The sequence below is a fragment of the Sphingobacterium allocomposti genome (genome assembly GCF_008124885.1).
GTDB classification, from domain to species: Bacteria; Bacteroidota; Bacteroidia; order Sphingobacteriales; family Sphingobacteriaceae; genus Sphingobacterium; species Sphingobacterium allocomposti.
Genome location: NZ_VNHX01000014.1, coordinates 1 through 57,671 on the forward strand (window position 1 = coordinate 1; position 57,671 = coordinate 57,671).

The window sequence follows — 57,671 nt, forward strand, 5'->3', positions numbered from 1 at the left end:
AATTACTATCTTTTCTGTTTTCCCCGATTCCGTTCGGGACTGCAAAGGTAAAAGGTTTTTCCGTTTCCGCAAAATTTATTTTAAAATAATTTCCTGCTTCCCCTTCCTGCCGGCGAAACCCCTTACGGTATCCCCCTTCCGGCCCCCTTTTTCTGCCTTTCAGTGCTGTCCCTCCCTCGCGGAGTGGTGCAAAGATAGAACTTTATACACCGCCGTGCAAGTCCTGCGCCCCTTTTTCCGGACGAAAAACCGCAAACCCCTGTAAACCTGAACGATATTTTTAAACCGGCAGATGTCTGATGGCGGATGGCAGATAGCAGATGGCTGATGGCAGATAGCAGATGGCTGATGGCAGATGGCTAATGGCTAATGGCTAATGGCTGATGGCAGATAGCAGATGGCTAATGGCAGATAGCGGATGGCTAATGGCTAATGGCTGATGGCAGATGGCTAATGGCAGATAGCAGATGGCGGATGGCTGATGGCAGATGGCTAATGGCAGATAGCGGATGGCTAATGGCTAATGGCTAATGGCTAATGGCATAAATCATATAAGCTATGAGCCATGCTATAGCTTCGCACATACGACGCCCCTGCGGCGCCTTTCCTGCTGTCGTGCGACAGTCTTCCTTAAGGGAAAACAGAGGGTATATAGAGTTTTACCTCTATAAACCCTCTATCAACCCTCTGTCAACCCTCATTTAAACCTCTATTATTCTTACCGCTGACTGGCTTCTGCCCCGCACGTGGGCCGGCCATGTACCGAAGGCTGATCTCCACCGGTCACGGATTAATTTACTGTGCACGAGCCGGACTCTACAAAATGACAATAAACAAACCTTGCGATAATTTATTGGAACGCTATTTGCTCTTTTTTAGAGTATTTAAAAGAAAGGTAACTATGACAAAAAACGAAAAAATGAAAACAACAAAACTTGAAAAGAACCCTTTTATGTACTACGTGACAAACTGGGGATTTGTCGAACAAGGTTCACAGAAAATCAATAACCACACGAAAAACCAAAAACGAAGTTAAAACTTCATCCGATGCAAAAAAAGAGGTGCTTTATGACAAATAAAGCATTTTGTTTTTTTGCCCTACCCCTGCCCCTCATCATCTCTTTCCTCATCATCAAACAAGATACGCACTGATGGCGTATACGTATCTTCATGCTGCCCGGTTTTATTCGCCCAAAAAAAAGCCGCCAAAAAAATCAACGCAATAAAAACACTGCAGCCTATAAGAAAAAAAATAATATTCATATCGAAATAGTTATTCATCCGTATCCGTCTTCAAAGGCATTTATGAGGCATCCGTCCGGTTCGGCAACCAAGACATTCATAAATTACATGTTGTGCCCCAGGGCCGCAGTCCGCTCCAGCAGCCCTCTCTTCCGTGCAAACCAACGTGTTGCCAAACTTGTAAACGATATAATCGTGACCGTGCTGATCGGCATAAGGATCGCCGCGAAAAGCGGCGACATTGTTCCCTGAAGTGCAAAATACAACCCTATGCAATTATATGTAAGGGAGATTAAAAAGCTCATTCGTATCACATGAACAGCGTCTTTGGCGAACAGAAAAAATTTAGGTATTTTTCTAAACGATGTCCCCTCTAAAATCGCGTCGCACCCCGGAACAAAGTTGTTGATATCGTCAGAAATCGCCACGCCCAGATCGGCCTTTCGCAACGCTCCTGCGTCGTTTAAGCCATCTCCCAACATACCAACCCGCCTACCGTCTCTCTGCCAATCTTCGATTTGCATTAATTTATCAGTGGGATTCTGGTGAAACAAAATACTGGACGAGACCGGAAAGATCGCCCTAAGGGCTTCCATATGGCGGTCGCCATCTCCGGATAGCAGATGCAGGTCATAACCTTGCTGAAGTTCCTGCACAACGTCTTCCAAGCCTTCCCGCCACGATTGCTCGTAGTGGAACGCTCCACGCAGCTCTTTATCGATAGCTACAAAGACCCGCCCGTCACCGCGCCTGTTCCTGCCAAAGACAAAGGGCATGGAGCCGATTTCTACCGTCTTACCGTTCACATCGGCTTTCATTCCTTTCCCAACTATTTCCTCAAAATGTGCCACGTCCAGCGTGGTGATATCCCCTGCCCATCTGAGGATTTCCCTACTTAGGGGATGATTCGAATTCCGACAAACGGAGGCCAGCAGCCCCTTTTCCCGCGCGTTGAGATGGCCATCAAAGAATATGCGAGTCGATTTAGGCGAGGTGATCGTCCCCGTCTTGTCAAATACTATACAATCTATCTTAGCCATCTTTTCCACCACAGCCGTATTCTTAATATACATCTTATTCCGGTCAAAGATGCTCAACGCTGCGGAAAGCGTAAAAGGTGAGCTAAGCGCCAACGCGCATGGACACGCGATGATTAGCACCGCTGTAAACGCGTTCCATGCTTTGGCAGCATCTCCGCCAAACAGCCAATAGGCTGCGCCAAAGATCGCAACAGAAAGGAGGCCTATTGTAAAATACTTACTCACAACGCCGGCAAAAGTCTCGTATGTCTTCTCCCGGTCTTTAAAGTTCTCGTTGTTCCACAGCCTTGTGAGGTGGCTCTGCGATACAGCTTTGACCACTTCTACTTCGATCGCCTCTCCCACCTGTCTGCCACCGGCATAGATAAGCTCCCCCGGCGTTTTCTCCACAAGATCGGACTCGCCTGTCACGAAACTAAAATCGACCGCAGCCGCTCCTTTCAGCAGTAGTGCGTCGGCCGGAATAATTTCGTTGTTTCGGACCAAGATACGATCGCCAACGTGTAGGTCGGCGAGCGGGATTGGACGCTCCCTATCACCTTCAATGCGGGTAACAGCTACAGGAAAATACGATCTATAATCGCGCTCGAAGGACAGATGATGGTAGGTCCGTTGCTGAACCCATCGACCAATTAAAATAAAAAACACCAAGCTACATAGCGTGTCCGCGAATCCGGCGCCGCTCCCCGTCAGGATTTCCAACGCGGTACGCACAAATATCACCAGAATGCCTAACGCCAGCGGCACATCTAAATTTAGGTTCCTATGCTTCAAGCTCTGCCATGCCGACCGGAAATAATCTGAAGCACAATACAGCAACACGGGAACAGAAAACCCTAAATTCATGTAGCCAAAAAAGTTAGCGTACTGCTTTTCAAAAGCGTCCATTCCGAAATATTCCGGAAAACTTAGCATCATAGAGTTCCCAAAGCAAAAACCTGCCACGGCAATTTTCGCCACCAACGTATGCCCCCCACGCGAGCTTTCTTTTCCTTCTTTAACAATATCCTGCAGCGTAATCTTCGGCTCGTAACCGATGCCGACAAGCAACTCCACCAACATCCGAAGCGAGAATGAACCGTTCTTAAATCTTACCGTAACCTGCTTTTTCATGAAATCGACCTGTGAACTGACGATTGCGGCTTCGAGCTTGTATAGATTCTCCAACAGCCAGATGCAGGAACTGCAATGAATAGCCGGAATATAAAACGTGATAATCGACATGCGTTCGTCCATATAATCTACCAGCTTGGCCCGTATATCCGGTTGATCGAGGTAAGCTAAATCTATTGGCTCACGCCGTTTAAACCTTCCGGGATGCGCATTATACTGATAGTATCGCTGCAGGTCATTTTGCTGGAGGATCTCGTATACCGTCTGACATCCTAAACAACAAAACAAACGGTTGTCACATTCATAATGTTGCCCGACAACTTTATCCCCGCAATGAAAACATATGGGTTCGTCTAGTGTAGGCACGGCTTCTCTTGTGTTGGCTGATCGTTCCATATGCGCGTTGTTTCCACGGTCTTCGTTAAATGGCCCGGCTAAATAGGTTGTCTTTCTGTCTGGCGTTGTGCAGCCGTTGATCGAATACCATACAGATGTTACGAAGAAAAGATCTTCCCTCAGGCGTAGCCCGTATATTGCTGCCGTTGATCTCCACAAGGCCGTCCTCCTGCAATGCCTCCATTCGTTGAATAAAAGTTCCGTTGGCGTAAAAACCGTTTTCAAGGCGCACCTCGCCCCGACACATCATGTCTACTATATAGCGGCGTATGGTCATGTCTTCCTTGTTGAGCACATGTCCCTTTAATATCGGGAATTTTCCTTCGTCGATCAGACGGTAATACTCTTCGACGCTTTTTACATTCTGGGAAAAACAGCTCCAGGAATCGCCGATGGAGGAAACTCCTAGCCCGATCAATGCGGGTGTATAGCGATCTGTATAACCCATAAAATTCCGGTGAAGGCCACCGGTGGCGGAGGCCCTAAACAGGGGATCCGTATCTTTTGCGAAATGATCCATTCCCACATCGCGGTACCCTCCAGCCTCAATGAGCCTCTTTCCCAGCATGTACAGCTCCAGTTTGTCGCTTCCTGTAGGAAGATCGCTGTCCGTGAACCTCCGCTGGCCGGGCTTCAGCCACGGGATATGGGCATAACTATAAAAGGAAATACGCTCGGGCGACATGGTTAAAGCGGCGTCGACGGTCCCGGCAACCGTGTCTTTCGTCTGAAGCGGCAGCCCGTAAATCAGATCAAAGTTTACCGAAGTATAACCGATGGCTTTCGCATCTTTCATAACGGTCTCGACTTCCTGCCGAGTTTGCCGTCTGTTTATCAAAAACTGCACACGTACGTCGAAGTCCTGAATGCCGAGGCTAAGCCGGCGGAACCCCAGGCCGTACAATACTTGTAAATGTTCCTTTGTCGTGTTGGCAGGATGCGCCTCGAACGAAAAAGCGGCATTGCTATGCACCTGTGCGTGCGCCAACACACCTTCCACCAGCTGCCGCAGATTTCCGGGATCAAAGAATGTCGGCGTACCACCTCCCAGATGCAACTCGCTTATCATAATGTCTTCTCCGAGCAACCTCCTATACATCGTCCATTCCTTTAGTACACGCTGCAAATAAGGCTTCTCCACGCCATGGTTTTTCGTTATGCGCGTGTTGCAACCACAGTACGTACATAAGCTTTCACAGAATGGCAGGTGGATATACAAGCTGACCCCGTGTTCCTTGGAAGTGCTGTATGTAGCGCTCAGGCGGGAAAGCCACTCCTGCACGCGAAACCTATCCCCTTCCCAAAAGGGTACTGTGGGATAACTGGTGTAACGGGGCGCCGCCACGTTGTACTTTGAAATCAAATCAGCGTTTATGTTCATGGTCCTCCGCATTTTTAATGGTACAATCGGAAACGCAGCAACATGCCAGGCCCACACATTTACCCCGCTCCCACAGGTTTAGATTTCGGATAGTCTGCTCAGCAATACCCCGTGACGTCCGATCGGCGTAAGGTGTATTGGCCACCTGTATCCCCAGATTTCCCGCATGGCAGAGGTCTATGTGATCGGTCAGCAATGAACGGGTTACGATTTTCTGTATCCCCACACGTTTGAGCTCATCTAACAAGGCCGCTTCAAGCAGGTCGTCTTCCGCGATGATAACCACCTCCTTTCCACGAGCGTAGTGGATAGTATCCCAACTTAATGCATTAGCTATGAGGGTGAGGTCATGAACTTTCCCGTTAGCTCTAGCTAACAGTTCTTTCTCAAACTCCTTTATACTGTAGGCAACCGCTTTCATGTATTCATTTTCTCCAACTATTGCGCAAATATAGCGGGCACATGGTGCCCTTGGGATGTATCCTATCAGGTAAGAAAGTGATTTTGGTCACATATGCTGTAGCCAAAAAATAAAGGCGCGGGATTCTTCCCGCGCCTTTATTACGCTCCGTCTGTCGACCGCGCTTAGAACTTGATGGCCTTCAGCCGCGCTATCGAGTATACGCGGATAGCATTCCCTTCTTTTGTTATAAGTCGTTCTTCCTTAAAATCTGCCAACATCCGGCTGATTGTTTCATTGGCAGTTCCCGCTAGCGCAGCCAGATCGTCACGTGAAATCCGGATTACAACTTCGTCCTCGTCCGCGCGTGAAACCGTCTTCTCGGCGACGTTCACCAATGCGTTTGCCACACGTTTTCTTACGGTGTCATACGCAAACCCCAACATCTGCTCTTCTTTCTCACGGATATTTCCTGACAACAGCTTAATAAACTTTCCTGCAATAACGGGCCTGTTATAAAGGAGCTCAAAGAAACGCTCCTTGGGAATCAGAGCCACTTCGCTGTCTTCCAATGCCGCCGCGTTATCACTATACTTCTCGTTGAGAAGCAGCGCCTCATAGCCGAAGAAGGCGTCATGGGCGTGAATATCTGTCGATAATTCCCTACCATCCTGATAAAACAGGAAGCTACGGACCTTCCCCTTCTTGAGGTAGTACATAAATAAAGGTGTGTCGCCAGCCTCGTAAATAAGTTGCTTCTTTTTATATACCTTAGTGCGGGCATCTTTCACCAGCCCCTGTAATAAATAGTGCTGCTCCTCTTCGCTCAGATGTAACGTCCCCCTCTGCAATCCGGTACCGTTTAGTTTTTCGCGCTTCCGCAGCCTACTTTCTATAGCGTTCAACAGCTCTATATCGTCAAAAGGCTTCGTCAGATAGTCGTCCGCACCCATTTCCATCGCCTTTCTCAGATCTGCCCTTTCTGATTTCGCCGTCAGAAAAATAAAGGGGATGTTTGCCGTAGCCTCGTTCTTACTTAACATATACAGCACCCCGTAGCCGTCGAGCTCCGGCATCATGATATCGCAGAGGATCAGGTCGGGATGCGTTTGCGTGGCTAGTTCTACACCGATTTTTCCGTCGGGAGCCGTTAATATATCATAATCTCCGGTAAGCCCCAAGATTTCTGCTGTCCCCTCGCGGATCTCAAAATTGTCCTCGATAATCAATATAGTTTTAGCCATACGTATGCGCTTTTATTGCTCAAATGTCAGTTTGAAAAGAGCCCCCTCATTAATCGCCGATCGATAGTCCAGCGTCCCCCCCATGAGCTTCACATACCGTTTCACGATATTAAGCCCAAGGCCGGTACCGGGAATATTGCCGGTATTATGTGCACGAAAAAAAGGTTCGAACAGGTTTTTTTGATCTTCCAATGGAATACCGATGCCATTATCTTTGACACAGATCGTGCACACATCGTCCTTAATTTCAGTAGAAAACTCGATAAAAGTGTCTTCGCCGGAATATTTTATCGCGTTCGATATGAGATTGGTAATGCTGCTTTTAATCAGATGGCTGTCTAAGTAAAACGTGCCTACAGCTCCCGTATGCTGATAAACGATATGTTGGTTCTTCTTACAGATCATCTGCATCTCTTCGGTTATTTCTTCAGCCAGCTGCACAAGATCGATATCCGCCTTTTTGACAATAACTTTTCCGGCCTCCAGTTTTTCCAAGGAAAGAAAGTCGTTCAGTATGTTGTTCAACAGCTGTACAGCACCCCGTATCCGGTTTGTGTGTTTTAAGACGTTCTGCAGGTCGGGACGCTCCGCGTACTTTTCGATCAGTGAAGCCGACAGCTGGACAGCACTCAGGGGCGTACGGAACTCATGGGAAGCCATAGAGACAAACCGCGACTTCATCTGGTTCAGTTCTTTTTCCTTCTCTAGCGATAGACTGACGTCTGACTTCGCCTTTTCCAGCTCTCCGACGAGTTTAATCAGATCTTTTGTCCGTTCCCTGACCTTCTCCTCCAACTCAATGGCGTGTTTACGCAGCTCATCCTCGGCGGCTCTTTCTTTTGTCAGGTCATGAATGAATCCGGTAAAGATGTTCTTATCTCTATAGTGCACTTCGCTCACCGCCAAGCGGAAAGGAAATGTACTGCCGTCCTTTTTACGGCCTTTCACTTCCCGTCCGATGCCTATAATCTTTTTTACACCCGTTTTCTGGTAACTGTATATATAGTTGTCATGGTTACTCCGATCCGGCTCCGGCATGAGCATTGATACGTTATTTCCGATGACTTCTTCAGGCGCATAGCCAAAAAGCGCAGAAGCAGCAGGATTGATACGCTCGACAATTCCTCTGCTGTCGATAGTGATGATACCGTCTATCGCATTCTCGATTATGGCTTCAAGCAGCTTAACAGATTCGATCATTCTATTTTGTCAGCTTTTTATACTTAATGCGCTTCGGTGCCACATCGCCCAGCCGCTTTTTACGGTTTTCTTCGTATTCCGTATAGTTTCCTTCAAAGAAGTAAACCTGAGAGTCCCCTTCAAACGCTAAGATATGGGTACAGATACGATCGAGGAACCAGCGGTCGTGCGAAATCACCACTGCACAGCCGCCGAAGTTTTCCAGTCCTTCTTCCAGAGCCCGCAACGTGTTGACGTCAATATCGTTGGTTGGCTCATCGAGCAAGAGCACATTAGAAGCTTTCTTCAGCGTGATAGCAAGGTGCACGCGGTTTCTTTCGCCCCCCGAAAGCACGCCTACTTTTTTCTGTTGGTCCGCACCGTTGAAATTGAACTTGGACACATAGGCACGGGAGTTTACCGGCTTATTTCCTAACAGAATATTGTCACTGCCGTCCGTAATGTTTTCCCAAACCGTTTTATTGGGGTCCAGGTCGTCGTGATTCTGATCAACGTAGCCCAGAACGACGGTTTCGCCAACCTTGAATGTTCCCGTGTCGGGCTGTTCTTGTCCGGTTATCAGGCGAAATAATGTCGTTTTTCCGGCTCCGTTGGGACCGATAATTCCCACAATTCCTGCCGGAGGCAGTGAAAAACTTAAATTTTCAAAAAGGAGCTTGTCGCCATACGCTTTGGAGATCGAATCGGCTTCGATCACCACATTTCCCAGACGAGGTCCCGGTGGAATAAATAGCTCCAGTTTTTCTTCGCGCTCTTTTGTTTCTTCGGAGGCCAGCTTTTCATAATTATGAAGACGGGCTTTCGACTTCGCGTGCCTGGCTTTCGGAGCCATGCGGACCCACTCCAACTCGCGTTCCAATGTTTTTTGACGTTTGCTTTCCTGCTTCTCTTCCTGCGCTAGACGTTTGGCTTTCTGATCCAACCACGACGAATAATTACCCTTCCAGGGAATTCCTTCTCCGCGATCCAGCTCCAATATCCAGCCAGCTACGTTGTCCAGAAAATACCGGTCGTGGGTCACGGCAATCACCGTACCTTTATATTGTTGGAGATGTTGCTCCAGCCAGTCAATAGATTCAGCGTCCAGGTGGTTGGTCGGCTCATCCAGCAGCAGGACGTCCGGTTCCTGAAGTAAAAGGCGACAAAGTGCGACTCTCCGGCGCTCCCCACCTGACAAATTGGCAACTTTGGCATCTGGGTCCGGGCAACGGAGTGCATCCATGGCACGCTCCAGCTTGCTATCCAATTCCCAAGCGTTTGTGGCGTCTATTTTATCCTGCAGTTCGCCTTGGCGGACAAGCAGTTTATCCATCGCGTCTGCATCTTCGTACACCTCAGGCAGACCAAATTTTTCATTAATTTCCTCGTATTCTTTGAGAATAGCCGTGATTTCGGCCACTCCTTCTTCGACCACCTCCCTGACCGTCTTTTCGGGGTCGAGCTCCGGTTCCTGCGCGAGATAGCCCACGGAGTAGCCCGGCGAAAACACCACCTCCCCCTGATAGGAGGTATCCAGACCGGCAATAATCTTCAATAGTGAAGATTTTCCAGAACCGTTTAAACCAATTACACCTATTTTCGCTCCATAGAAGAAAGATAGATAGATATTTTTGAGAACTTGTTTTTGCGGCGGATAAATCTTGTTTACGCCCGCCATAGAAAAAATAATTTTTTCGTCAGACATATGCTATGGTAAATACTTCTTTTTGTACAAATATAGTCATTTTTCAGTCGGGGATAACTGACATTTTGATCGTTCACCTGTACTGGCGTAATTGTTGATAAAATCTATGAAACAATCAGTGTAGGATTTATATTTTATTTTTACATTTATACATCCTATCATAGTAATAAAAGGAAAGGTTAATACATGGAAGCTAAATTTTCACCACGCGTAAAGGATGTTATCTCCTATAGCCGAGAAGAAGCATTACGACTTCGACATGATTATATCGGCACTGAACATCTTTTGCTCGGGCTGATTCGTGAAGGCGATGGGGTAGCTATAAAGATTTTAAAGAATATTGGGATAGATACGGGCGCTATCCGTCAATCGGTAGAAGATGCCGTAAAGGGATCGTCGATGTCCCGGGCCCCCATCGGTAATATGCCGTTGACAAAACAAGCGGAGAAAGTACTAAAGATTACATATTTAGAAGCGAAGATTTTCAAAAGCGACATTATCGGCACTGAACACCTGTTGTTAGCTATTTTGCGGGATGAGGAGAATATTGCATCGCAGGTTCTCCAGCAATATAGCATCACCTACGATTTATTTAAAAACGAGGTTGAGCAAAACAAGACAAGCGTCACAGACGAGGCGTCAAGCTCTTCAACGGGCGACGATGACTTTGCAGATGACGACCAACAATTTACGGCTCCTAAAAAGGTTTCGGATATTAAATCGAAGACTCCAGTGCTGGATAACTTTGGCCGTGACCTGACAAAGGCAGCGGAAGAGGGACGGTTGGACCCAATTGTCGGCCGGGAGAAAGAAATCGAACGTGTTTCGCAGATTCTTTCCCGCCGTAAGAAGAACAACCCTATCCTGATCGGTGAGCCAGGTGTGGGTAAGTCGGCCATAGCTGAAGGCCTCGCACTTCGGATCGTACAGCGTAAGGTCTCCCGCGTGTTATTCAATAAACGGGTAGTAACGCTTGATCTGGCGTCATTGGTCGCGGGAACTAAATACCGGGGACAGTTTGAAGAACGTATGAAGGCGGTCATGAACGAGCTTGAAAAGTCGCCCGACGTCATCTTATTCATTGATGAGATACATACCATTGTTGGGGCGGGCGGTGCGTCCGGCTCACTTGATGCGTCGAATATGTTTAAGCCTGCGTTGGCACGTGGAGAAATCCAGTGTATCGGTGCAACAACATTAGATGAATATCGCCAGTACATCGAGAAAGACGGTGCGTTAGACCGCCGTTTTCAGAAGGTCGTTGTAGAACCGGCGTCGCACGATGAGACTGTAGAGATCCTCAACCGGATAAAAGACAAGTACGAAGAGCACCATAATGTAACGTATACGCCTGAGGCAATTGAAGCATGTGTATCGCTCACAACGCGCTATATCACGGACCGCTTTTTACCAGATAAAGCCATTGATGCGTTGGACGAAGCTGGTTCCCGCGTGCACTTAAATAATATCCACGTTCCTCAGTCTATTATTGACATCGAAGAAAAGATTGAAGAAGTTAAAGTAGAGAAAAATAAAGTCGTACGCAGTCAGAAATACGAAGAAGCGGCAAAACTCCGCGATACGGAGAAAAAGCTGCTAGACCAACTCGAAAAAGAGAAAGCTGCGTGGGAAGCGGAGACCAAGTCTAAACGGTATACAGTGTCGGAAGACAGCGTGGCCGAGGTCGTGGCCATGATGACCGGTATACCTGTGCAACGCGTTAGCCAAACCGACAGCCAGAAGCTGTTGAACATGGGCGAGTCCGTAAAGGGAAGAATCATCGGACAGGACGATGCTGTGCAGAAGCTGGTTAAGGCTATCCAGCGTACGCGGGCGGGTTTAAAAGACCCGAAAAAACCGATCGGCTCGTTTGTATTCTTGGGCCCAACTGGTGTCGGAAAGACGGAGCTGGCCAAAGAACTGGCTCGTTTTATGTTCGATTCCGAGGACGCGTTGATCCAAATTGACATGAGCGAATATATGGAGAAATTTGCCGTTTCCCGCTTGGTGGGGGCGCCTCCAGGATACGTGGGATACGAAGAAGGCGGGCAGTTGACGGAAAAGGTACGCCGTAAGCCGTACGCAGTTGTCCTTCTGGATGAAATTGAAAAAGCGCACCCTGATGTTTTCAACCTGTTGCTGCAGGTGTTGGACGAAGGTCAGTTGACGGACAGCCTTGGTAGAAGGGTTGATTTCAGAAACACGATTATTATTATGACGTCCAATATCGGCGCGCGGCAGCTGAAGGAGTTCGGTCAAGGCGTAGGCTTCTCGACATCTGCCCGTGCAAACCAGGCGGATGCACATTCCCGCGGCGTAATCGAGACGGCGTTGAAACGTGCCTTTGCACCGGAATTCCTTAATCGTATCGACGATGTCATCGTGTTTAACTCGCTGACAAAGGAAAACATCTTCAAGATCATCGATATAGAGCTAAAATCGCTGTTCAACAGGATTGAAAGCTTGGGCTACCATATTACGCTCACCGACAAAGCAAAAGATTTTATTGCGGAAAAAGGGTATGACAGCAATTTCGGTGCGAGACCGCTCAAACGGGCTATTCAGAAATATCTGGAAGATCCTATTGCCGAAGAAATCTTAAAAGGTGAAGTTAAAAACGGTTCCCAACTACATATCGACTATAGTGATGAGCGAAAAGAGATTGAGGTGAAAGCTTTAAATCCCGACTCGTCCGGTAACTCCATTGAATCCGACATCACGGAGTCCGATGATAAAAACAAGGAATAGTTAATACATAACGTAAAAAAAGCGTTGGCCCTGTCGGTCAACGCTTTTTTTTTATCTATTAAGCTATAGTTGATTAAGACTACACCGATGTTCCAAACAGCCTGAGCCATGTCACAGGACCGGCATAAGGCCTATCGAAGGTCGTCACGCTGATTTGACAACCCAGGGAGCACACGAAAAAGCACCCCTCTGTTTTGCGTTAGCCAGACCAAGTTTTTTATGGCTTGTTTTTTGCTATTTTTTTTAAACTATTAACACTTTTTAACGTCTCTATACAAAAGAGAAGTCTATTTTTAACGCTTAAACACGATACACATGAAAAAAATTCTATTAGCCTTGTTAATCGGTACGGCGACCCTAACGGTGGGTACTAGCTGTACGAAAGAATATTATGATGTAGTTCCTAGCATCACGATGGTCTATGAGCGCACAGCCGACCAGTGGGAAGGAACAGACAATCAGGCATTTTTAACCTTGCCTGTACCCGAGTTGACTGAATATTACGTAAAACAAGGGGTTGTAAGCGTAGCCTATAGCGACGACGGAGAACGAACATATAAATCTATAGGAACCAAAGCAGGAGCAGCGTACAGTTTTGATTACCGAGTCGGATCTGTAACTATACGAGCAGAGGATCCCATTTTAGGTGATTTTTTTGTCGAAGTACCAGACAGGATCTTTATTAAAGTTACCCTTACAGAAGCAGACTTTGTTGAATAGCAGCGTTCTCGATAAAAGAATATAAAAAAAGGATCTGATCAGATCCTTTTTTAGCTTTCGAGCAGCTCCTTGGCATGTTGCATCGCGGACTCTCCCGGATTGGCTCCGCTTAGCATTTGGGCAACCTCCATAACACGCTTATCCTTATCTAAAAGTACGATATTGGTTTTGGTTTTATCGCCCTCGTCTTGCTTATAAACCTTGAAATGAGCATTCCCTTTTGAGGCGATCTGCGGCAGATGCGTAATAGCTAGAACCTGCATATTTTCCGCAAGCCGTTCCATAATCTCCCCCACGCGCAAAGCTACTTCGCCGGAAATACCTGTATCAATCTCATCAAAAATGATTGTCGGAAGCGCGGATGTTTGCGCGATTAGAGATTTCACAGCAAGCATGACACGGGATAACTCCCCGCCCGAAGCCACCTTGTGTATAGGCTGAAAAGGCTGTCCCTTATTAGCTGAAAACAAAAATTGGACATCACTTGCACCGCTCGGTTTAAATCGGTCGGCTTCCAGAAACCTAACGTCGATCTGCAAGCGGGCATTGGGCATGCCCACCTCCGCGAGTAACTCCTGCACATGCTTTTCCACTTTATCGACCACCGCTGCTCGCGAGCCGTGCAAAACCTCTGCGACGTGTTGTAGCGCAACGCGGTCACGTTCAACCTGTGTTTCCATTTCTGAAAGATGCCCTTCCTGATCGGCAACAGCCTGTATCTTGGTTTCAAGCTGTTGCTGCAGCACAATAAGATCGGCTACCGTTTCTAACCGGTGCTTCTTCTGCAGCCCGTAGAGCACACTAAGCCGGTCGTTAACAACGTTCAACCGGCCTTCGTCCATATAAACCGACTGCTCCAACGTAGCAACCTCGTCAGCGATATCCTTTATTTCAATCAGCGCACTTTCAAGCCGCCCGCTCAATTCTCCTACCGAAGCAAGGTAACGTTCTACACCTTGTAGCTGCTGTAAAGCTCCTTTGAGCTCTTCAACGGCGGACTGCTCACTATCAGAAAGTAAATAGTTGGCAGACGCAAGACCTCGCTTTATCTCTTCCGCGTTTTCCAGTTGACTCAGTTCTTCCTCCAGCTGCTGTTGCTCTCCATCCTGCAAACGGGCTTCATACAATTCATCAAACTGAAATTGATTAAAGTCCAACTCCGCATTATTGGCAGCAATGGTTTCCCTAAGGTGGCGCAACATGTCGGAACTTTCGCGGTAGCGGGCCAACAGCCGTTTATATTCTGATACTATATTCTGGTTTCCCGCAACGCTGTCTAAAATAAGGAGCTGGAAATGTTCAGTATTCAGCTGTAGCGTGGCGTGCTGCGAATGGATATCCATCAGTAGCTCTCCCAGTGCCTTTAATACGTTGAGCGTGACAGGCGAGTCGTTAACAAAAGCTCTGGATTTGCCATCAACTGCTATTTCTCTACGGACAATTGTTTCAGGTTCATATTCCAGATCATTCTCGGCAAAAAAAGACTGCAGCTCATAGGGCGCTATGCGAAAATAGCCTTCAATAACGCATTTCCGATCGTTTCTGAAAAAATGTTTACCTTCAACCCGGTTTCCCAGAATCAGTCCCAAAGCGCCAAGGATAATTGACTTTCCGGCTCCCGTCTCTCCGGTTATGATGTTAAGACCTGCATCAAACTGAATATCCAGGTTTTCAATCAGCGCATAGTTTGTGATATAAAGTCTACTCAGCATATAGTTATGATTACCTCAACGGTTCTTCTTGATGTCGGCCACCGTGGGCCGTCCGATGTTTCCCTTTTCCCTCCAGAGCGACAAGTACAATGTTCAACCGGAACAAGTTAAACCACCTGGGTCTGAAGGGACTTGTTTATGCTACCAAAGATAGCTAATTAAAGCTCTTTGGAAAATCCACTTTTTACAGAATTTCAAATAAAAATAATAAGTTTGCAGTAATGGTTGATTTTTCTGAACAACTTAGTAAATATATGCCTGCGCCCGCAGCCCCGATCGTTTCCGCCTGGATCCGTGACACCGGCTGTCTATTTCGCATTTCGCGCAGTCGAAAGAGCAAGTTGGGCGACTATATGCCACCCTATCGTGGCGCTCCCCATCGAATCTCTGTCAACCACGACCTCAATCCGTACGCTTTTCTCATAACAACCATCCACGAGTTCGCCCATTTAAAGACCTATCAGGAATTTGGCAACAGGGTGCGGCCTCACGGCGTCGAGTGGAAACGCAATTACAAAAAGCTGATGGCTCACTTCCTGCAGCTGCAGATCTTTCCAGCAGATATCTTACAGGCAGTCGAGCAATACATGGAGAACCCTGCTGCCTCAAGTTGCTCTGATCTACACTTATTCCGTGCATTAAGCATGTACGATACCAACCGGCGGACGGGCCCAACAGTGGAATCGATACCTCAAGGCGGAATTTTCGCGATCAGAGGCGGGCGGATCTTTCAAAAAATAGAGAAATTGAGAAAAAGATATAAATGTGTCGAGCTGGAGACAAGTCATATGTACACCTTCCATCCTACCGTAGAAGTTGTACCCATCGACCATAAAGACGTTTCCCGTTTATACATTCAAACTAACGATCAACAATAGGCATGAAAAAAATTACACTTTTCAGTTTTGCGCTGCTGGGATTTTCCGTAGCCTGCCAACAGGGGCAACAGCAGTATCAACCTGACCAGCTGGACACCGCAGCACTTTCCGCTATTCAGGAAGAAAGCTATCGAGCGTATGTAGAAACCCTCTCGTCGGATGCTTTCCTCGGAAGGAAACCATTTACTAAAGGCGACTCCCTCGCCGTAGATTATATCCAAGAGCAGTTTAAAAGTCTGGGACTAGAACCGGGGAATAACGGTTCCTATTTTCAGGAGGTACCGATGGTCGAAACCCACTCCATCCCGCAGGAGAAAAAGCTAACATTTCGAGGAAAAGGGGGAACGTTATCTGCCGACTATCTGACAGACTATGTTATAGGAAGCCGCCGGTTAGAGGAGCAAATTGACATTAAAGATTCCGAACTTGTGTTCGTCGGTTTTGGCATTGTGGCGCCGGAGTTCGGGTGGAACGATTACGAAGGTATAGATGTGAAGGGCAAAACCGTAGTAGCTTTGGTAAACGATCCGGGAAAGTATGACCGCTCTTTATTTAAGGCTGACACGATGACCTATTATGGCAGGTGGACCTATAAATATGAGGAAGCGGCGCGGCAGGGAGCGGCGGGCGTGCTTCTCATCCATGACACGGACGCCGCCAGCTACGGATGGAACGTGGTGCGTGCGGGCTGGAGCGGACCACAGCTGAATCTGCTGGACAATACCGGAGACGACAAAACGACAGCTTTTGAGGGATGGATCAGCGGCCCAACGGCGAGCAAGCTATTCCAATTGGCGGGCCAGCCGCAAGACTTACAGGACAAGGCTAAGAGGCGAGGTTTTCGGGCGGTTCCATTGTCGGTCACTACGGCGGTAAGCTTGCGGAATACCGTTCGAAAGTCCGCTTCCAACAACGTAATAGCACGCTTAAAAGGCAGCAAACGCCCCGACGAAGTCATTATTTATACCGCACACTGGGACCACCTCGGCGTAGGCGAGCCAGTGGACGGCGATTCGATCTACAACGGTGCCATCGACAATGCATCGGGCGTAGCGGCATTGTTCGAAATAGCTAAAGCATTCCGGGCAGCGAAAGTGCAGCCTGAACGCTCCATCGTCTTTCTGGCCGTTACCGCAGAGGAGCAGGGTCTTCTGGGATCAGCATACTATGCGCAAAACCCGTTGTATCCGTTAAACAAGACGGTCGCAAATCTCAATATGGATGCATTCAGCGCCTTAGGCGCTACAAAAGATGTCTCTATCGTCGGGTGGGGACAAACAGAGATCGAAGACTATGTCGTAAGATCGGCGGAGAAGTTCGGACGGGTTGTAAAGCCGGAAGCGAATCCGTCTTCAGGAGGGTTCTACCGGTCTGATCATTTTAACTTCGTCAAAGTTGGCGTCCCCGGTCTATTTATGGGCAGCGGAAAAGAGTTGCTGTCGACGGACACGCTCAACATCGCTACACGTCGCAGGGCGCTCGAGGGAAGATATCATACCGTCGCGGACGAGGTAGACGGCAATTGGGACTTCGGCGGCATACTCGCCGATATCCGCCTTTTTTTCGATGTCGGCTATACCTTGAGTATGGAAAAAACCTTTCCAAACTTCAAGCCCAAATCAGAATTTAAACAAATTAGTGACAAGAGACTTACAAAATAGTACCTTTGTTGATACGAACGCCAAGCGCGGGTTAAAGCGCTTGGGGACTTCGAAGAGATAATGCTAAAACAATAAATTTATGTTAACCGGAATGAAACACTTACACTCGACGATCGCTATCGTTCTACTACTTGCCTTGGTTATATCCATCGTGATCACCATCGTCAATCTTCTAGGAAAGAAACCTTACAACCGAAAGATAGCCCTCATCGGCTTTATTTCAGCACACATACAGTTTCTGATAGGTTTAATACTGTATTTTATTTCACCGTTGGGTGTACAGTCTTTTTCAGCGGAGAATATGAAAAATAGCCTCTCCCGTCTCTATTTTCTGGAGCACCCCTTGATGATGCTCATCGCTATAGTGCTGATCACGATCGGCTATTCGAAAGCAAAGAAAGCTACAGACGCACAAAAAGCGAACAGGACAGTTGCTGTATTCTACATTATCGGTCTACTGCTGATCCTTTCCAGGATACCATGGACCACATGGTCGATCCTTTCGTAATTTAAGACCACCTAGCCGTCGTTACTGGTTTTCGAGCTTATTGAGAAAGAAGCGATAACCACACGGCTGAATGGGATAAAAAAAACGCTGAGTGATCTCAGCGTTTTTTTTATCCCAAAGAAAAGGATTAGTTTTTATTTTTCCCGAAACCTAAGATTTCAAATACCACTTTGAATGAGATGACAGAAGCAACGATCATTAAAATATTAGCTATAAGCGAAAACAAAAATGTCATCTGGTCTAACGCAGGAATCACATCTGGGACAAATCGAATGAAAACCCCTACCAAACCAATAGCGATAGCCACCGTCAGTGTTACATAATATTCCGTACGATTCGCGTTATTATCAGTCTTTTTTGCTGGTCTTTGAGACACTGTATTTTCCATATCAGTTTAATCTGTTTTACTAGGCCAAATGTACGGAAGAAAAAGACAAAAGTCAAACGGAAAAACAAAAGTACTGGATTGCCTGCCTGAAGAAAAGTGCGCTGTTATGTACCCGGCCACCCCCGTATGATAAATTTTAACTAATATTGTGCTAAATTAAATTAGGATAAGTGAAAAACAGGCTTCCACTATTTTTTGTTTGTTTTATCATTTTTACAATGATAGCACCCGCTGCCGCGCAGAAGCAACGGATCCAAAACTTCTTGGTCAAAGAGAATCTCACGCAAAACGGGAAGTTGGCCATTATTGCGGTTGACAGTGCGGAACGTCCGTTGGAGACGGTAAATGGCACCTTTATTTTCAGTATAAACGGTTTTCAACAGGACCTAGACTTTCATGATGGGATCGCTGTGGTGAAACATCCGCTGGAGACGTCGACGTTTGTTTTTTTTAAGCACAAAAACCAGGCGACAACCGTGGGCAAGCTGTATTACATACACAAGAAAAATAATGAGCTAAAACCGTTCAAAATTCATGGACTCTTGCTGCTCATTATCCCCGCAGGGTTGTTGCTCGTCGGTTATCTATTCAAACGGTTCCTCACGGTTTTGGTAATTTTAGCACTGGTCTTTGGCTATTTCTATTATGCTAAGGGTCTGGATATCTCCAAGATTCTGGAAAGTGCCTTTCTGACCATCAAAGAATTATTCTAAAACGGCAGACCGACACTAAAATTATACTGAATGAAGCTGTATCGGTCGGGATAATGTGTTTCATAGAATGCACGCTTAAACGCTCTTGCATTGAAGAGTTCTTTGATGACCCATTGATTTCCTTCTGCGAATTGAGGATCTTTTAATTTAAGGCCGGCATCGAGCCGGATAATAAAGTAGTCCATATCCATGCGCAGGCCAAAACCGGTGCCTAATGCGATCTGCGATAAAAATTTATCGGCCTTAAACGTTCCGGATCCGTCGTTTGTAAATTCATTGTTCTTGAGCAACCAGATGTTTCCCGCGTCAAGAAATGTTGCGCCGTTCAGTTTGGCTCCGAGGAAGTTGTTCAACAGCCGAAAACGGTATTCGGCGTTTGTCTCCAGTTTCAGTTCGCCCAGCTGGTCGAGATTCCGCAAATTTAGGCGGAGGTTGTCGGGAACAGTTGCCCGGCTATAGTTGCCCGGCCCCAGCGTCCTTGCTTGCCAGGCCCGTATACCATTCATACCGCCTCCATAAAAACTTTTCTCGAAAATCAATAGCTGCGAATTATTTCCGTACGGAATGGCTATCCCTCCGTTAAAACGGAGCACAAACTGTTTATTCCCTCCCAAATACTTATACCATCTGTAATCGACTTCCGTTTTCGCATATTGCAGGTATGGTACCCCGAATAGCAGTCGCTCTTTATCGTCTGAGCGTTCGAATCTAAAGAGCGTACTGGCCAGCCCTAAAAGGTTACCGCTGCTTTCCACGCCTACACGGAAATAACTAAAGTCTTCTAAACGCAACAGTTTCTTGGCGTTGTAGGTGAACGCATACTGAGCGCCCAAACCGAAGTATGCCCTATCGTTGCTGCGGATATATAGAAAATAGCCTTCTTCCTCCAGCCGGCGGCGAAAGTTTCTATCGAGGCGTCCCCGCCGGTATTCGAGGGAGACCGGCGTGAGGCTGTGCTGTGCGTTATAGCCGCTGTACCAGCTATAATTAAGCACGTTCGTGAAATACTGATTCGAATAGGTCGCATCCTGTTGGAACAGCTGAACCGTACTCGAAAATGTCGTCCTCGGCAACCCATACGTACCGGTGCTCGAATTGCTGAACGGAGTTAACAAACGCGGGAAAATCAGATTAACACCAACCTGAAAGTCATTATTAAAGATCTTGTTGGCCAGCCCTCCCTCCAGTCGAGGGTCAAACAGTACGCCATAACGGAGCTTAACCTCCAGCTGCTCTGCTCCGCCGAAAACATTGCGGTGTGAAAACGTGTTTCCCACGTTGAAGCCGCTCATTCCGGAGCTGAACGTAAATTCTCCTTCCACCTGGTTGGCCATAACGGGGCGAGGTATTAATTCGTAGTATACGTGGAGCCTATTGGAATCTATACGTTGATAGTTTATTTTTACATTTCTGAAGCCGTTCATTTCGTAAAGCCGATCGTACGATTGAGTTTCCATTTTCAGATTATAAGGTTGGCCGGAGCGGACATACATATAATTCGACAAAGGCTTTAGCCGGAAGCGGCCTGTTTGATCTTCATATGTTATTTTTAACGTTGTATCCACAAGAGAGATGCGCGGCCGTAGCCGCTCCTCCTGCCCATCAGGAAGTACCGTTTTAACAAAAACGCTATCGATGGTATAAATAACATGTTTTCCGCTATCAGATGGGTTTTGAACATCAATGTGTAGCGCAGCCTGTTTTAGGAGGGCAGTCGTGTCGATGCCTACGCGCATGTATTGCCGCAGATAGTCATAGTAGCCGTGTTCCTTCATTTTCAGGTATAGGCGTTCACGTTCATCCAGCAGGTCGGAGCTATCAAAAGGCGACCCTTTTTTTAAACTGGAAAAAGGCCTGACATGATTTTCATAAATTTTTACGACGGCGGGGTCTGCTATACTGTAGCTGATATCCCCCACCAAAAAAAGGGGCCCCGGTGCGACGTCAAACTGAACGCGTGCCTTTTTTCTTTTAACTTCGACCTTCGGAGATACGTCGGCGTTAAAATAACCCTTGGTCTGGAGGTACCTGCCTATTTGTGTAGACGACAATACCACCAAAGAAGAATCCAATATATGGGGTGGCTGGCCGATATTCCTTATCCCCTCCTTCTTATAGCGCCCGTCGCGCGTATTAAAAAAGTTATATAGCGTTAAGTTCAGCCGGGAGTTCGGCTGAATTTCGTTTGAAACGTAAGCAGCGGCACTTTCCTTTAGCGTGGATGGAACGCCGACGATATCCACATCTGTAACTAAAGCCTCGCCATCCTCTAAATACTTCGCCGACCGGCACGATGCAAAAATTAGCAACAAAAGCGTTATACTTGCATAAGCAAAAAAAGGATATCTATCAATCATTAAGCAATGTTATCAAAAGCGCAAATCAGTTTAATAACGTCCTTGCAGCATAAAAAATTTCGCAAACAACATGGTCTTTTTATTGTCGAAGGCCTAAAATCAGTCCTCGAATTTCTCTCGTCGGATTATCGGATACACAGCCTTTTTGCCACGACAGATGCTCGGACAAAAATGGGTAATTTACCGGAAAATATAAAATGCATTGAAGTAAGCACGAACGAATTTGAAAAAATATCTAACCTAACTAATCCTCAGGGTGTCTTAGCTTTAGTTTATCTACCCCCGACGGACGGATTTTCCTGGCCGGAAATAAGGCAGCAGCATAGTATCCTGCTCGACGATGTGCAGGATCCTGGCAATCTGGGCACGATCATCCGGACGGCCGAATGGTTTGGCATTGAGCACATCGTCTGCTCCAACGGAACAGTCGACGCATTTAACCCAAAAGTTGTCCAGGCAACAATGGGATCGCTGGCCAGAGTGAAGATCCACTACACGTCGCTGCCGGACTTTGTCGACCATGCGCAAATGCCGGTATATGGCGCGTTGTTAAGCGGTCAGTCGATTTATGACACTGATTTCAGAAAAGCCGGCCTGATCGTAATGGGAAATGAAGGAAACGGCATCAGCGAGGTTCTGCAGAAAAAAATCGACCATGCGATTACGATTCCGAGAGTAGGACAGGCGGAGTCTTTAAATGTTGCTGTAGCGACGACTGTCTTCTGCTCAGAGATCGCGCGCCAAAAATTCAAAGACTAACCGCCGGTGGAAAAACGCGAGTCAATCTATACACTTCCTTTTGCGCTATTGTGCCTGAGCTCATTGCTGTTCTCGGCCAGCTTCAACATGATTATTCCGGAGCTGCCAAACCATCTGAGTAAGATGGGCGGAGGTGAACACAAGGGGCTGATCATCGCGCTGTTTACGTTGACCGCGGGGATATCCAGGCCCTTCAGCGGAAAGCTAACGGATCGGTGGGGCCGCGTGCCCGTTATGGCAGTCGGGTCGGTCGTTTGTCTCGTATGCGGTTTTCTATATCCGGTTATCAGTTCGGTTAGCGGCTTTTTCCTGCTCCGCCTCATACATGGCTTTTCTACGGGTTTTAAGCCTACCGCGACGTCGGCCTATGTGGCGGATATCATTCCCCAAAACCGATGGGGGGAGGCGCTCGGCATGCACGGCCTTTGTTTCAGCATCGGCGGGGCTGTTGGCCCTGCCATAGGGAGCTATATCGCCCTGCAATACGGTATAAATACAATGTTCTACAGCTCCTCTCTTTTCGCACTGTTGTCGATAGTGATCGTTATGAAGATGCGGGAGACATTAGCCAGCCGCCAACGTTTTGCCGTTGGGATGCTCAAAATTAATAAACAGGAAATTATCGAATGGCGTGTGCTACCGGCTGCTGTCGTGACACTTCTCTCCTATACAGCGTACGGCGTCATTCTAACGCTGATTCCCGATTGGAGTGAACATCTAGGCATTGGCAACAAGGGGCTTTTTTTTACGGCTTACACGCTTTCCTCCATCGCTATCCGTTTTTTCTCTGGCAAAGTTGCAGACCGGTATGGCAGAATACGCGTCATGTTTGTGGGGCTGACGATCGTCTCGCTGGCTGTACTGGTGCTGGGACTGGGCGACTCTATCAATGACCTGATTATCGGTGCCATCATCTATGGTATCGGAACAGGGATTTTATCACCGGCCGTTAATGCATGGACGATAGACCTCAGTCTGCCCCAACATCGCGGCAAGGCAATGGCTACCATGTATATTGCACTGGAAGCCGGCATTGGCGGCGGCGCCATGCTGGCGGGCTATACTTATCAAGACCATATACCACGAATACCAACGATATTCATTGTTAACAGCTTTATCATTATGTGTGCATTTTTTTACGTACTATACTGGAATACAAAAAACAAAGAAACCCGTTGATTGTTGTTCATTAAAGAAACAACCTATATGCAATGTGGAAAGAACCTGTGCCTGCTGCCGCTGTGGCTATAGGACATCGGGAAGCCATTGTGCCATAATTAATTGACAAAAACAGAACAGACTGCCGCGGGCGAGCACTCCGGAAGAAAGAAAGAGTCCGCGGCGATTCAGAGAATAGACGAGTAAATAGACAACGGCCTGCGGGCTCACCAAGCAATAATCTTAGATATGAGCGATAATTCCAATAAGTACCCTTACTCCCTGAGCTTAGCTTCCAGCCTTTTCGCCGCCGCGCTTATCCTGGCGTTCATGGTAGCCACACAGGGCGTTCTAATTCCTTTGTTATTTTCCATTTTGATTTCTATTTCGCTGTATCCGTTAGCGCGGTTCTTCGAACGGCTTAAACTGGGCAAAGCCTTTGCATCTATCCTGTCGGTCATCATAGCACTGACCATTCTCTGGCTGATTGGGTGGTTCATTGTCCACCAAAGCATCATCATCGGGAAGGACGCCTCCGCCATTACGGCTAAGGTCGTGTCGGTATTGGAGCGCGCCCAACTGTGGGTCGAGGAAACATTCGGCATACAACGCACGGCGATGATGGATCAGCTCCGCGATCAGGGCAATAAGCTGTTGTCTAATGCCGGAGCCATGGCTTCCGCAACATTCGGTTCCATAGGAAACATTCTCGCGGGCGCCGTGCTTGTGCCGCTTTTTAGCTTCTTCTTACTGTATTATAGAGATTTCTTCCGTGAATTTTTCTTTAAAGCTTTCCAGGGCGTACCGCAGTCGAAAGTTCATGAAACGCTAAACAAGATATATTACGTCGTGCAAAGCTACTTGCTAGGACTGGTCACCGTGATGGGCATCGTAGCGGTGTTAAATACGATAGGCTTAATGATCATGGGAATCGAATATGCGTGGTTCTTCGGGACGCTGGCATCACTGCTGATGCTTCTTCCCTATATCGGTATTGCTATCGGATCCATTTTGCCTGCGCTCTTTGCGCTGGCGGTTAAAGATAACGCTTGGTATGCCGTAGGTGTCGTCGCCTGGTTTCAGGTCGTCCAGTTTCTGGAAGGAAATATTATTACGCCCAACATCGTCGGCAGCAAGGTAAGCATCAACCCACTGATGGCTATCATCGCAATCCTGCTCGGCGGTATGCTATTCGGATTATCGGGCTTAATTCTCGCCTTGCCATTAACCGCTACCATTAAAGTAATTTTCGATTCCATACCAACTATGCAGGCTTTTGGCTTTCTTATTGGCGAACCCGAGAAGGAGCACCTAAAGAGCACATCTACCCAGGATCTCCTCATGAAATGGGGAATCGTGCGCAAGCCAAAAATGGAGAAAAAAATTAAGGTTGATATCCAGGTCGACCCCGATCCGGCGACGCCGCAAACGAAAATGCAATATAAAGAAATACATGAGTCTGAAGACATCCCGTACGAGGACACATCGGGCGGAGATCAAAAGGCCGACGACAAGGACATCAAACCTTAAGAAGAAAGGGGCTCCGCAGCAACCGCGCAGGCCGTTAGTTTAATATATGGAAGACAAGTTCGCGCAGGATATCTCTACTGTCCGTAAATGGCCCTATGTCCAGACCTTTCGTCTTCAGGTCGTACACGCTTAGCTGGTGGATGATGTCAAACGTCTTCTTTCTGTTAAAATTCCGCGCAGCCGCTTCATATTCCTTTAAGAAAAAGGTGTGGACGCCCAGCTGCTTTGCCGCAACTTGCGGCGACTTGTCCGGCAAATAATGGTATTTGAGAACTTTAATAAAGTAGGTGCTTAGGTTGCCGACAACCATGGGTAACGGGTTTGATTTTGGATTGGCAGCAAAATAGTCTACGATCTGCACAGCTTTCACCGCGTTACGCTTGGCGAGCGCCGACTGCAGCTCAAAAACGTTGAAATCTTTGCTGATTCCAATATTCTGCTCGATGTGGGCCGGCAGTATTTCTTGTCCAGCCGGAACATTTAAAATCAATTTGTCCACTTCGTTGGCGATCTTCGACAGATCGGTTCCTAAATACTCGGCCATCATCAGGGCCGCCTGAGGGTGAATGGAGCGATTTGCCTGTCGGAATTGATCGATAATCCACTCGCCTACCTTGTTCTCGTAAAGTTTGGCAGACTCAATCACCGTCCCGGCCTTTTCAAAGATCTTATAGATTTTTTTCCGCTTGTCGAACTTAGCGTATTTATGAGCAAACACTAAAATCGTTGTTGGTGTCAGATGTTCTAAATATCTGAGAAGGATATCTTCCTCCGTTTTCCATTTGAGGTCCTGTGCCTCCTTGATGATGATCAATTGGTGTGTACTCATCATAGGATACCGTTTGGCGGCGTTTACGATGCTTACGATGGTTGTATCTTTTCCATAAAGGACCGTCTGATCGAACCCTTTTTGTGTGTCGTCTAACACCGTTTTCTCGAGCGCGTCGCTAATGAGGTCAATGTAATATGGCTCATCCCCATGCAGCAAGTATACCGGGCTAAACTTTCTGTTCTTGATATCGGCAAGGATCGCATTCACATTCATGTGAGCGAAAATACGGATTTTTAACCGGCTTTCTAACGCGGCGTTAATTTTGACACGATCAGGAAATTTTCTATTTTTGTATATGTTTGAGCCGGTTCCATTAAACTTGCCCCCCTTTCCTTCAAAGATTACGCAAAAATTCGATAAGCTTTTCATTTTCGACGAACTGCGCAAAAAGGATCTCGTGCTCACGCCGGAAGAGTGGGTGCGCCAGCATTGGATTAATTTTCTGCACGTGCACAAGGATTATCCAAAATCGCTTATGCAGATTGAAGGAGGCCTTAAGCTCAACACGCTGCAAAAAAGAAGCGATCTTCTGGTGTTTAATAATCAGGGAAAAAAAATACTTTTGGCAGAGTTTAAAGCACCTACTGTCAAAATTACCGAAAAGGCATTTCATCAGATTGCAAATTATAATAGTATCCACAAAATACCGCTGCTCCTAATAAGCAACGGCATGGAGCACTATTATTGCAGGATAGACTTTGTGACAAATCAATCAGAATTTCTTCAGGAACTGCCAAATTATAATTCGGCAACTAATTTGTAGTTCAGTCTAAAAATATAATTATATTAGTCTTCTAAAAAAGGATAACAATGAATATAGATAAAAACGAATTTAGAAAATACGCAATACAGCATCACCGTATAGGCAGCCAGCATGTAGACAGCTTTATCTCCCGGGTACAGAAGAATCTGCCAACCAACCTGACCCCTTACATCATTGAGGAGCGTCAGCTCAACGTTGCGCAAATGGACGTGTTTTCCCGTCTTATGATGGATCGCATTATCTTTTTAGGCGACGCGATTAATGATCAGGTGGCAAATATTGTTCAGGCACAGCTGCTTTTTCTTCAATCTACCGACGCACAGCGTGACATCCAGATTTATATAAACTCTCCTGGCGGGAGCGTTTACGCGGGGCTAGGTATTTACGACACGATGCAATACATCTCCCCTGACGTGGCGACCATCTGTACAGGAATGGCAGCCTCCATGGGCGCGGTCTTGTTGGTGGCCGGAGCAAAAGGCAAGCGGGCTGCGTTGAAACATTCAAGGGTGATGATCCATCAGCCTTCCGGAGGAGCGCAGGGTGTTGCCGCTGACATGGAAATCAACTTACGCGAAATGCTTAAGTTAAAAGAAGAATTATATACAATTATATCGGAACATTCCGGCCAGTCGTACGAATGGGTAGAGAAATCATCGGACCGCGACTATTGGATGAAAGCAGTAGAAGCGAAAGAGTTTGGTATGATTGATGAGGTACTGTTACCGAAAAAAGAAGTTAAATAAAATTAATCAATGAGTAAGATTAATAACAGAGATATCCGTTGTTCATTTTGTGGCATCAGCAAGAACGATGCGCAAATGCTAATTGCGGGCGACGGAGCTCACATTTGCGACCGCTGTGTCACGCAGGCCGGAGAGATTCTTGCTGAAGAATTGAAGCAACGCAAAAGCAAATCGCTACAGACGACACTTAAATTGGTGCGTCCGATAGAGATCAAGCAGCATTTGGACCAGTATGTTATCGGACAGGATGATGCGAAGAAGGTTATATCGGTTGCCGTATACAACCACTACAAACGTTTAAATCAAAAAGTCGACAAAGATGAGATCGAGATTGAAAAATCAAATCTTATCATCGTTGGTGAAACAGGAACCGGTAAAACACTATTGGCAAAGACTGTGGCCAAAATATTAAATGTTCCTTTTTGTATTGTAGACGCGACAGTTTTAACAGAAGCTGGCTATGTGGGAGAAGACGTGGAGAGTATCTTAACACGTTTACTGCAAGCTGCCGATTACGACGTCGCCGCAGCCGAGCGCGGAATCATTTATATTGACGAGATCGACAAGATCGCCAGAAAAAGCGACAACCCGTCTATAACGAGAGACGTTTCGGGAGAAGGGGTACAACAGGCACTCCTGAAAATATTAGAAGGAACAAATGTTAACGTTCCCCCGCAGGGCGGACGTAAGCATCCGGATCAAAAAATGATCTCGGTCAACACCAGCAACATCCTTTTCATTTGTGGAGGGGCGTTCGACGGAATCCAGAAAAAGATTGCGAATAGGCTTAGGACGCAAACTGTGGGCTATAAGATGAAAGAGGACGAGGGCGAAATCGACCTGAATAACCTCTATAAGTATATTACGCCGCAGGATCTGAAGAACTTCGGTCTAATTCCTGAGCTTATCGGCCGTCTTCCGGTGCTGACGTACCTCAACCCGTTGGATAAGGAAACACTGCTGAATATTCTGACAGAGCCGAAGAACGCTTTGATCAAGCAATACGTTAAATTGTTCCAGTACGAAGGCGTCGAACTTCTCTTTGACAAAGAAGTATACGATTTTATCGTTGATAAGGCGTGGGAGTTCAAACTGGGAGCACGGGGCCTTCGAAGCATATGCGAGGCCATAATGCTCGATGCTATGTTTGAGATTCCAACAACGAAAGAAGACACCGGCGAAAAAATGCTACACATCACGCTTGATTACGCCAAACAAAAATTTGCAAAGTCAGACATCAAAAAGTTACAGGTTGCTTAAGAAAATCCCTCGATATGCGTCGGGGGATTTTTGTATATAGATTCGTGGATGGCCCAGAGGCTGTCCACTATGTTGAACATAAAACTTACTATATGACAAAAAAGAAAACAGTAGAAACACCAATCACCCCCGGTCTGAAATCAAAAAAAGACATTGTCAACAACTGGTTGCCCCGATATACGGGATGCCCCTTGGAAGAATTCGAACCGTATGTTCTGTTGACCAATTTCTCGAAATACGTCAAGATGTTCTCGGAAATGCACGATAACGCACAGATCTATGGAGAAGATAAAGCTATGCAAGCTTGTACGGCAGGGGGCATAACGATCATTAACTTCGGAATGGGAAGCCCAATGGCGGCGACGGTCATGGATTTGCTTTCGGCTATCAGTCCCAAAGCTGTGCTCTTTCTGGGCAAGACCGGCGGATTAAAGAAGAAGATACCCGTCGGCGAACTGATTCTCCCGATTGCGGCCATCCGTGGTGAAGGGACATCGAACGACTACTTTCCTCAGGAAGTCCCATCGCTCCCATCCTTCGCCTTACAGAAAGCGATCTCGACCACTATACGCGACTACTCACGCGACTATTGGACCGGTACTGTCTATACGACAAACCGCCGCGTTTGGGAGCATGACAAAGCATTTAAAAAATATCTAAAGACCATACGCGCCATGGCTGTCGATATGGAAACCGCAACCATATTCAGCGTCGGCTTTGCAAACAAAATTCCTACCGGTGCGTTACTACTGGTATCTGATCAGCCAATGGTTCCCGAAGGTGTGAAAACATCCGAAAGCGACCTCGCCGTTACGGCCAAGTACGTGGAAACACACTTAAAAATCGGAATAGACGCGCTGAAACAGCTAATTAACAACGGGTTAACCGTTAAACATCTAAAGTTTTAAACCCTATTGTGCAATGCATTACGTTATCCGTGTTGTTGTTCCGGAAATGGCGAAGGACGTAAAGATTTCGACAGCGCCAGGGTATTCCTTCGCCCATAGCCCGTGCTGAGCGAAGTCGAAGTAATCCGAGAACCGGGATTATGCTGCAAGCGTAAATTTTAAGATGTAAGCGCACAACAAGTTTTTCTCAATCAGGTATGTGGTACAATAATATTCTTGAAACAATCGGCAATACTCCCCTTGTTAAACTGAACAGGGTGACACAGCACCTCCAGGCTACTGTCCTGGCCAAAATAGAGACCACAAATCCGGGTAACTCTATTAAAGACCGGATGGCGATAAAAATGATCGAAGATGCCGAAAAGGCAGGCGTGCTGTGGCCTGGCGGCACGATCATAGAAGGAACATCGGGCAACACCGGAATGGGATTAGCGATAGCAGCTGCCATAAAAGGGTATCGATGCATCTTCACCACGACAGACAAGCAATCTAAAGAAAAGATAGATGCATTACGCGCGTTTGGCGCGGAGGTCATTGTCTGCCCAACGAATGTCGCCCCCGAAGATCCACGCTCCTACTACTCGGTTTCCAGCCGCCTGGAAAAAGAGGTGCCGAATGCGTGGAAAGCGAACCAGTATGACAACCCCTCGAACGCTAAAGCCCATTACGAACAAACGGGACCAGAAATATGGGAACAGACAGAGGGAAAGATAACCCACTTGGTTGTCGGTGTAGGAACCGGAGGGACAATTTCCGGCGCCGGTCGCTATTTAAAAGAGCAGAACCCCGACGTTCAGGTTTGGGGAATCGACACGTATGGATCAGTGTTTAAAAAATACAAGGAGACCGGAATTTTCGACAAAGATGAAATATACCCCTATATCACCGAGGGAATCGGAGAAGACTTTTTACCTGCCAACGTCGATTTCGACGTTATAGATCTCTTTGAAAAAGTGACCGACAAGGACGCTGCTTTAATGACCCGTGAACTGGCGCGTAAAGAAGGAATATTTGCCGGCAATTCGGCCGGCGCGGCCATTGCGGGCCTGTTACAGCTGGGAAATTCATTAACCGAAGAGGATGTCGTCGTTGTTATATTCCACGATCATGGTTCCCGGTACATGGGAAAGATGTACAACGAAGATTGGTTACGGGAACGGGGCTTCCTCGAAGACAAGAAGCTCACGGCTAAATCCATCTTGGAAAAAAGGGGAGGTCAAAGGGTCGTCACGGCCGACGTCGAGCAGTCCGTGGCGGAGATCTTCAACTTGATGAAAACCCTCAATATATCACAGATACCTGTAACGCAACAGGGAATGGTTATTGGTAAAGTTACCGAATCAGACATCCTGAACGCGCTACTGGAAAGCCCAGCCCTAAAATCTGCGCGGGTAGGGACAATTACAAGCAAACCTTTTCCGTTTGTAGATTTAAATAGCTCTATCGACAAGCTGTCTACATTGATAAACAAAGATACGCAAGCCGTGCTGGTGGAAGATGAACAAGGAGAAATAAACATCATCACGCAGTATGATATTATCAGCGCGATCTCGGAAAGCTAAACACAGCACTTGCCATGTGCCTGACATAAACCAAAAACCAAAACTAAAACCAAAAAATGGAAAGAAACAACCGACTAAAAAGGCTGGAGTATTGGGCTAAAGCCCGTCTAGGAAAAATAGCATTCATCGACATTGAATACCGAACCAAAAAGGTCTGGTACGGCAGCGATTATGGAGGCTTTTATGTAGACCCCACCCACCTTAACAAAGATTCTATAATATACTCTTTTGGTATTGGGGAAGACATCAGTTTTGACCGCGCAGTCATCGAAAAGCACGGCTGCCAGGTATTCGGTTTCGATCCGACCCCAAAATCAATTAGCTGGGTGGAAAAACAAGATCTTCCGGCGGAATTTCACTTTTATCCTTATGGCCTCGGGGAGCGCACGGAACATGTCAAATTTCATCTTCCTAAGAACAAGGCACACGTATCTGGTAGTATTTTCGACCACCAGCTGGTCAGCGATGAAGATTACGTATCCGTACCATTGAAGAGTTTTTCAGATATCATCAAGGAGACGGGCCACAGAACAATCGATGTTCTAAAGATGGATATTGAAGGGTCTGAGTATGTGGTTCTCGACAGCATTCTGGAATCTGATATACAGATTAATCAGCTGTTACTGGAAACCCATGAGCGTTTCTTTTCGGATGGAAAATCGAAGGGAAAGCAATTCTTTGCCACACTCAAAGCCCACGGCTACCGGATTTTTGCTATTTCCGATACCTATCAGGAGATCTCGTTAATGAAAGTTTGAGCGCTGCTTGGGCACGACAACACGAGTCGCTGGCTTCCGACCGCCGACACTAATCGTTCGGCGTCGGCTCAACCTCCTGGATAACGTAGATGTCTTCGTTATCCTTTTTCATTTTGTAACGTTCCCTTGCAATCCGTTGAATTTCGTTTGGATTGTATTGGGCATCCTTTATACTTTTTTCGATATGCTTAATTTCAGACTCATAGAAAGCTTTCTCCTGCTCCAGTTTAGTTTTCTCCTGCTGGTAAGCAAATTGGGTACTGAAGTCATAACGATCAAAAAAGCACATCCACACGAAGAACGCCACTCCGGCGATCAGATACTTGTTGCGGATCAAGGATAGAAATCTTTCCATTTCGTAAAGCTAGCAAACTCCCACTAAATATACGGAAATAAAATAAAAAAGAGGAAGCTAGATACCGTGTCCGTAGCTTAATGCCGGCACACCATACATGCTTCCCCTTTATGAACTAAGAATAGTTACTTCTTAATAGCGTATTTAAAGTTTTTGCCGATAAAACGGGCATTCGCGCCCAGCTCTTCTTCGATACGCAATAGCTGATTATATTTTGCCATTCTATCCGAGCGTGATGCCGAACCGGTTTTGATCTGTCCACAGTTCAATGCCACGGCCAAATCTGCGATGGTAGCATCTTCGGTTTCTCCGGAACGGTGGGACATCACTGAAGTATAGCCGGAATTTTGTGCTAATGTTACGGCATTGATAGTCTCTGTCAACGAGCCGATCTGGTTCACCTTAACCAAGATAGAGTTAGCGGTATCGTTATCAATACCTTGTTGTAAACGCTTTGTATTGGTTACAAACAAATCGTCTCCCACCAACTGTACACGGTCTCCTATTTTTTCTGTCAACGTCTTCCAGCCTGCCCAGTCGTCTTCGGCCATTCCGTCTTCAATGGAAATAATCGGATATTTCTGTGTTAACTCGGCAAGGTACGCAGCTTGTTCTTCGCTTGTCCGAACGGCGCCTTTGTCGCCCTCGAACTTGGCATAGTCGTACTTTCCGTCTTTATAAAATTCAGAAGAGGCACAATCCAACGCCAGACAGATGTCATCGCCCGGCTTATAACCTGCAGCTTCGATAGCTTTCAATATTGTCTCAATAGCATCCTCAGTTCCCTCGAACGTTGGAGCGAAACCGCCTTCGTCACCAACAGCTGTAGATAGGTTTCTATCGTGAAGAAGCTTCTTCAGTGTATGGAACACCTCAGCACCCCAACGAAGTGCCTCTGAGAAAGATGGAGCTCCCACCGGCATGATCATAAACTCCTGAAACGCAATTGGCGCGTCAGAGTGTGAACCACCGTTGATGATGTTCATCATCGGAATTGGCAATGTATTAGCATTTACACCACCGATGTAGCGGTATAACGGCTGACGAGACTCCTGCGCGGCTGCTTTTGCGACGGCTAGCGACACGCCCAAGATGGCGTTAGCTCCAAGGTTTCCCTTGTTTTCTGATCCATCAAGATCGATCATAATCTTGTCGATAGCGTTCTGCTCAAACACGTCTACACCTTTTAATGCTTCAGCAATTTTGGTGTTGACATTTTCCACAGCTTTCAAAACACCTTTACCAAGATATTTTGATTTGTCGCCATCGCGTAATTCCACAGCTTCATGTATACCTGTAGAAGCACCCGAAGGCACTGCTGCACGTCCAACAAAACCGTTTTGAGTAGTCACATCTACTTCGATCGTAGGGTTACCGCGCGAATCAAGAATCTGACGCGCATGAACATCAATTATTAAACTCATCTTTTTATTATTGTCTATTTTCTATTTACAACTTAGTGTATAATCAACACTAAGATAGCATTTCTATTTAGGATAATCAAACCTAAATAAATTCATTTTTATATGCAATTTAATTTTGCAGTATATATAAAATGAATTATTCATATTCGTATGCTTCGGCCGGATGGAACGCGACGTGGCTTACCTCCTCTCCGCTACCACTCAAGGTCTATTTTATAGAGGAATATGTATACCCCTTTTGCAAGACAGATCCGATTAACACAAAAAAAGCCAAACGATCAGGTTTGGCTTTCTTTTTTTAAGCTTTAATCATTGCAATAAAGTCGTCAAACAAATAGCGCGAATCGTGCGGTCCCGGAGACGATTCGGGATGGTACTGTACGGAAAATGCTTTTTTTCCTTTCAGACGGATACCCTCTATCGAATTGTCATTCAGGTTAATGTGGGTTACCTCCACCTTGTCTGACTTTTGGATATCTTCAGCGACCACACCAAAGCCGTGGTTCTGGGACGTAATTTCGCAACGGTTGGCCACAATATTTTTTACAGGGTGGTTTATTCCACGGTGACCATTGTGCATTTTCTGCGTGCGTATACCATTTGCCAAGGCGAGCATCTGGTGCCCAAGACAAATGCCGAACATGGGCTTTTCTGCCTGTACAATCTCCTTGATCGTTTCGATGGCATAATCCATGGCTGCAGGATCACCGGGGCCGTTTGAGATAAAGTATCCGTCGGGGCTCCACTGTTCCATTTCCTTGAAAGAAGTCTTTGCCGGGAAAACCTTCGCATATACTTGACGGGCATCAAAATTTCTAAGAATATTTTTCTTAATTCCCAGATCCAGTACAGCAATCCGTGTGGGAGCACTTTCCTCCCCGTAGAAATAAGGCTCTTTTGTCGACACAATCGATGAAAGTTCTAAACCTTCCATGGACGGCACTTCTGCCAGCTGAGCTTTCAGCTGTTCAACATCGAGGTTTTCCGATGATATGATCGCGTTCATAGCTCCTTTATCCCGGATATGGCGAACCAGTGAGCGCGTATCAATATCAGAGATACCTACAAGATTCTCCTCTTCAAAATATGTCTGAATTGATTTGTCAGCCATCTTCCGGCTGTAGTTGATATTATAGTTTTTACAGACTAAGCCTGCAATCTGAATTTTTCCTGATTCTGTATCATCTTGGTCTATACCGTAATTACCAATATGCGCATTGGTGGTCACCATAATTTGCCCATAGTAAGAAGGATCTGTAAAGATCTCCTGATAACCCGTCGTACCTGTATTAAAACAGATTTCACCCGTTGTCGTTCCAATTTTTCCGGCAGCCTTGCCATGATAAACCGTTCCGTCTTCGAGCACCAAAATGGCTGGTAATTTACTGTAGTTGGTCATTCTTATATTACTCTATTTATAATGTTCTTCTCTATTAGATATAAAAAAAGCCCGAATGGGCTGTAAAAATCAAATATGTTGTGAATCAATGTAAACATTGAAGTCTTGTGACAGTGCACCGGGATATATTACCTCATTTTTCACGAGAGACAAAGGTAGAAATTAAAACGCAAAAATTCAAAATTAAAAATCTTCTTCCAGAATTTCCTGTACACGTCCTATCTGTCCATCCGTCAGCCGCACCTTTATTCCACGATGATGAAAGGGCGCCGAGGTAAGCAAATCCTTCACGATACCTTCTGTCAGCACACCGGTACGCTGATCTTTCTTTAATACGATATTCACCAGCATACCCGGCTTAATGTTTGCTCTTGTTTTTCCGTCCATTTTTATTAGCTCTTAGTTCGTTGTTAAAGATTAGGGGGCTATTAGCTGCACGCTATCTGCCATAAGCTATTTGCCATCTGCTATAAGCTATAAGCTATAAGCCATAAGCTATCTGCCATCTGCTATAAGCCAATTACCATTTTATAATATCGTTCCCCAACGTAAACAACATGAGCGCGATCAAGATAAAAAATCCGACCATCTGGGCCTTCTCGAGGAAATTGTCGCTTAAAGGCTTCCCTTGAATCATCTCGACCAGCAGGAAGATGACGTGGCCACCATCCAATGCAGGAATAGGAAGCAGGTTCATGAACGCCAACGCCATGGAAAGCATTCCGACCAAACTCCAGAATTTAACCCAGTTTACTTCCGTACCGAACATTTTGGCGATTCCTACAGGCCCGGACAAAGCTTTATCGGCGCGGACATCCCCTTTGAAAATCTTTCCGAACCCTCTAATGTTGTCGGTAACTACGGACACCGCTTTGGTCGTCCCGATAGGAAGGGCCTCCCAGAAACCAAAGTGTTTCGTCGTTATGGGCAGATCCACCACCGCCAACGAGATACCAATCGTCGCGGTAGAATCAATTGTGCCGCTGAAGTCCATGGACTGTCCGTTCCGGATGACCGTTATCGAAGCCGTCTTGCTCACGCTATTTTTCAGTTCATTTGTGAACTGATCCAAGAATATGGTGGGCCGGCCGTTTACAGCGACAATACTGTCCCCTACGGCAAGCTTCATCCGCTCTGCGGTCGAACCCTTCGTTACGGTTTGTATACTTGCCAATTTCTCGCGCGGCCGCACAAATTCATTCTTTTTATGTTCGGCGACAGCATTTAGAATGTCGGCAGGAAGCCTTAGCTCCTGCGTCGCGTTGTTCCTTTCGATTGTCAATACGGCATCCCCCATCAGCACCTCCGAGCTTAGAACATCTGCATAGAAGTTGTGCGCAGGCCGGCCGTTAATCGCAAGAATCTTATCGCCGACCTGTATACCTACGTCTTTACCGATAATCCCCGGAACGACCCCATGCTGCAACTTCATATTATCAATATCCGTCTCCCCGTACCGAAATGTCAGCATCCAAAAAACGAGAATTCCGACGATCACGTTTACAATGATCCCGCCCAGCATGACAATCAGCCGCTGCCACGCCGGCTTCGAGCGGAACTCCCATGGCTGGGGCTCCTGTTTGAGCTGCTCGGTATCCATCGACTCGTCTATCATCCCCGCGATTTTGACATAGCCGCCCAATGGAAGCCATCCTATACCATACTCACAATCTTTATAAGTAAACTTAAAGAGCTTTACTCCCCAGGCATCGAAAAACAGATAAAACTTTTCTACTTTAATACCAAAAGCTCTAGCCGCCAGGAAGTGTCCCAGCTCATGTAATATAATCAATATTGACAGGCCTAAAATCACCTGTCCGATCATCACAAATGTTCCCATTAATTAGTCATAAGTTATAGGCTATACACCATACATTGTATGCCTTATTTAATTATCCAAGTTTACGCTATTCTACCTGATTAAACTTCGTGCCACGATTCTCGTTTCCTCGTCAATGGCCAGCAGATCGTCCATTGTCGGCTGTTCCACCTTCCTTTGCTGACACATTGTCGCCTCTATGAGATCACTCATCCCTAGAAAAGACACCTTTTCCGCCAGAAATGCCGCTACCGCCACTTCGTTTGCAGCATTCAGCACACAAGGTCTATCCCCACCTTCCCGTATAGATTGATACGCGAGCTCCAAGTTACGAAAAGTATTGGAATCAGCGGGTTCAAACGTTAAGGAGCCGTAATCCATGAAATTGAACCGTTCGAATGAATTCGGCCGGCGTTGCGGGTAGGTCAGCGCATATTGAATCGGCAATTTCATGTCGGGAAGCCCCATCTGCGCTTTCATTGATCCATCCTCAAATTGAACGATCGAATGTACAATAGACTGTGGGTGTACGATGACGTCTATCTGTTCGACGTCCAGATCAAAGAGCCACTTCGCTTCAATAACTTCCAGCCCTTTATTCATCAACGTCGCCGAATCAATGGTTATCTTTGCGCCCATTACCCAATTGGGGTGTTTCAGCGCCTGTTGCTTTGTCACAGTCGAGAGAAACCGGCTGTCCTTACCCCGAAAGGGGCCGCCCGAAGCCGTCAGGTAGATCTTCTCTATACGGTTGGCAGATTCCCCGACGAGACACTGAAAGATAGCGGAATGTTCGGAATCTACCGGCCACATACTGACCTGTTTTTTCCGTACTAACTCCATGATCAATGCCCCAGCTACAACGAGGGTCTCTTTATTTGCCAAAGCGACGTCCTTGCCGTATTCGATGGCCCGCACCGTTGGGCGGAGCCCCGCGGATCCAACAATAGCGTTCAGCACCATATCTATTTCCTCCCGCTCCACCACCTCTTCCAATGCGTTACGACCGGCATAAACCACTATTTCGAGGTCAGCCAGTGCCTGCTTCACCAACAGATAGCTTTCTTCCTGAACAATGACGACCGCATTAGGCTTAAACTCGCGCGCCTGTGCTATCAAAGCCTCATGATTTGCGGACGCGGTTAGTACCGAGACCTCCAATAGCTCTGGAAATGCCCGTACGACGTCTAAAGCCTGCGTTCCAATACTGCCGGTCGAACCTAAGATGGCTATATTTCTTTTCTTCAAAATGGTCTTATATTATGTTTTTTAATAACTCCGGATCATCCCCACCCTTATAATCCTTCATCATATCGTGATAGGCCACCGCCATCACCAAACTAACCAGCGGGATAATAACAAAAGTATTAATCGCGCTGAAAACCTTTGCAATAATAAAGTACCCGAGGTATTCGAACGACACCTGAAAGATATACGCCAGGCCGATTCCAAGGAGCAGCAGCAGCAAGCTCGTCACATTACCCTTTGTAAGGGCCACGCTCAGGCGGCACGAGCGCAACAAACTGTATCGTTTGTCTACAATAAAATAGGGAAAAAACGTGATTCTTAGGAGAACGATCATCATGATCAACCCGGTAAGGAACGGATTAACCTCCATACTGATAGTCTCCACATCTGCCCCGAGATAAAGCAGCGGAAAACTGACAACGGACGATAGCAAATAGACAATTCCCACTAAGAATGAATAAAGTACAAACCCCAGCAAGAAATTAAAAAACTGCTTTGCGGTGGGAATATAGTCTTTAAAGTCTGCATGTTCGACCCCACGCGCAAGCAACAGCGCTCTCTTGATCAGAACCAGCTGCGTACCGAAAAACAGGGTCAGGAAAACAAAACAGAGCATTCCCTTGAAAACATAAGCATTGGAGTCTTCAAGCGTGAAGGCCAGGTAAGATGAAAGGTTCGAGGTAACAAACAGCAAAAAGCATAGTCCGGCAACGGAGAAGTAATGGTGTTTCAAAACCATTATCGCGCGCAAAAATACATCATTTGCCCTGAACGTGCTCTCTTTTAAATATTGTAACATGCTGAAAAATAATTATGCAAACCTAATAAAATGCTGCGTATTCACGAATACCATAATATAAAAAAACTATCAGGAGTGATCCGTGAGGACGTAAAGTCGTGAAGCGGTAGGTTTGGTAGGGTAAGGCGTAGCATCGTAAGCACGAGGATTGCCCCCATCGGGTCATATATCAACAGAAACAGCACGGACAGTGACGATACCCGTTCCTCCCCGTGCTGTTTTGTGCACTTCGTCAGAGATATCTATTTGAAGGCCGAAGGAAGCGGCTTTTCAAGCAGATATTGATAGTAAAAGCGTGCCCGCTCCCGAAAATCGTAAGCCGATTTCGAACGCGCAAATCCATGCCGGCTGCCCGGATATATCATCAACTCAAATGGAACCGCTTTATCCGTCAGTGCATCGACCAGCTGCATGGTATTCTGTAAATGCACGTTGTCGTCCAGGTCGCCATGCATAATGCGTAAGCCCCCTTTGTAATTATCTACATACGTTAAGACAGATCCGGCTTTGTAGCCTTCAGCGTTATCCTGAGGGGTATCCATCCACCTTTCGGTGTAATGGGTATCGTAGAGTTCCCAGCTTGTCACCGGCGCGCCGGCGATGCCATAGTCGAAGTAATCCGCGCCTTTCGTTAATGCCAGGCACGTCATATATCCTCCGTAACTATGCCCGGTAATGAGCAGTTTATCTTTTTTTACCCACGGCTTACCTTTCAGCCACTTTGCAACAGTGATATAATCGATCATCTCCCATTTACCCAGGTTTCTATGCATCCAGGCTACCCCTTGCTTTCCGTAGTGTCCGGAAGCCCGGTGATCACAGCTCACCTGGATGATCCCTTCTTTTGCCCAGTACTGGTTTGCCGTCCCCTTCCAGGTGTTCCGGACAGTTCCCGCGTCAGGACCACCGTAAATGCTCATAATAACCGGATAGCTCTTTGATTCGTCGAAATCGACAGGATAGGTAATGACCATAGGAAGGTCAAATTTTCCGTCGTCAGACTTTATCGTAAAATATACCGTCTTTCCTATGTTATAACTGTCAAAGTCGGACGATCGGCTATCTGCCAGCTCTTTCACGATTTTCCCACTGTTATCTACTAAAGCGACTTTGTTCGGCGTGGTCACGTTCGAATAATTGGTAATAAAATACTGTCCGTCCGGGGACACCGACACCTGATGCGTATAGTCGCCAAAGGTCAACCGTTTCAGGTTCTTCCCGTCATAACGCACGCTGTACAGATCTATCGTAGCCGAATTTTCCTTCCGGGCGGTAAAATATATGATTTTCTTTTTCTCGTCTACCAATTTTAACGAAGTCACCTGCCACTCTCCTGCGGTCAACGGATTAACCAGCTTGCCATCTAACGTGTACAGATAATAATGGGCCCATCCTGTACGATCCGATTTTAGGATGTAATGCTTGTTATCTTTTAAATAGGTTATGCGTTCATCGTGGTCGAGGTTAATCCAGCTTTCCTGCTGTTCGGCGTAAATCTCCTTTTTCTTTCCGTCCACGGGATTAACGCCGTAAAACTTCAGATTAGTCTGGTCTCTATTCATCCATTGTACCATAATCGACCGGCTATCAAAGCTCCAGTACGGCTGACCGAAATATTGGTCATCTTTGGGATCAAAGTCGGCCCAGACAACCGGACCACCCTCGACCTCCACAAAGCCGATGCGCACCTCTGGATTCGGATCGCCCGCTTTCGGGTATCGTGTCTCTTCAAGATATCCATGCTGCCCTTTCGACACATAGATAGGGAACATGGGCACCTGCGTATCGTCAAAACGCATAAACGCTATTCTTTTGCTGTCAGGCGACCACCAAAAAGCTTTGTAGTTTGTCGACCTACCCAATATCTCTTCATAGTATACCCAGGACGACCAGCCGTTATAAATCACATCTGTAGCGTCGCTTGTGTAACGGATCTCCTTTCCGCTGTTAACCTCTACGCTATAGAGGTCATGGTCGCGGGTGAAAGCGACAAAATTGCCATCAGGAGAAAGAGTCGGATTCTTTTCAGCAACCTCAGGCGAATTTGTCAGCCGCTTGGGCTCTTGGTTGCCGTACTGTATATAGATATCGTTGTCCTTTACCGACACCGATACATCCGACGTAGGAGGCGGTGTATACGGGCTTCTTTTTCCGGTCTTCACGTGTACCTGATAGAGCTTTCCATCATCCTTGTCCTTTTCGATGAAGTGGTTGTTATCTACCCATCCGGTATATTGGTTAATTGGTCTGGTCACGGAGAACTCCTGCCCCCATGCTTGTGCAAAGCTAAGCTCCTTTTTCTGCGCTGCCAGCTGCGTAATAAAAAGGACGCTCATTGATAAACTCGTCAGCGTTTTTCTCATATTATTCTCTTGGTGAAACCACGAAATTAACAATAATCAATCAGTATGACATATATCGGCTGTAACATTTTAAAGAACCAGGAATAACACAACACAGGCTCATCGTCGGTATTCCGGATGGTCGCAAGTTTTGGCTATAAAAAAAGCCACTTGGCAGTGGCTTATTATATCTTCTGAATCGGCGTTAAAAAGAATAGTCGTCTTTTTGCGCGTATTCGTTGCTCTCGTATGCAGCGTCTTCCGGATTTGGCTCGTAGCGCTTTTCAATAACTTCCTGGTTGGCTTTGATATAGTCAACAACCTCTGTCAAACCTTCAGCAAACTTCTCAAAATCTTCTTTGTACAAGAAAATCTTATGTTTGATAAACTGGCCATCTTCAAAGCGCTTTTTACTTTCTGTGATGGTCACGTAATAATCGTTGGAACGAGTCGCTTTTACATCAAAAAAATAAGTACGTTTTCCCGCTCTCACCTTTTTTGAAAATACTTCTTCACGCTCTTTGTTTTCAAAATCTCCCATTAGTATTGCAAGTATTTAAGTTTTAATCCTTTTACAGTTATAAATATATAATATTTAATTTCAATCATCCAAATTTTATAAGAAAAAAATGTTATTTTTTTTCTCTTGTTTGAGATAATCTTTATATGAAGTTCGCAGAAGCCGTCCGGGGCGGAGAACTTTCACCGAAAAAAAGAGGGGATTTACCGAAAAAGTGCCCCGTATTACCTATTTTGGCTAAATGATTCCCAAGTAATACTTTACTTTTGAATCAACAACAAAACACACATACTGTAATGGAAAGAGAAAGAGATTATAACACAACACCGCCGCCGATTCCTCCGCGCAACAACAAAAGCGCAAATATTGTCGGAGCGATCATCGTATTCCTTGGTTTAGCTCTTCTGTTAAAGAATTTGAACCTCGGCATATGGTTTCCACGTTGGATATTCGGGTGGGAGATGATCCTCATCATTATCGGATTGGTAATCGGTGTCAATTCGCGTTTCGAAAAGAAGTCGTCCATCATCCTCATCTGCGTTGGTAGTCTTTTTCTGCTTAAAGACTTAATGAACTTATCCTTCGGCCGCGTGATTGTTCCTATAGCGGCGATCATCATAGGTATTTACCTCATTATGCGGAACCGTAGCCACGTGGCTCCTCCCCTCCCGCCTATGCCCCCTGCGAAGAACGATGATGAGTTCGACTGGGACAAGCGCGTTGACGTTGATACCGACCGGCCTTCAGAGGAGCCGCCTACGGCGGCCACCCCTATCCATGAGGAGGGAGCCAAAAAAGGCTATTCCTACGCAGGAGAAAACTATATCAAGGTAGATTCTATATTCGGCAACGCCAAAAAAATCATCTTCTCCAAGAACTTCCTCGGAGGCACGATGACAAACGTCTTCGGCAGTACGGAGATAAACCTTCTTCAAGCAGACATACAGCAACCTGTCGCATTAGACGTGTTCCAGCTATTCGGCAGCACGAAAATCATCGTCCCGCCACATTGGGTCATTGTAACAACGGTTTCCTCTATACTAAGTGAAAATGACGACCGACGCGTCATTTTAACGAGTACCATTGATCAGAATAAGTCGCTATACATCACAGGAACCTCCATATTTGGGAATATCACCATAAAAAACAGCTAAAGTTGTAGATGATTTTTAAGCTTACGTCTAAAAACCGCCTCATCCACGTTACGACGTGGACTATTTGTATATTATACTTTTTCATCTCCTATTTTCTTCTGTGGTGGGATTGCAGACCCAAACATGTTACGCCCTATGAACCGATTATCGGCTCGCTTTCTATTACGATCTGCTGCTATTTAATATACAGTACGCTGCAATATTATTTACCCCGTAAAAACCAGTACCTGAAAATTACGTTGATATGCTTGGTGCTAACGGTCATGAGCGTCGGGTTATCGATATTTTTTCTCAATCAGTTTTTTGACGATTTCTCTTTAGCCCATTTTTACGAAGTATTGCCCTACCGTTTTATCATCAACTTTTTGCTTCTTCTCTGCGTGATCATCATCAACATCTTCTGGAACATACAGGAAGAATATGAAGAGAATAAGAGGCGCAAGGACGAGTCCGAACGGATACTGCGCGATGCTGAACTCTACAATCTTCGGCAACAGCTGCAACCGCACTTTTTGTTTAACAGCCTTAATTCTATCATTGCGCTGATCGGAACGAAACCTGACGAAGCGCGAAACATGACCTTTCAGCTGTCCGACTTTTTGCGGGGAACCATGAGAAAAGACGACAAGCAACTGATCCCGTTAATGGACGAGATAGCGCACCTGAAGCTTTATCTGGATATCGAAAAAGTGCGCTTTGGACATCGTCTTACTACGATATTCCACGTGCAGGAAGAGGCTGAGCGGAGCAAAGTCCCATCGATGATTGTCCAACCCTTATTGGAAAATGCCATTAAATTCGGGCTATACAATGTGATCGGGCATGTGGAGATAACCATCGACATCACCCTTTCCAACCACATGCTGTCTATAACCATCACCAACCCGTTCGACACAGATCAATTCGAAACGAAAAAAGGAACCGGTTTTGGCCTGACCAGTATACAAAGGCGTCTCTTTTTACTGTATAGCCGCACGGATCTGTTGGAGACCTCGATGAAAGATAATATATTTACATCCACCATTAAAATTCCGCAATATGATTAAAACAATTGTTATCGACGACGAGCCGCTGGCACGGATGATTATTATCGAATACCTCAAACAACATACAGATATAGAAATAGTGGCGGAATGTGGTGACGGATTCGAAGGGGCCAAAGCTATTCATGCATATCAGCCTGATCTCGTATTTCTGGACATTCAGATGCCTAAACTTACAGGGTTCGAAATGCTGGAAATCCTCGACTTCATGCCGAATGTCATCTTTACCACAGCCTTTGACGAGTTTGCTATCAAAGCGTTTGAGAAAAATGCAATAGACTACCTTTTGAAGCCCATCAATAAGGACCGCTTTGAGCAGGCGCTAAACAAGTTCAGAAATACGCATAGTACTGCGAACAGCGTACAAATAACGGAAAAGATCAATAGCATTTCGGAAGAAGAATCGTTGGAACGTATAGTCGTTAAAAATGGTTCGCAGATTAAAATTATACCTGTGCAGCAAGTGAACTTTTTGGAAGCGTACGATGACTACGTAAAAATACACACCAAAGACGGCGTGTTTCTGAAAAATAAAACGATGAGTTCTTTTGAAAAGCAGTTAGACCCGAAACATTTCGTCAGAGTCCATCGCTCTTTTATAGCGAAGGTCGACCAGCTGGCTAAAATCGAACCTTTAGAAAAGGAAAGCTATATTGCGACGTTACTAACCGGAGAAAAAATCAACATCAGCAAATCAGGCTACGCCCGTTTAAAACAAATAATTGGCTTATAACTATTTGTTTCTGTAATTTTGCGCCATGAGCCGCAATATACTACTTATGCTTTTTGTGATGACCTTCCTTAACAGCTTTGGTCAGAGTAAGGTCGAACAGGCAAACCGTGCAGTCTTCAATAAAATAGAGTTTTTCATCAATACCCAGATGACCGACTCTATCTATAGTCTTGCGTCCGAAAAGTTTAAGTCGGAGGTAAGCCCTGAGCAGCTGGCTTTTGTGCTGAACAACCTATATCAGCTCGGCAAAATACAGAACGTGGAGGTTATAGATTTCAAAGGTCAGACCGCCACCTACCTGCTCGAGTTTCCGCAAAATCGCGTCCAGGCCGCGCTCTCTATTGATAGCACATACCATTACGACGGACTGCTCTTCAGTCGCGCTCCGCAGGCAGAAATCCCAAAAGAGCAACCCAGCGCAATAGATACAGCAGATAAGGTATCCCCGCTAACCGCTTATATAGACTCGTTAGGCAATGGCTATGTAGATAAGACAAATACACAGTCCCTATCCATAGGTATTTTTCATAAGAATCAATACAACACCTACTTCTATGGCGAGACGGAAAAAGGAAATCAAACAGCACCGCAGGAAAGTTCTCTGTATGAAATCGGTTCAATCACCAAAGTATTTACGGCTGTGCTTCTGGCCGACCTCGTTACGAGGAATATCATACAGCTTGACGACTCAATCGCCAGGTTTCTTCCAGACTCGGTCCGGGCCAACGAAGCTTTGGCCGGCATCACCTTCAAAAGTTTGGCAAATCACACCTCCGGGCTCCCCCGGTTACCTGATAATGCAGGTTCTGTACACGGCTTTACGGAAAGCGATCCCTACGCCGCCTACGACCGGAAGGCCCTTTTCTCCTTTTTAAAAGATTACAAAGCCGAACGTGCCCCCGGGGAAGAATACGTCTACAGTAATCTTGGATTCGGTCTTCTTGGCGAGCTGATCGCCATCATTACAAAGAAACCGTATATGCAGTATCTACGGGAGACGATCCTGACACCATTACAGATGGTACACACGACAGATAAACCCGATGCCAAGAAAAAAGAAGTATTGCTGAAAGTCTACGATAAACAAGGAAATGAGACACCATCATGGAATTTCCAATCCATGGTAGGGGCTGGCGGGCTCAAATCTAATATCAAGGACCTGATGCTATTTGCGGTAGAGCAATTCAAAATGCCACAAAACGACCTGCAGCACGCCATGGCGCTTACCCGTCAATTTACGTTTTTCACGCCCGATAATACAGACATAGGGTTGGGATGGCACATGAGCATGCTCGACGGGACTATCTATTTCCACCATACGGGCGGCACAGGCGGAAGCAGCTCGTTCATCGGATTATCACCGGATACAAAAACAGCTGTCATTGTCTTATCGAACGCAGCCGAAAGCGTAAATCCTGTCGGCGTCGCAATCATCAGGAAGTTGTTATCTGCGCAGCAATAATATCGGCCCTCGCCTCCCTCGGCCCTTATAGCCCGGGGAGCTACAATATTTTTCCAATATTACTTTCACCTTGGAAAGATTTAACCAGTTTTCGGGTCGATGCATCATAGATATAAGTTGCGGGGTAGTCGGAAGGATGGAACTTTTCAATAAACTCAACCCCGGGATCCTTCCAGAAAGAGATATTTTTCCGTCCCCTTAGCCCTTTCGCAAACATGTTAATGTACCCTTCTACATACTCCTTGTCGTTCATGGTAATGAAAAAAACGGCGATATTGCCCAGCTTATCGGCCTGACGGGCAACTCCGGCGCCAAGTTCCTGACAATGGCCGCATCCGGGATCATAGAAAACCAGCATGATTTTGCCATCTCGCGGGAACGAGCTCTCCAATAGGATCTTCGGATCGTCTATCCGATGGATACCAGACAGCTTAGGCAACTGCGCCGGCACCTTCTGTGCAACAGCATATTGCCCTAGAAGAAACAATAGCATCACCAATCTGTATTTTGTCATATTTTTGAATTAACCATCTGCAGGCTCCTGGGGGCCCAGACGAAACGCGTAAATGTCCGAAAAATACCATATATTTGGCTACAAATCAATATTTAAATACAAAAGATTCGACATTGTGAAAAAACGCATCGCTATCTTTGCTTCTGGCTCAGGTTCAAATGCACAGAAAATAATGGAACATTTTAAGTATTCCAGTCTGGCAGAAGTGGCCTTGGTCTTAAGTAACAACCCCGAAGCCTACGTTCTACAACGTGCTGATAATTTCGAGATTCCCTCTCATGTTTTTGATCGTAAAACTTTTTATGAATCTGATGAGATCGTCGACATATTAAAACGGCTGGAAATTGATCTCGTCGTTCTCGCGGGCTTTTTGTGGCTGGTACCCGAGCGTCTGTTAAAGGCTTTCCCTAATAAGATCATCAATATACACCCTGCCCTCCTCCCAAAATTTGGAGGCAAGGGGATGTACGGCGACCGCGTACATCAGGCAGTTTTAGCCGCGGGCGAAGAAGAACACGGTATTACAATTCATTTTGTCAACGAAAAATTCGACGAAGGCGAAGTCATCCATCAGGCGAAGTTTAAGATAGAAAATGGAGACACTTTAGAGATCTTAAAATTCAAAGGCCAACAGCTCGAGCACCAGTATTTTCCGAAAGTCATCGAAAATCTTTTGAAAAAATACAATTGAGGAACGTCGTAAAGGTGTAAAGTCGTGGATTTGTAGGTTGTGGCGCCGAAGCACAACGATTGACCCTGAAGGGGGCATATATTCATAGAAAAATGTGACATCCATCAGACGACCCTGACGGGGTCGAATATATTCGCGATTGGGGGAGAATCGTAAAGTCGTTAATTTGTAAAGTCGTAAGACGATCTAACTATTCTCACTTCTGACTTTTAATGTCTAGCTAATGGCAGATGGCTATAAGCCGTAAAGTCGTTGATTTGTAAAGTCGTAAATTGAGGGGCTAATAGCAGATGGCTATGAGCCGTAAAGTTGTTAATTCGTAAAGATGTAAAGGCCCGAACTCCTACAATGAACCGAAATTACGCCATCGCGAGACCAAGCGATCTCATGGCTAATAGCGGATGGCTATGAGCCCTAAAGTCGTTGATTTGTGAAGTCGTGAAGTGAAAGGCTAATAGCGGATGGCAGATGGCAAATGACAGCCATAAGCCTACGATACTAACTACTCTAACTCCATCTAACTATTCTCACTACTCAAATCTCATATCTCACTTCTCACATCTCATATCTCTATAGCCCCTCAACCCGGGGCGGGGTTTTACTTGGAAGGACCCAAGTAAACAAGGTCCTCCGGCCAAGGTTCTTGATGCTACCGGGCCTTATCCTAGCCTAAACCGTTCCAAACTCACTGCGTTCAGACAAGGATCGGTTCTTAACGGCTAGTATGGCGGCCCGCTGACGCAGTCGAACCAATGCCGGTCCTTTCCCCACGCACAAGACTGCCGTGGAATAGGGTAGCGGTGAAGTCGTTGATTTGTGATGATGTAAAGCCGTGGCTCTTGGCGTAAAGATTGACCCCGTAGGGGTCATATATTCTATAGAAAAATGTGACATCCATCAGACGACCCTGACGGGGTCGAATATATTCGCGATTGGGGGAGAATCGTAAAGTCGTTAATTTGTAAAGTCGTAAGACGATCTAACTATTCTGACTTCTCACTTCTGACTTTTAATGTCTAGCTAATGGCAGATGGCTAATAGCAAATGGCTATAAGCCGTGAAGTTGTTTTTGAGAGCAACGACCGTCGTCTAACCCATCTAACTATTCTCACTACTCAAATCTCATATCTCACTTCTAACTTTCACATCTCTATAGCCCCTCAACCCGGGGCGGGGTTTTACTTGGAAGGACCCAAGTAAACAAGGTCCTCCGGCCAAGGTTCTTGATGCTACCGTGCCTTATCCTAGCCTAAACCGTTCCAAACTCACTACGTTCAGACAAGGATCGGTTCTTAACGGCTAGTATGGCGGCCCGCTGACGCAGTCGAACCAATGCCGGTCCTTTCCCCACGCACAAGGCTGCCGTGGAATAGGGTAGCGGTGAGAGCGTAAAGATTTAAAGCCGTGAAGTGAAAGGCTAATAGCGGATGGCAGATGGCAAATGACAGCCATAAGCCTACGATACTAACTACTCTAACTATTCTCACTACTCATATCTCATATCTCACCTCTAACTTCACATCTCTATAGCCCCTCAACCCGGGGCGGGGTTTTACTTGGAAGGACCCAAGTAAACAAGGTCCTCCGGCCAAGGTTCTTGATGCTACCGGGCCTTATCCTAGCCTAAACCGTTCCAAACTCACTGCGTTCAGACAAGGAACGGTTCTTAACGGCTAGTATGGCGGCCCGCTGACGCAGTCGAACCAATGCCGGTCCTTTCCCCTCGCACAAGGCTGCCGTGGAATAGGGTAGCGGTGAAGTCGTTAATTTGTAAAGTCGTAAGACGATCTAACTATTCTCACTTCTGACTTTTAATGTCTAGCTAATGGCAGATGGCTAATAGCAAATGGCTATAAGCCGTGAAGTTGTTTTTGATAGCAACGACCGTCGTCTAACTCCATCTAACTATTCTCACTACTCAAATCTCATATCTCATATCTCACCTCTAACTTCTTTACTGAAACAGCTTCGGCAGAAATAAGGTCAGATAGGTACGCCAGTTGGACCACGTATGTCCACCTTCGCTCTCGTGGTAATGGTACATCATTCCGTGCTCCTCCAATTTTTTTCGGAACTGTTGTCCGGTTTCGTACAGAAAATCATCCTTCCCCATGCCGATCCAGTACAATCTATAGCCGTTCTCTTTTTGTTTAGTAAGGCGGTGGTCGAAGTCCGAGAAAACGGGACTTTGTGCCTTATCATTCATTCGAAAGGCTGCAGAAAAGAGCCCTATATAGTCAAAGTAATCCGGGAGAAAAGCAGAGGTAAATAGCGTGTGCGAACCACCCATGGACAGCCCGGCAATAGCCCGCGACGACTTCTTAGCTTGGACGCGGTAATTTTCCTCGATAAAACGCACCACATCTATAAAAGATTCTTCCATCTTTCCCGTTCCTACGTCCGGCGTAGCAAACCCTATAGGATATAGTCCTTTAGACGACTCTCCCGGTGCGGCAGTATTCGAAACATGCCCGTTGGGCATCACAACAATCATCGGTTTAACTTGCCCCCGCGCAATCATATTATCCAATATCTGCGCAGCCCTCCCCAACGTAGGCCACGCTTCCTCGTCGCCGCCCATCCCATGCAACAGGTAGAGCACCGGATATTTTTCTTTTCCTTCCTCATACCCCGGAGGCGTATACACAGTCATCCGCCTTGTCATTCCCAAAGTCGGCGAATCATACCAGCGCTTAGCCACCGTACCATGTGGAACCTCCTGCACCTTATATAGATCTGCCCGCTCTCCGTTTGTGATGAAATAGTTAAACGTCCGGTTGACATCCCTGATCTGGTAGACATTCAACGGGTCATTGACCAATACGCCGTCGATTTCCACGTTGTACAGAAACAAATCCGATGGCAAGCCCGATGCGGTGTAAGACCAGATTGAATTGCTTTTAACCATCGGTATTTTTCCGTCCGGGAACGAACTCTCAGTCGTCCAATTTCCTTTTAAAAAAACACGAGTGGCGTCAGGAGCCACCAGCCGAAAGGTAACGCTATTGTCTGGGTGCACTTCAGGAGACAATACCTGTTCTTTTGCACCGGAACGGATATTTTCCTGACCAAACAAACAGGAGCAGATACACCCCGATAGCAGTAATAGAAGAAGCTTAGATTTATACATAGGACGCGTTGTTTTGCTTAAAGTTAAGGAAAATCAGAAGTAAACGGGTAAAAATGGAAAAAATCAGCAGATTTAAATCAATATTCGTATCTTTGCGGCTCCAAACATATTACAATGAATCATCCTGTTAAGATCAAAAATGCTTTGGTGTCGGTATACTACAAAGACAACTTAGCCCCGCTTATTCAACTTTTAAACAAATACGGAGTAAATTTCTATTCTACAGGTGGAACAGAGGCTTTTATTCGCGAGCAAGGAATTGATGTCATCCCGGTAGAGGATCTCACAAGCTACCCATCGATTCTAGGTGGTCGCGTTAAAACGCTGCACCCTAAAGTTTTTGGCGGTATCCTGGCCCGACGACCATTGCAAAGTGATCAGCAACAACTTAGTCAATATGATATACCGGAGATCGATCTGGTTATAGTCGATTTATATCCTTTCGAGGAGACTGTTGCATCCGGCGCCGCCGAGCAGGACATCATAGAAAAAATTGATATCGGCGGCATTTCGTTAATTCGCGCTGCAGCTAAAAATTTTAACGATGTCGTTATTATCTCTTCGAAGAACGACTACGAAGAGCTGGCGAAGATCTTAGCCGATCAAGAGGGGCAGACAACATTGGAACAACGGAAAGAGTTTGCCAAAAGAGCTTTCAATACGTCGTCGCATTACGACACCGCTATTTTCAACTATTTCAACCAAGAGAATCCATTACCTGTTTTTAAGCAGTCTGTACAGCAGTCCAAAACATTACGTTACGGAGAAAATCCACATCAAAAGGGTGTCTTCTTCGGAGACTTAGACGCCATGTTTAACAAGCTAAACGGAAAAGAGCTTTCGTATAACAATCTGGTGGACGTAGACGCGGCAGTGGCGATCATTGACGAATTTACTGAACCGACATTTGCGATCTTGAAACACACCAATGCGTGCGGAGTAGCCTCTCGTCCAACCGTGAAGCAAGCATGGCTCGACGCTTTGGCATGCGATCCGGTGTCAGCTTTCGGCGGGGTTCTCATTACAAACGGAGAGATTGATCAGGAAACTGCCGAAGAAATCAATAACTTATTCTTCGAAGTACTGATAGCTCCTTCTTATACAGCCGAAGCTTTGTCGGTGCTAACGGCAAAGAAAAACCGCATCATTCTGGAGCGTAAAAATGTAGCGCTGCCTGCAGAACAGTTCAAGACGTTACTCAACGGCGTTATTCTTCAGGAGAAAGACAACACAGTAGAAGGGCCGTCCGAGATGAAAGCAGTAACGTCGGTTCAACCTACAGACGAACAATTACAGGATCTCCATTTTGCCAACAAAATCGTTAAACACACCAAATCCAATACAATCGTTTTTGCCAAAGACCGCACGTTGGTTGCCTCAGGCGTAGGACAGACCTCGCGTGTCGACGCCTTGAAGCAGGCCATAGAAAAGGCTCAGTCCTTCGGCTTTGAAGTAAAAGGCAGCGTCATGGCTTCCGATGCGTTCTTCCCTTTCCCCGACTGTGTAGAGATCGCAGGCGATGCAGGGGTGGCAGCCGTCCTACAACCGGGCGGATCCATTAAAGATCAGCTATCGATCGATATGGCCAATGAAAAAGGAGTTGCTATGGTGATAACCGGTGTAAGACACTTTAAGCATTAATTACCACCTTCACCGCCGCTGTTCAAAGAAGCAATGGGTGAAAAAATGAAAACATAAATAGGTCATTGCGAAGGAGGTTCGTCGTTTCTCCTCGTAATGACCTTTTAACCAGATTACGCGTTAGGTACTAAAAAAACGAAAGACCCCTCCTAACTACCTGATATCCACGATATAAGGATGCAAAGAAAGACACTTCCCAGCAGTTTATAAGCTAACGCGGAAGCTAATTTAAGACAATAAAAGAAAGGCCATTACGCCGGAGGTTCTATAAAAATCCGAGGAGCCAATAGATTATAATAAACACAACAATTGTCCCAAAGCAACCAAGCCCCAACTTCTTTGCCCCCCATCCTGCGATTAACGCTCTAAAAAACTTGTTCATAAAACTGTCTATAATTTCGTTTCGCGTCGCAAGAACGGTGCCGAACTTCCGTTAGCCGGCCTGCAGGATGTCGCGGACAATCAACTCGCCGGCAAAATGATGCTGCAGCGCCTTACCATCGCCGTGTATTGTCCAAACCTGCTGCGGTTGTACGTCGTTGATAAATCTTAGTAGATCGTCCCAGTCTACATGGTCAGAAATATATAATGTAATATCATTTTGCCGCTGTAGCCGCTCCCAGCCCGACGCAAAAGCTCTTAGCACATTCTTTGCCCTGAAATAGCTATTAAATGTCAAAGGCGGAACCAGATAAATCTTGTTCCCCGGCGCATCCTTCATTGCCTTGCGGTTATATAGTGTATATTTTAACCGACACCTCCCCAATTGGTCATACAAGCGGTGCACGGGATACATTTTATGATGCACAAGCACCTCTCTTTCCGGCAGATAGGTATTAATCAAGGCGGTTAGCCGCTGAGCCTTACCCAGCACATAGCAGCCCAGCATGATATTGCTCTGCCGATCCTTCAACTTCAGGATCTCCTCCCGAAAGTCCGGATGTTTAACAGCCGGATTCGCAAAAGTCGACTCTGTTATCAATACGTCCGCCTTTCTAACCTCTATAGGTTCACAGGTGATATCATTTTGCAGCTTGTAATCGCCCGTATAAAGGTAACGGACATCTTCAAATTCCATCAGTATCTGGGCAGAGCCTAACATATGTCCCGCCGGAAACAACGTAACACGAACGTCTCCGAACTGTAACGGATCACCATAAGACACGACATGTTGGCTAGCGTCGGTCATTTTAGGATATTTGTTTTTCATAAACGCGAAGGTCGGAAGAGTGGCATACATCCGTCGATGTCCGGCGGTAGCATGATCTCCATGGGCATGCGAGATGATATTTCGCTCAACGGGCAACATCGCATCGATATAAAAGTCGCCATATTTACAGTAATAACCCGTATCTCCCTTCTTAACAAGGAAATCGTCCAGAATGTTTCTCATGCTATGCGCTCCCGTAAAAACTGCTGATGTAAAGTGAGTACCTGTGGAAGTAAAGGTACGTTCTCATCGTTTACAATAACAAAGTCGGCAATTTCCGACTTCTTTTCGTCCGGCATCTGCTTATTTATACGATCCAACACCTGCTCGCGCGAGACAGCGTCGCGCTTAACGACCCTTTTTATACGCATTTCCAATGGCGCTGTGACTAAAATGGTATAATCCAGCGACTTATAGGATCCACTTTCAAATAGTAAGGCGGCCTCCTTTAACGAGTAAGGGTAGGACTGCGCTTCCGCCCAGTCTGTTCCATGTTGGATAACGACAGGATGAACAATAGCATTCAGCGCCTGGAGCCGCTTCTCGTCTGTAAACACAACGCTTGATAGGTACGCTCTGTTCAGCTGCCCGTCTTCCAGATAAACAGCCTCTCCAAACTGCTTTATAAGGGCAGAACGGATCTGTCCGTCGGTGTTCATTAATTTTTTTGCCTCCGTATCCGCATCATAAAAGGGAACCCCCAACGCCTTGAAAATTCTGGCCACATAGCTCTTGCCTGAGCCTATCCCGCCTGTAATACCTACTTTCAGCCCCATACTTTTATTTCCTTACAAAAAAATCCACATTCTGCGGTTCAATACTGATGATACGGCAATATTCCGGAACCTGGGTCAGAATGACCGGCAAACTCTGCACCTTATTTTTCTCCCAGTTTTCCATATCGACGATTGCTTCAAAATCGCGGGAAGACCATTTATTATAATCTTTTAACGAAACCAGGAACGTTACTTTTACTTTACTAGGAAGCGTACGTACCGACGTGTATTGGCGTGCATTTTCCACTTTTAGCGGCAGCTCCACAACCTTCTCTGTAATCTCCCCTACCGGAATCATAATCTCCGAAAAGATGGGATAAATGGTGATGTTATTCTTTTGATGTTTATTCAGATAGGCAACGGTACGGATATCAGCACTGACATTACTCCCCCTTATTGTATCCGTTTCCAAAAACTCGATATTGGCAACATCCTCCAGCGGACCGGTTACAGTCACATATTCAGGACTGGCTTTCGTATCTCCGATAATACCATACTGCTTTTTAAACTGGATATCATACAACGGGCGGACCGGAACCTTCCGCTGTGTCTGTTTGGAGAAATCAAAAAAAAGCGTATCGGGACTAACGGCGATAACCTGGTTGTCCACAGGAAACTGCCTATTTATATATCCAAGCTGATTTGTGAAAACGATGTAGTTGCGGGTCTTGAGGCCGCTTAGATCAACCTGTATATGTGGTGTATCCGGATTCATCTTCCTAAGAAAAATCTTCCATCCGCTCATCTTCATTTTTATACTGACGGTATCCGATTGCAAGGGATGGAATGCCTTGTTCTCCGGTATGTTTACGTAGGAGATGCCTGCCTTGATAACATATAGCTGCACGTTAGACACTGCAAACAGCAGCCACGCTACAAAGGAGATACCGAGGCATCGCAGAAATATTGCGATCTTCCTTCGCTTCGCTTTGCTAATTCGAGGTTGGGCCATAGGCACAAAGGTAACAAAATAGCGTGTAATTTCCCCAGATGGCAGATAGCTTATGGCTATAAGCTATAGACGTAAAGTCGTTGATTTGTAAAGTCGTGAAGTGAAAGGCTAATAGCCAATGGCAGATGGCAAATGGCAGATGGCTATAAGCTATAAGCCAACAGCAGTAAAGTCGTTGATTTGTAAAGTCGTGAAGTGAAAGGCTAATAGCCAATGGCAGATGGCAAATGGCAGATGGCTATAAGCTATAAGCCAACAGCGGTAAAGTCGTTGATTTGTAAAGTTGTGAAGTGAAAGGGCTAATAGCCAATGGCTGATGGCAAATGGCAGATGGCAGATGGCAGATGGCTATAAGCTATAAGCCAACAGCAGTAAAGTCGTTGATTTGTAAAGTCGTGAAGTGAAAGGCTAATAGCCAATGGCAGATGGCAAATGGCAGATGGCTATAAGCTATAAGCCAACAGCGGTAAAGTCGTTGATTTGTAAAGTTGTGAAGTGAAAGGGCTAATAGCCAATGGCTGATGGCAAATGGCAGATGGCAGATGGCTATAAGCTATAAGCCAACAGCGGTAAAGTCGTTGATTTGTAAAGTCGTGAAGTGAAAGGCTAATAGCCAATGGCTGATGGCAAATGGCAGATGGCTATAAGCTATAGGGCAACAGCGGTAAAGTCGTTGATTTGTAAAGTTGTGAAGTGAAAGGCTAATAGCCAATGGCTGATGGCAAATGGCAGATAGCAGCTATAAGCTATTCTAACTTCTGATTTCTGATTTCTAACTTCTCACTTCTAACTTCTAATATCTGACTTCTAACTTCTAATCAAAGAAGGCTACCCTAAATTCCGGATAGCCTCTTCACTTTCTTTTAAAAGTTACTTCTTTGTGACCTCGCCGTTAGCTGCTTTGGAAGCCTCCAGGGAGACTGCAGACTTATCGAAACGGATTTTCACACCCGAACCGACATCGACTAAAAAGGTAGTCTCGCTCACTTCAACAATTCTCCCGTGTATACCGGCAGTCGTAACCACCTTTGAATTGACGCCCAGTTCTTCAATATACTTTTTATGTTCTTTCTGCTTCTTCATTTGCGGTCTGATCATAAAAAAGTAAAACACAACAATAATCAATACCATTGGAAGAAAACTCATCAGTCCACTTCCACCTGGCGCCGCCTGTAATAATGTAGTTATCATATTCAAAAATTAAATTAAAATTAAAAACAAAACTCCTCAACCTATTTCGCCAGTACCTCGCCTTTGAGCTGGATAGTCGCGACCCCATTCTCAGCATTTGAGACCACCGTTACGATCTTCTGTTGCTTTCCGATCTGCCCATTGCTATCGAAGCTCACCTTGATTTCCCCCTCCCGGCCCGGAAGCACCGGAGTTTGGGTATACGAGGGTGTAGTACAACCGCAGGAGGCTGATACCTGAGACAAAATAAGCGGAGCAGTTCCCGTATTTTTAAAACTAAAGACGTGTTCCACGATTTCGCCCTCCTTCACCTGTCCGAAGTCAAAAGCAGACTCCACGAATTCAATCTTCCCTATGCCGGCATTTTCTTGCTCCTGCACGGACAAGCTATCACTTTCTTCAGACGTCCTATTGTCAGTACCGCCACATGAAACGAGGCACGCCAATACGAAACAAATAAAAGATACTCTAACCATATTTCTGTTTGCTATATTCATGTTGTTCACTATTTACTCCCGACAACTGGCTAAGCCAATTAATCTCTAAGGCCCCGCCCCTGCTTTTGTATACGTCTTTGTTGTGTCAAATCGGCCAGGATTTTATCCAATATACCGTTTATAAACGTATTACTTTTCGACGTACTAAATGCTTTCGACAGTTCTATATATTCATTTATCGTCACCTTTACGGGGATCGTCGGAAAATTGACGAGTTCGCAGATAGCCATCCGCATCAATAGGTTATCAACCAGCGCAATCCGATCGGCCTCCCAGTTCTTGGTTTTCGCGGAAATTAATTCCTGATATTCATTTCCGTACCGGATCGTCTGCTTCAACAACTCCGTAATAAATTCGGTGTCTTCTTCCCAGTTTGGCGTCAGCTCTGCAAGCTTATTCTGTGCCGGACTCTCACTGCTGAAGTTTTTGAACGTCTTCGCGACCATAGCCTGAAGGACTTCCCTATCCACGGGCCAGTTAATAAACTTAGCTTCGAATACCTGCTCAATATCCGGCGACTTTAACACAATCTTTTTGAAGATAAATTTAATAATGTCTTTCTCAGCAGCGATAGACCGATCTTCTTGCTTCAGATAGGCCATGTATTCTTCCGACTCTTTCAGCTGCGCGAATATCGATCTCACAATCTCGGGATCGAAACTCCAGGATACCTTGTACTTTTTAACAAACTCCAAATAAGCTCTGTTCTGTCGCAGCGACTCAATAAAGCTGTTGCTGTTCAACTTGGTCGTATAGACTTTGTCTTTCTCCGTAGGTAAAAACTTGTTGGCCCTCCCCTCCGCATCGATCAACACGTATTCAGCTACCTCATCCAATAGATTCAGTGTCCAGATGTACATCTGGTTTACCTCATCCACACTTGTTAAAAGCGCTTTTTCAAAATTTTTGACCTGTTTATCTTCCGACAAACTAAACGCATACAGCGTTTGCATAACTTTCACCCGAAGGTGCCTTCTATTAAGCATAATGTAATTTAAAGAACGATTGTATATAAATAAGAACGAAATTATACTTTTAAAAATAACCCGCTGAGTTATCGTTTCAACTTCTTGATATCAGTAATACGTTTTTCGGCCAGCTGCTTCGCCG

The 57,671-nt window shown here is 46.0% G+C and carries 50 protein-coding genes (1 of these 50 running past the window's edge); 21 read left to right on the forward strand and 29 right to left on the reverse strand.

Annotated features, from left to right (window positions below):
• Window positions 1-1,098: 1,098 nt before the first annotated feature.
• The 7 genes from ccoS to ettA form a co-directional block, all read right to left on the reverse strand.
• Entirely contained in the window at window positions 1,099-1,263 is a 165-nt protein-coding gene (gene ccoS / locus BC792_RS10925; RefSeq protein WP_148909048.1) for a cbb3-type cytochrome oxidase assembly protein CcoS, read from the reverse strand.
• An 83-nt stretch (window positions 1,264-1,346) separates the two neighbouring features.
• The gene (locus tag BC792_RS10930; RefSeq protein ID WP_148909049.1) at window positions 1,347-3,791 is read right to left on the reverse strand and encodes a heavy metal translocating P-type ATPase; all 2,445 of its coding nucleotides are present in this window, start codon (window positions 3,789-3,791) and stop codon (window positions 1,347-1,349) included.
• A 25-nt stretch (window positions 3,792-3,816) separates the two neighbouring features.
• A complete protein-coding gene (gene hemN, locus BC792_RS10935; protein ID WP_148909050.1) occupies window positions 3,817-5,172 on the reverse strand; it encodes an oxygen-independent coproporphyrinogen III oxidase in 1,356 nt (451 codons plus the stop codon).
• The gene (locus BC792_RS10940; RefSeq protein ID WP_148909051.1) at window positions 5,156-5,593 is read right to left on the reverse strand and encodes a Rossmann-fold NAD(P)-binding domain-containing protein; all 438 of its coding nucleotides are present in this window, start codon (window positions 5,591-5,593) and stop codon (window positions 5,156-5,158) included. The genes hemN and BC792_RS10940 overlap by 17 nt, the downstream gene beginning before the upstream one ends.
• 164 nt (window positions 5,594-5,757) lie before the next feature.
• Window positions 5,758-6,816 (reverse strand): response regulator, encoded by a 1,059-nt coding sequence (locus BC792_RS10945; RefSeq protein WP_148909052.1) that lies wholly within the window; start codon window positions 6,814-6,816, stop codon window positions 5,758-5,760.
• A gap of 12 nt (window positions 6,817-6,828) precedes the next feature.
• A complete protein-coding gene (locus tag BC792_RS10950) occupies window positions 6,829-8,013 on the reverse strand; it encodes a PAS domain-containing sensor histidine kinase (protein WP_148909133.1) in 1,185 nt (394 codons plus the stop codon).
• Window positions 8,014-8,017: 4 nt separating this feature from the next.
• Window positions 8,018-9,700 carry an energy-dependent translational throttle protein EttA gene (gene ettA, locus BC792_RS10955; protein ID WP_148909053.1) on the reverse strand — a complete coding sequence of 561 codons (1,683 nt, stop codon included), beginning with the start codon at window positions 9,698-9,700 and terminating at the stop codon, window positions 8,018-8,020.
• 186 nt (window positions 9,701-9,886) lie between these two features.
• Between ettA and BC792_RS10960 the strand changes: the two genes are divergently transcribed.
• Together BC792_RS10960 and BC792_RS10965 are read left to right on the forward strand one after the other, a co-directional pair.
• The gene (locus tag BC792_RS10960; protein WP_148909054.1) at window positions 9,887-12,448 is read left to right on the forward strand and encodes an ATP-dependent Clp protease ATP-binding subunit; all 2,562 of its coding nucleotides are present in this window, start codon (window positions 9,887-9,889) and stop codon (window positions 12,446-12,448) included.
• A gap of 315 nt (window positions 12,449-12,763) precedes the next feature.
• Window positions 12,764-13,168, forward strand: coding sequence for a hypothetical protein (locus BC792_RS10965; protein ID WP_148909055.1), 405 nt, complete (start codon window positions 12,764-12,766; stop codon window positions 13,166-13,168).
• A 50-nt stretch (window positions 13,169-13,218) separates the two neighbouring features.
• On the opposite strand, the gene recN is transcribed toward BC792_RS10965, so the two are convergent.
• A complete protein-coding gene (gene recN / locus BC792_RS10970; RefSeq protein WP_148909056.1) occupies window positions 13,219-14,880 on the reverse strand; it encodes a DNA repair protein RecN in 1,662 nt (553 codons plus the stop codon).
• Between the two features lie 221 nt (window positions 14,881-15,101).
• Between recN and BC792_RS10975 the strand changes: the two genes are divergently transcribed.
• The 3 genes from BC792_RS10975 to BC792_RS10985 all read left to right on the forward strand — a co-directional run bounded on the left by BC792_RS10975 (window position 15,102) and on the right by BC792_RS10985 (window position 17,927).
• The gene (locus BC792_RS10975; protein WP_148909057.1) at window positions 15,102-15,758 is read left to right on the forward strand and encodes a SprT-like domain-containing protein; all 657 of its coding nucleotides are present in this window, start codon (window positions 15,102-15,104) and stop codon (window positions 15,756-15,758) included.
• Window positions 15,759-15,760: 2 nt separating this feature from the next.
• On the forward strand, window positions 15,761-17,419 hold the full coding sequence (locus tag BC792_RS10980) for a M28 family metallopeptidase (protein ID WP_148909058.1): 1,659 nt from the start codon (window positions 15,761-15,763) through the stop codon (window positions 17,417-17,419).
• Window positions 17,420-17,510: 91 nt separating this feature from the next.
• Window positions 17,511-17,927, forward strand: coding sequence for a hypothetical protein (locus BC792_RS10985; RefSeq protein ID WP_148909059.1), 417 nt, complete (start codon window positions 17,511-17,513; stop codon window positions 17,925-17,927).
• Window positions 17,928-18,054: 127 nt separating this feature from the next.
• On the opposite strand, the gene BC792_RS10990 is transcribed toward BC792_RS10985, so the two are convergent.
• Window positions 18,055-18,315: a hypothetical protein gene (locus BC792_RS10990; protein WP_148909060.1), complete on the reverse strand. Its 261-nt coding sequence runs from the start codon at window positions 18,313-18,315 to the stop codon at window positions 18,055-18,057.
• 218 nt (window positions 18,316-18,533) lie between these two features.
• Here BC792_RS10990 and BC792_RS10995 point away from each other — a divergent pair, with 218 nt between their 5' ends.
• Window positions 18,534-19,028, forward strand: a complete 495-nt coding sequence (locus BC792_RS10995) for a hypothetical protein (protein ID WP_148909061.1) — start codon at window positions 18,534-18,536, stop codon at window positions 19,026-19,028.
• Here BC792_RS10995 and tamL read toward each other — a convergent pair.
• Window positions 19,025-21,385, reverse strand: coding sequence for a translocation and assembly module lipoprotein TamL (gene tamL / locus BC792_RS11000; protein WP_148909062.1), 2,361 nt, complete (start codon window positions 21,383-21,385; stop codon window positions 19,025-19,027). The two genes, BC792_RS10995 and tamL, sit on opposite strands and share 4 nt — an antisense overlap.
• Window positions 21,386-21,391: 6 nt before the next feature.
• Here tamL and BC792_RS11005 point away from each other — a divergent pair, with 6 nt between their 5' ends.
• The 3 genes from BC792_RS11005 to BC792_RS11015 all read left to right on the forward strand — a co-directional run bounded on the left by BC792_RS11005 (window position 21,392) and on the right by BC792_RS11015 (window position 24,832).
• The gene (locus BC792_RS11005; RefSeq protein ID WP_148909063.1) at window positions 21,392-22,144 is read left to right on the forward strand and encodes a TrmH family RNA methyltransferase; all 753 of its coding nucleotides are present in this window, start codon (window positions 21,392-21,394) and stop codon (window positions 22,142-22,144) included.
• Window positions 22,145-22,150: 6 nt separating this feature from the next.
• Entirely contained in the window at window positions 22,151-23,323 is a 1,173-nt protein-coding gene (locus tag BC792_RS11010; RefSeq protein WP_246155006.1) for an MFS transporter, read from the forward strand.
• A gap of 228 nt (window positions 23,324-23,551) precedes the next feature.
• The gene (locus BC792_RS11015) at window positions 23,552-24,832 is read left to right on the forward strand and encodes an AI-2E family transporter (protein WP_148909064.1); all 1,281 of its coding nucleotides are present in this window, start codon (window positions 23,552-23,554) and stop codon (window positions 24,830-24,832) included.
• Between the two features lie 34 nt (window positions 24,833-24,866).
• Here the strand turns inward: BC792_RS11015 and holA are convergent, their stop codons facing one another.
• A complete protein-coding gene (gene holA, locus BC792_RS11020) occupies window positions 24,867-25,877 on the reverse strand; it encodes a DNA polymerase III subunit delta (RefSeq protein ID WP_148909065.1) in 1,011 nt (336 codons plus the stop codon).
• Window positions 25,878-25,959: 82 nt separating this feature from the next.
• Between holA and BC792_RS11025 the strand changes: the two genes are divergently transcribed.
• The 6 genes from BC792_RS11025 to BC792_RS11050 all read left to right on the forward strand — a co-directional run bounded on the left by BC792_RS11025 (window position 25,960) and on the right by BC792_RS11050 (window position 31,661).
• On the forward strand, window positions 25,960-26,427 hold the full coding sequence (locus BC792_RS11025) for a type I restriction enzyme HsdR N-terminal domain-containing protein (protein WP_148909066.1): 468 nt from the start codon (window positions 25,960-25,962) through the stop codon (window positions 26,425-26,427).
• 47 nt (window positions 26,428-26,474) lie between these two features.
• The gene (gene clpP, locus BC792_RS11030; protein ID WP_148909067.1) at window positions 26,475-27,173 is read left to right on the forward strand and encodes an ATP-dependent Clp endopeptidase proteolytic subunit ClpP; all 699 of its coding nucleotides are present in this window, start codon (window positions 26,475-26,477) and stop codon (window positions 27,171-27,173) included.
• 9 nt (window positions 27,174-27,182) lie between these two features.
• Window positions 27,183-28,433, forward strand: coding sequence for an ATP-dependent Clp protease ATP-binding subunit ClpX (gene clpX, locus BC792_RS11035; RefSeq protein ID WP_148909068.1), 1,251 nt, complete (start codon window positions 27,183-27,185; stop codon window positions 28,431-28,433).
• 92 nt (window positions 28,434-28,525) lie between these two features.
• The gene (locus BC792_RS11040; protein ID WP_148909069.1) at window positions 28,526-29,341 is read left to right on the forward strand and encodes an AMP nucleosidase; all 816 of its coding nucleotides are present in this window, start codon (window positions 28,526-28,528) and stop codon (window positions 29,339-29,341) included.
• A gap of 197 nt (window positions 29,342-29,538) precedes the next feature.
• Window positions 29,539-30,903 (forward strand): pyridoxal-phosphate dependent enzyme, encoded by a 1,365-nt coding sequence (locus BC792_RS11045; protein WP_148909070.1) that lies wholly within the window; start codon window positions 29,539-29,541, stop codon window positions 30,901-30,903.
• 56 nt (window positions 30,904-30,959) lie between these two features.
• Window positions 30,960-31,661, forward strand: a complete 702-nt coding sequence (locus tag BC792_RS11050) for an FkbM family methyltransferase (protein ID WP_148909071.1) — start codon at window positions 30,960-30,962, stop codon at window positions 31,659-31,661.
• A gap of 49 nt (window positions 31,662-31,710) precedes the next feature.
• Here BC792_RS11050 and BC792_RS11055 read toward each other — a convergent pair whose 3' ends face one another.
• The 9 genes from BC792_RS11055 to BC792_RS11095 all read right to left on the reverse strand — a co-directional run bounded on the left by BC792_RS11055 (window position 31,711) and on the right by BC792_RS11095 (window position 41,588).
• Complete coding sequence (locus tag BC792_RS11055) at window positions 31,711-32,016, reverse strand: FtsB family cell division protein (protein ID WP_148909072.1); 306 nt, start codon at window positions 32,014-32,016, stop codon at window positions 31,711-31,713.
• Window positions 32,017-32,141: 125 nt separating this feature from the next.
• Window positions 32,142-33,440 carry a phosphopyruvate hydratase gene (gene eno, locus BC792_RS11060; RefSeq protein ID WP_148909073.1) on the reverse strand — a complete coding sequence of 433 codons (1,299 nt, stop codon included), beginning with the start codon at window positions 33,438-33,440 and terminating at the stop codon, window positions 32,142-32,144.
• A 298-nt stretch (window positions 33,441-33,738) separates the two neighbouring features.
• Window positions 33,739-34,839 carry a glutamine-hydrolyzing carbamoyl-phosphate synthase small subunit gene (gene carA, locus BC792_RS11065; RefSeq protein ID WP_148909074.1) on the reverse strand — a complete coding sequence of 367 codons (1,101 nt, stop codon included), beginning with the start codon at window positions 34,837-34,839 and terminating at the stop codon, window positions 33,739-33,741.
• Window positions 34,840-35,022: 183 nt separating this feature from the next.
• Window positions 35,023-35,226, reverse strand: a complete 204-nt coding sequence (locus BC792_RS11070; protein WP_148909075.1) for a YwbE family protein — start codon at window positions 35,224-35,226, stop codon at window positions 35,023-35,025.
• Window positions 35,227-35,359: 133 nt separating this feature from the next.
• Entirely contained in the window at window positions 35,360-36,679 is a 1,320-nt protein-coding gene (rseP, locus tag BC792_RS11075; RefSeq protein WP_148909076.1) for an RIP metalloprotease RseP, read from the reverse strand.
• Window positions 36,680-36,751: 72 nt separating this feature from the next.
• On the reverse strand, window positions 36,752-37,906 hold the full coding sequence (locus BC792_RS11080; RefSeq protein ID WP_148909077.1) for a 1-deoxy-D-xylulose-5-phosphate reductoisomerase: 1,155 nt from the start codon (window positions 37,904-37,906) through the stop codon (window positions 36,752-36,754).
• 7 nt (window positions 37,907-37,913) lie between these two features.
• A complete protein-coding gene (locus BC792_RS11085) occupies window positions 37,914-38,705 on the reverse strand; it encodes a beta-carotene 15,15'-monooxygenase (protein ID WP_148909078.1) in 792 nt (263 codons plus the stop codon).
• A 242-nt stretch (window positions 38,706-38,947) separates the two neighbouring features.
• Window positions 38,948-41,068: a S9 family peptidase gene (locus tag BC792_RS11090; protein WP_148909079.1), complete on the reverse strand. Its 2,121-nt coding sequence runs from the start codon at window positions 41,066-41,068 to the stop codon at window positions 38,948-38,950.
• A 184-nt stretch (window positions 41,069-41,252) separates the two neighbouring features.
• Window positions 41,253-41,588, reverse strand: a complete 336-nt coding sequence (locus tag BC792_RS11095) for a DUF3276 family protein (RefSeq protein ID WP_148909080.1) — start codon at window positions 41,586-41,588, stop codon at window positions 41,253-41,255.
• Window positions 41,589-41,863: 275 nt separating this feature from the next.
• Between BC792_RS11095 and BC792_RS11100 the strand changes: the two genes are divergently transcribed.
• Genes BC792_RS11100 through BC792_RS11115 form a run of 4 tightly spaced genes read left to right on the forward strand, consistent with a single transcriptional unit; the run spans window position 41,864 to window position 45,959 of the window.
• On the forward strand, window positions 41,864-42,721 hold the full coding sequence (locus tag BC792_RS11100; RefSeq protein ID WP_148909081.1) for a LiaF transmembrane domain-containing protein: 858 nt from the start codon (window positions 41,864-41,866) through the stop codon (window positions 42,719-42,721).
• A gap of 8 nt (window positions 42,722-42,729) precedes the next feature.
• Entirely contained in the window at window positions 42,730-43,767 is a 1,038-nt protein-coding gene (locus tag BC792_RS11105; RefSeq protein ID WP_148909082.1) for a sensor histidine kinase, read from the forward strand.
• A complete protein-coding gene (locus BC792_RS11110; protein WP_148909083.1) occupies window positions 43,760-44,497 on the forward strand; it encodes a LytR/AlgR family response regulator transcription factor in 738 nt (245 codons plus the stop codon). The genes BC792_RS11105 and BC792_RS11110 overlap by 8 nt, the downstream gene beginning before the upstream one ends.
• A 25-nt stretch (window positions 44,498-44,522) precedes the next feature.
• A complete protein-coding gene (locus BC792_RS11115) occupies window positions 44,523-45,959 on the forward strand; it encodes a serine hydrolase domain-containing protein (protein WP_148909084.1) in 1,437 nt (478 codons plus the stop codon).
• A 40-nt stretch (window positions 45,960-45,999) separates the two neighbouring features.
• Here BC792_RS11115 and BC792_RS11120 read toward each other — a convergent pair whose 3' ends face one another.
• On the reverse strand, window positions 46,000-46,473 hold the full coding sequence (locus BC792_RS11120) for a thioredoxin domain-containing protein (RefSeq protein WP_148909085.1): 474 nt from the start codon (window positions 46,471-46,473) through the stop codon (window positions 46,000-46,002).
• Between the two features lie 115 nt (window positions 46,474-46,588).
• Between BC792_RS11120 and purN the strand changes: the two genes are divergently transcribed.
• On the forward strand, window positions 46,589-47,164 hold the full coding sequence (gene purN / locus BC792_RS11125; RefSeq protein ID WP_148909086.1) for a phosphoribosylglycinamide formyltransferase: 576 nt from the start codon (window positions 46,589-46,591) through the stop codon (window positions 47,162-47,164).
• 1,954 nt (window positions 47,165-49,118) lie between these two features.
• Here purN and BC792_RS11130 read toward each other — a convergent pair.
• Window positions 49,119-50,294, reverse strand: coding sequence for an esterase (locus BC792_RS11130; protein ID WP_148909087.1), 1,176 nt, complete (start codon window positions 50,292-50,294; stop codon window positions 49,119-49,121).
• 114 nt (window positions 50,295-50,408) lie between these two features.
• Here BC792_RS11130 and purH point away from each other — a divergent pair, with 114 nt between their 5' ends.
• Window positions 50,409-51,935: a bifunctional phosphoribosylaminoimidazolecarboxamide formyltransferase/IMP cyclohydrolase gene (gene purH, locus BC792_RS11135; RefSeq protein ID WP_148909088.1), complete on the forward strand. Its 1,527-nt coding sequence runs from the start codon at window positions 50,409-50,411 to the stop codon at window positions 51,933-51,935.
• 433 nt (window positions 51,936-52,368) lie between these two features.
• On the opposite strand, the gene BC792_RS11140 is transcribed toward purH, so the two are convergent.
• The 7 genes from BC792_RS11140 to BC792_RS11170 all read right to left on the reverse strand — a co-directional run.
• A complete protein-coding gene (locus BC792_RS11140) occupies window positions 52,369-53,328 on the reverse strand; it encodes an MBL fold metallo-hydrolase RNA specificity domain-containing protein (RefSeq protein WP_148909089.1) in 960 nt (319 codons plus the stop codon).
• Window positions 53,325-53,921: a dephospho-CoA kinase gene (coaE, locus tag BC792_RS11145; protein WP_148909090.1), complete on the reverse strand. Its 597-nt coding sequence runs from the start codon at window positions 53,919-53,921 to the stop codon at window positions 53,325-53,327. Before coaE ends, BC792_RS11140 begins: the two co-directional genes overlap by 4 nt.
• Before the next feature lie 4 nt (window positions 53,922-53,925).
• On the reverse strand, window positions 53,926-54,873 hold the full coding sequence (locus tag BC792_RS11150; protein WP_148909091.1) for a CdaR family protein: 948 nt from the start codon (window positions 54,871-54,873) through the stop codon (window positions 53,926-53,928).
• Window positions 54,874-55,743: 870 nt separating this feature from the next.
• Window positions 55,744-56,064 (reverse strand): preprotein translocase subunit YajC, encoded by a 321-nt coding sequence (yajC, locus tag BC792_RS11155; RefSeq protein WP_148909092.1) that lies wholly within the window; start codon window positions 56,062-56,064, stop codon window positions 55,744-55,746.
• 41 nt (window positions 56,065-56,105) lie between these two features.
• Window positions 56,106-56,561 carry a DUF1573 domain-containing protein gene (locus tag BC792_RS11160; protein WP_246155007.1) on the reverse strand — a complete coding sequence of 152 codons (456 nt, stop codon included), beginning with the start codon at window positions 56,559-56,561 and terminating at the stop codon, window positions 56,106-56,108.
• Between the two features lie 38 nt (window positions 56,562-56,599).
• Complete coding sequence (gene nusB / locus BC792_RS11165) at window positions 56,600-57,547, reverse strand: transcription antitermination factor NusB (RefSeq protein WP_170250013.1); 948 nt, start codon at window positions 57,545-57,547, stop codon at window positions 56,600-56,602.
• A 68-nt stretch (window positions 57,548-57,615) separates the two neighbouring features.
• Window positions 57,616-57,671 carry the 3' end of a Leu/Phe/Val dehydrogenase gene (locus tag BC792_RS11170; RefSeq protein WP_148909093.1) on the reverse strand. It continues 1,018 nt past the right edge of the window, so the window shows 56 of its 1,074 coding nt (coding positions 1,019-1,074); its start codon lies beyond the right edge, outside the window; its stop codon occupies window positions 57,616-57,618.

What these genes read in the sequence shown, in the direction of transcription:
- ccoS (WP_148909048.1), bottom strand. Translation starts at nt 1,263, where the DNA reads ATGAATATTATTTTTTTTCTTATAGGCTGCAGTGTTTTTATTGCGTTG.
- BC792_RS10930 (WP_148909049.1), bottom strand. Translation starts at nt 3,791, where the DNA reads ATGGAACGATCAGCCAACACAAGAGAAGCCGTGCCTACACTAGACGAA.
- hemN (WP_148909050.1), bottom strand. Translation starts at nt 5,172, where the DNA reads ATGAACATAAACGCTGATTTGATTTCAAAGTACAACGTGGCGGCGCCC.
- BC792_RS10940 (WP_148909051.1), bottom strand. Translation starts at nt 5,593, where the DNA reads ATGAAAGCGGTTGCCTACAGTATAAAGGAGTTTGAGAAAGAACTGTTA.
- BC792_RS10945 (WP_148909052.1), bottom strand. Translation starts at nt 6,816, where the DNA reads ATGGCTAAAACTATATTGATTATCGAGGACAATTTTGAGATCCGCGAG.
- ettA (WP_148909053.1), bottom strand. Translation starts at nt 9,700, where the DNA reads ATGTCTGACGAAAAAATTATTTTTTCTATGGCGGGCGTAAACAAGATT.
- BC792_RS10960 (WP_148909054.1), top strand. Translation starts at nt 9,887, where the DNA reads ATGGAAGCTAAATTTTCACCACGCGTAAAGGATGTTATCTCCTATAGC.
- BC792_RS10965 (WP_148909055.1), top strand. Translation starts at nt 12,764, where the DNA reads ATGAAAAAAATTCTATTAGCCTTGTTAATCGGTACGGCGACCCTAACG.
- recN (WP_148909056.1), bottom strand. Translation starts at nt 14,880, where the DNA reads ATGCTGAGTAGACTTTATATCACAAACTATGCGCTGATTGAAAACCTG.
- BC792_RS10975 (WP_148909057.1), top strand. Translation starts at nt 15,102, where the DNA reads ATGGTTGATTTTTCTGAACAACTTAGTAAATATATGCCTGCGCCCGCA.
- BC792_RS10980 (WP_148909058.1), top strand. Translation starts at nt 15,761, where the DNA reads ATGAAAAAAATTACACTTTTCAGTTTTGCGCTGCTGGGATTTTCCGTA.
- BC792_RS10985 (WP_148909059.1), top strand. Translation starts at nt 17,511, where the DNA reads ATGAAACACTTACACTCGACGATCGCTATCGTTCTACTACTTGCCTTG.
- BC792_RS10990 (WP_148909060.1), bottom strand. Translation starts at nt 18,315, where the DNA reads ATGGAAAATACAGTGTCTCAAAGACCAGCAAAAAAGACTGATAATAAC.
- BC792_RS10995 (WP_148909061.1), top strand. Translation starts at nt 18,534, where the DNA reads ATGATAGCACCCGCTGCCGCGCAGAAGCAACGGATCCAAAACTTCTTG.
- tamL (WP_148909062.1), bottom strand. Translation starts at nt 21,385, where the DNA reads ATGATTGATAGATATCCTTTTTTTGCTTATGCAAGTATAACGCTTTTG.
- BC792_RS11005 (WP_148909063.1), top strand. Translation starts at nt 21,392, where the DNA reads ATGTTATCAAAAGCGCAAATCAGTTTAATAACGTCCTTGCAGCATAAA.
- BC792_RS11015 (WP_148909064.1), top strand. Translation starts at nt 23,552, where the DNA reads ATGAGCGATAATTCCAATAAGTACCCTTACTCCCTGAGCTTAGCTTCC.
- holA (WP_148909065.1), bottom strand. Translation starts at nt 25,877, where the DNA reads ATGAATGTGAATGCGATCCTTGCCGATATCAAGAACAGAAAGTTTAGC.
- BC792_RS11025 (WP_148909066.1), top strand. Translation starts at nt 25,960, where the DNA reads ATGTTTGAGCCGGTTCCATTAAACTTGCCCCCCTTTCCTTCAAAGATT.
- clpP (WP_148909067.1), top strand. Translation starts at nt 26,475, where the DNA reads ATGAATATAGATAAAAACGAATTTAGAAAATACGCAATACAGCATCAC.
- clpX (WP_148909068.1), top strand. Translation starts at nt 27,183, where the DNA reads ATGAGTAAGATTAATAACAGAGATATCCGTTGTTCATTTTGTGGCATC.
- BC792_RS11040 (WP_148909069.1), top strand. Translation starts at nt 28,526, where the DNA reads ATGACAAAAAAGAAAACAGTAGAAACACCAATCACCCCCGGTCTGAAA.
- BC792_RS11045 (WP_148909070.1), top strand. Translation starts at nt 29,539, where the DNA reads ATGTGGTACAATAATATTCTTGAAACAATCGGCAATACTCCCCTTGTT.
- BC792_RS11050 (WP_148909071.1), top strand. Translation starts at nt 30,960, where the DNA reads ATGGAAAGAAACAACCGACTAAAAAGGCTGGAGTATTGGGCTAAAGCC.
- BC792_RS11055 (WP_148909072.1), bottom strand. Translation starts at nt 32,016, where the DNA reads ATGGAAAGATTTCTATCCTTGATCCGCAACAAGTATCTGATCGCCGGA.
- eno (WP_148909073.1), bottom strand. Translation starts at nt 33,440, where the DNA reads ATGAGTTTAATAATTGATGTTCATGCGCGTCAGATTCTTGATTCGCGC.
- carA (WP_148909074.1), bottom strand. Translation starts at nt 34,839, where the DNA reads ATGACCAACTACAGTAAATTACCAGCCATTTTGGTGCTCGAAGACGGA.
- BC792_RS11070 (WP_148909075.1), bottom strand. Translation starts at nt 35,226, where the DNA reads ATGGACGGAAAAACAAGAGCAAACATTAAGCCGGGTATGCTGGTGAAT.
- rseP (WP_148909076.1), bottom strand. Translation starts at nt 36,679, where the DNA reads ATGGGAACATTTGTGATGATCGGACAGGTGATTTTAGGCCTGTCAATA.
- BC792_RS11085 (WP_148909078.1), bottom strand. Translation starts at nt 38,705, where the DNA reads ATGTTACAATATTTAAAAGAGAGCACGTTCAGGGCAAATGATGTATTT.
- BC792_RS11090 (WP_148909079.1), bottom strand. Translation starts at nt 41,068, where the DNA reads ATGAGAAAAACGCTGACGAGTTTATCAATGAGCGTCCTTTTTATTACG.
- BC792_RS11095 (WP_148909080.1), bottom strand. Translation starts at nt 41,588, where the DNA reads ATGGGAGATTTTGAAAACAAAGAGCGTGAAGAAGTATTTTCAAAAAAG.
- BC792_RS11100 (WP_148909081.1), top strand. Translation starts at nt 41,864, where the DNA reads ATGGAAAGAGAAAGAGATTATAACACAACACCGCCGCCGATTCCTCCG.
- BC792_RS11105 (WP_148909082.1), top strand. Translation starts at nt 42,730, where the DNA reads ATGATTTTTAAGCTTACGTCTAAAAACCGCCTCATCCACGTTACGACG.
- BC792_RS11110 (WP_148909083.1), top strand. Translation starts at nt 43,760, where the DNA reads ATGATTAAAACAATTGTTATCGACGACGAGCCGCTGGCACGGATGATT.
- BC792_RS11115 (WP_148909084.1), top strand. Translation starts at nt 44,523, where the DNA reads ATGAGCCGCAATATACTACTTATGCTTTTTGTGATGACCTTCCTTAAC.
- BC792_RS11120 (WP_148909085.1), bottom strand. Translation starts at nt 46,473, where the DNA reads ATGACAAAATACAGATTGGTGATGCTATTGTTTCTTCTAGGGCAATAT.
- BC792_RS11130 (WP_148909087.1), bottom strand. Translation starts at nt 50,294, where the DNA reads ATGTATAAATCTAAGCTTCTTCTATTACTGCTATCGGGGTGTATCTGC.
- purH (WP_148909088.1), top strand. Translation starts at nt 50,409, where the DNA reads ATGAATCATCCTGTTAAGATCAAAAATGCTTTGGTGTCGGTATACTAC.
- BC792_RS11140 (WP_148909089.1), bottom strand. Translation starts at nt 53,328, where the DNA reads ATGAGAAACATTCTGGACGATTTCCTTGTTAAGAAGGGAGATACGGGT.
- coaE (WP_148909090.1), bottom strand. Translation starts at nt 53,921, where the DNA reads ATGGGGCTGAAAGTAGGTATTACAGGCGGGATAGGCTCAGGCAAGAGC.
- BC792_RS11150 (WP_148909091.1), bottom strand. Translation starts at nt 54,873, where the DNA reads ATGGCCCAACCTCGAATTAGCAAAGCGAAGCGAAGGAAGATCGCAATA.
- yajC (WP_148909092.1), bottom strand. Translation starts at nt 56,064, where the DNA reads ATGATAACTACATTATTACAGGCGGCGCCAGGTGGAAGTGGACTGATG.
- BC792_RS11160 (WP_246155007.1), bottom strand. Translation starts at nt 56,561, where the DNA reads ATGAATATAGCAAACAGAAATATGGTTAGAGTATCTTTTATTTGTTTC.
- nusB (WP_170250013.1), bottom strand. Translation starts at nt 57,547, where the DNA reads ATGCTTAATAGAAGGCACCTTCGGGTGAAAGTTATGCAAACGCTGTAT.